Source organism: Rathayibacter sp. VKM Ac-2857 (assembly GCF_013205025.1).
GTDB lineage: Bacteria > Actinomycetota > Actinomycetes > Actinomycetales > Microbacteriaceae > Rathayibacter.
The window spans coordinates 1,357,728-1,409,799 of the sequence record NZ_JABMLE010000001.1; the positions used below are offsets into that span (position 1 = coordinate 1,357,728).

Below are 52,072 nucleotides of genomic sequence, written 5' to 3' on the forward strand. Positions count from 1 at the left end.
GCCTGGACCGCCTCGTGGTCCGAGCCCGGCGCTGTGCCGTAGCGCGCGGTGTTGATCGCCGCCGAGACGACCTCGAACGCTCCGGCGCTGACCGTGAGCCAGTCGATGCGGCGCCCCGGCTTCGGCGCGCGGTAGTTGGAGTAGGTGCCCCAGTGCGGCGTGAGGTGCGTGCCGGCGACGACCCAGGAGTCGGCGAGCCCGCCCTCGTCGAGCAGCGCCCGGTAGGGGGCCGTGCCGACGTCGGTGTTGGTGTCGCCCATCACGATCGCGGGCCGACCCAGGTCGGTGATCCGCTCGGCGACCAGCTCGGCCGAGCGCAGCCGCGAGCGGCGGGAGAGGTGGTCGAAGTGCGTCGCGACGACGGTGAGCTCGCGGTTCGTCGCGTGGTCGGTCAGCTCCGCGATCACCGCGGTGCGCGGGATCCGGTTGCCCCAGCTGCGCGAGCCGGCGACGTCCGGAGTGGCGGACAGCGCGATCTGCGACCAGTCGCGCACCGCGAAGCGGCTCCGGTCGACGAAGAGCATCACCCGCTCACCGCCGCGGTCGGCGTCGCGGCCGAAGCCCATGCCCTCGAACGAGGGGCCGAGCGACTCGTGCACCCACTGCGCCTGATCGGGCAGCGCCTCCTGCACCGCGAGGATCGACGGGCTCTCCTCCTGCAGCAGCCGGCGCACCAGGGGCTTCCGGCGCTCCCACTGGTCGACCGCGCGGGCGGTCAGGCGGGGCATGCGGCGGCGGATGTTGTACGTCATGACGTGGAGCTCGGGCGCCGGGATCGGACCGATCAGGGGGGACGGGTCGGTCATGCCTCCACCCTACGGCGGTGATCGGAGCTGCCAGGGAGGCTTGCGGAGTCGCTCCCGCGCACCCCTACTCTTCGAGGATGACCCTCTCGCCCGCTCTCGCGGCCCTCTCCGACGACTCGTTCGTCTCGCTCACGACCTTCCGGAAGACGGGCGTCGGAGTGTCGACGCCGGTGTGGATCGCCCGCGACGGAGCGGACCTGATCGTCACGACTCCCCGCAAGAGCGGCAAGGTCAAGCGCCTGCACAACGACCCGCGGGTGACCCTCGTCCCCTGCGACCGCCGCGGCCGCGTCGCCGACGGCGCCAGCGTCCTCGAGGCGGAGGCGCACATCGTCTCCGACGCCGACACCGTCGAGCGCCTCGGCCGCGTCTTCCTCCGCAAGTACCGCCTCGAGTACCGCGTCTTCATGGTGATCGAGCGGATCGTCTCCCGCGGCGACCGCACCCGCGTGATGCTCCGCATCGCGGACCGCTGAGCGAGCCCGTCCTGCCGGTCGCCGGACCGCCGAGCGTGCCCTGCATGCTGGTCGAGTAGCCCCGCAGGGGCGTATCGAGCGGCGAAGCCGCTTCGCGTCTCGGTGGTGTGGGAAAGGACGCGGCGCCGCCGCGTCATGTTGGTCGAGTAGCCCCGCAGGGGCGTATCGAGACCCGCCACCACCAGCAGGGCGGGTCTGCGGACTCGCGTCCTGACGGTGGTGGATCTCGATACGCCCGCTCCGCGGGCTACTCGATCAGCATGGTTTTCCCATAGGTAGGCCTTCGGCGGCGGCGGTTCGCGGAGGCGCGGCCGTCCGAGGCTCTGAGTCGCCAACAGGCCGTTGGTGTTTTGCTGGGGACGCGGCAGCAGCCCTTCATGCTGGTCGAGTAGCCCCGCAGAGGCGTATCGAGCGGCGAAGCCGCTTCGCGTCTCGGTGGTGAGGGAAAGGACGCGGCTGCGCCGCGTCATGTTGGTCGAGTAGCCCCGCAGGGGCGTATCGAGACCCGCCGTCGCCAGCAGGACGGGTCTGCAGACTCAGCGTCCTGACGGTGGTGGATCTCGATACGCCCGCTCCGCGGGCTACTCGATCAGCATGACTTTCCCATACGGATGAGGTGATCTTTCCCAGGAGACCCGCCGTCATCAGCAGGGCGGGTCGGCAGACTCAGGATCTGACGGTGGTGGATCTCGATACGCCCGCTCCGCGGGCTACTCGATCAGCATGGGACGTCACCACCGCCGGTCCTCCCCGATCGATACGCCCGCTCCGCGGGCTACTCGATCAGCATGGACGTCCCGCCTACACCCCGGCCGCCCGCGGCGGATAGGGCTTCGGCCGCGGGGCGCCTCGGCACTACGGTGGGGCGTCGCACGCCGGTGCCCCCGCGCCTCCCGCGCACGCCGGCGCACGCAGAAGGAGCACGTATGAGCATCGGAGCAGGGATCTTCCTCCTCGTCGTCGGCGCGATCCTCGCGTTCGCCGTGGACGTCCAGGTGGCCGGAGTCGACCTCAAGCTGGTCGGCTACATCCTGATGGCCGCCGGAGCCGTGGGCCTCGTCCTCGGCCTCGTCCTGATGACGCGGCGCCGCCAGGCCGTCTCGACCACCCGCTCGGCGGTCGACCCCGCCAGCGGTGAGCAGGTCACCCGCCGCACCAGCGAGGGCAACGGCCCCGTCGTCTGACCGCGGAGAACGAGAAGAGGGGCGTCACCGGCATCACCGGTGGCGCCCCTCTTCTCGTCGCCGGGCGTGCCGCGGCGACTACTCGTCGTCCGGCTCGCCGCCCGAGACGGTGTCCGTGTCGCCGCCGCCGCTGGAGGTGTCGGTGCCGGTGCCGTCGGGGAGGTCCTCGGTCTTCTCGGCCTTCTCGTCCTCGGTGCCGTTGCTGCTGTCGCTGCTCATCGCCGCTCTCCCTTCGCCCGGCGCTCTGCCGGAACGCCCACTCTCCTCCGCGCCGGCCGCAGCGCACCAGGGGGTGGCGGCGAGGGGCCGGACGGGGGCACGATGCGCCGACGCCTCCGCACAATCCCCAGCGGCGCACCCCGCCCGTCCGGTTGACTGGGGGCGCTCCGCCGACCGACGGCGGCACTCTGGAGGAGACATGGCGAACCACCGATTCGAGCTGCGGTCCGGACGCGGGATCGGCGTCTCCGCCGCCGGCGACCCGATCGCCGACCGGCTGGTCGTGTTCTGCCACCCCACTCCGGGCGCGGGCGGCTTCGATCCCGACCCCCTGGTCACCGGCCCCTGGGGGCTGCACCTGCTGATCCTCGACCGCCCCGGCTACGGCGCCTCCGACCCCGTCGACGCGAGGCACGGCCGCGTGCAGGACCGCGCCGACGACCTCGCCGAGTACCTGCGCCGCTCCGAGCGCACCGCCCGCGACGTCGACGGCGCCCGCTTCGGCAGCGTCGGCGTGGTCGGCTGGGGCTCCGGAGGCGTCTTCGCGCTCTCGCTCGCCGCGCGGCACCCGGACCTCGTCGACCGCATCGCGATCGTCGGCACCCCCGCTCCCCCGCAGGCCGGCGCGCTCGTGCACGCCACGACGGCGTGGGAGCGGCGCCAGACCCTGCCCGGCGAGGACGCCGCGGGGATCGCCGCCACGCTCCCCGAGGACGCGCCCGGACTCGAGTCCCTCGGCGTCGACCCCGACGACCCGGTGCTCGCGAGCCACGGCGGCCTCCGCAACCGGCTCGAGCGGATGCTCGGCGAGGGCTGGCGCCAGGGCCCCGGCGGCGCCGCGACCGATCTCGTCGCGCTCCGCGACGGCTCCTGGGCCGACGAGCTCGACCGGGTCACCGCCGAGGTGCTGATCGTGAACGGCGACGCGGATCCGGTCGCCGGCTCGGAGGACGCGCGCTGGTTCCGCTCGCGGCTCGCCGACGCGCGCTCCGCGACCGTCGACGGCACGGGCCGGCTGGCGCTGGTGCGCGAGTGGCGCCGGATTCTCGACCACGTCGCTCCGCTCGAGCGCGGCGCGGAGGGACGATGAGCCGCCGCAGCCGCCGCCGGAGCGGTGTCGGCCTCGGCGCCGGACCGCTCGCGCTCGTCGGCGCGATGGCGGTCTCCGGAGTGATCCACCTCGCGCGCCCCGCCGTGTTCGAGCGCGCCGTCCCGCGCGCGATGCCCGGCCCGGTCCGCGGCTGGGTGCTCGTCTCGGGGGTCGCCGAGCTCGCCTGCGCCGCCGCGACGCTCTGGCCGCCGACCCGCGCCGCCGGCGGAGTCGCCTCCGCCGCCCTGATGGCCGGGGTCTTCCCTGCCAACGTGCAGATGGCGCTCGACGCCCGCCGCCCGCGGACCCGCGCGATCACGCTGCTGCGCCTGCCGCTGCAGATCCCGCTGGTGCTCTGGGGCCTGCAGGCCGCCCGCTCGACCCCGCGCTGAAAGCGACCGCGGAGGCCGACGCAACCCCGAGCGGTGCTCGGGAGCGCGCTGCTACCGTCCAGGCATGAGCGACCAGAAGGCGGATGATCGCCGAGACCAGCTGACCAGCGCACCGAAGGCGACGGAGGCCGACGCGGCCCCGCGCATCGACGTGACGACCACCCCCGCGGGCGACACCCGCATCGACATCCGCGACGACGCCGCCGTGCGCCCGGGCCGCGTCGACGCCGACGGCGAGGAGCTCGCCGAGGACGGGCTGGACGAGGACGGCGCCGATGTCTGAGCTCAAGCGCGCCGCGATCGTCTACAACCCCGTCAAGGTCGACCTCGAGGCCGTGCAGGCCGCCGTCGCCCGCGCCCAGGAGGCCGCCGGCTGGGACGAGACCCTCTGGTTCGAGACCTCCGTCGAGGACCCGGGAGCCGGCCAGACCAGGGAGGCGCTCGAGGCGGGCGTCGACACGGTGATCGCCGCCGGCGGCGACGGCACGGTCCGGGTCGTGGCGGAGGCGCTGCTGGGCTCGAAGTCCTCGCTCGCGCTGCTGCCCTCGGGCACCGGCAACCTGCTCGCCCGCAATCTGAACCTCACCCTCGACGACGTCGACAACGCGCTGACCGTCGCCTTCTCGGGCCAGGACCGCCCGATCGACATCGGCATGATCGACATCGAGACCGCCGAGGGCCGCGACCGCAAGGCCTACGTCGTGATGGCGGGCCTGGGCATCGACGCGAAGATGCTCGCGAACACCGACGACGACCTGAAGAAGCGCGCGGGCTGGCTCGCCTACGTCGACGCACTGCGCAAGGCCCTGCTGGACAAGAACCAGCTCGAGTTCCGCTACTCCCTCGACGGCGCGAAGAACCGCAAGGTGCGCGCGCACACGATCATCGTGGGCAACTGCGGCGCCCTGCCGGCGAACATCCTGCTGCTGCCGGACGCCGCGGTCGACGACGGCGAGTTCGACATCGTGCTGCTGCGCCCCGAGGGCTTCTTCGGCTGGGCGCAGATCATCTTCAAGGTGGTCTGGGAGAACGGCGTGCTGCGCCGCAGCGGTGCCGTCGGCAAGAAGCTGATGGGCCTGACCAAGGAGGTCTCGGCGCTGCGCTACGTCAAGGGCCGCGAGCTCGTCGTGCGCCTGGAGAAGCCGCAGGAGATCGAGCTGGACGGCGACCCGTTCGGGACCACCTCGGCGTTCCGCACCTGGATCGAGCCGGGCGGACTGACCGTCCGGGTGCCGGCCGCCTGACAGGGCGGTCGGGACGAACGAGCGCTGACCGGCCGCCTGACAGGGCGTCGCGACGGATGAGCGGGGACCCGCCGCCTGATCGGAAGGCGGCGGGCACCGGCGAGCGCTGGTGCGGCGCGAGTTCGGGTCACGCACCCCATGCGCTTGCATGGACACGGCGACCCTAGTGCGGATTCCGTCGTGAAAGCAATGGATACCGTTCCCGGAGGCGCCGATCCGGCGTCGAGCAGGTGATTCTGCTCAGTGATCCGTGCCGGACGCAACGGATTCCGCATCCCGCGCGCGATCCGGCCGTCGCGGGTCCGACCCGCCACCGGGGCGTCTCCGCGCCCGTCAAGCGGGAGAACCGGGCTCCGTCGCTCCAGTACCGTTCCCCCCATGGGCTTCTTCGACCGCACCGACCCCCCGGCCACTCCCCCGGCCGCTCCCCCCGCCGAGCGGCGGCCGACGGTCTGGAGCGACGGACTCGGGCGCTTCGCCTTCCGCTGCCTCCAGGCGCTCATCGTCCTGGGACTCGCCGCGGTCCTCGTCCTGGCGATGACCCAGCTCACGCTGGTGATCATCCCGGTGCTGATCGCGATCATCCTCGCCTCGGCCATCCACCCGGTCCTCGCCTGGATGCGCCGCAAGGGCGTGCCCTCGATCCTGGCGACCTGGATCGCCCTGATCGGCCTCCTCGCGATCCTCGGCGCCATCGGCTGGCTGATCACCGTCGCCGTCCGCAACCAGTGGGACGAGCTGGTCAGCAGCGCCTCCGACGGCATCGCCTCGCTGCAGGACTACGTGCAGCACCTGCCGTTCCAGATCGACGAGCAGCAGATCGAGGACGCCCGCCAGACGGTGGTCGACTTCCTCACCTCGAGCTCCTTCGGCTCCGGCGCCCTCGCCGGCGCGGCCGCCGCCGCCAACTTCGTCACCGGCCTGGTGCTGATGATCGTCGTCCTCTTCTTCTTCATGAAGGACGGCCCGAAGATCTGGGAGTTCCTGCTCCGCCCCTTCACCGGCTCGAGCTACGACCGCGCCAAGCGCGTCGGCGGCAAGACGGTCGACGTCCTCGGCGGCTACATCCGCGGCACGGCGACCGTCGCTGCGGTCGACGCGATCGGCATCGGCGTCGCCCTGGCGATCCTGCAGGTGCCGCTGGCCCTCCCGCTCGCGGTGATCGTCTTCCTCACCGCCTTCATCCCGATCGTCGGAGCGACGGCCGCCGGCATCCTCGCCGCCCTCGTCGCGCTGGTGGCGAACGGCCCTGTGGCCGCGCTGATCGTGATCATCGTCGTCATCGCGGTCAACCAGCTCGAGGGCAACTTCCTCCAGCCGGTCGTGATGGCCCGCTCGCTCAAGCTGCACCCGCTGATCGTGCTGATCGCGCTGACCATCGGCACCGTGCTCGCCGGCATCGTCGGCGCCGTCCTCGCCGTGCCGATCGCCGCGGTCGCCTGGGGCATCGTCTCGGTCTGGAACGGCCCCGACCGCCCGGCCGAGCCGGCCCGGCAGAAGCGCGACGAGAGCGTCTGACCCGCTCGGATCGCCACGACGGGACCGTCGGGCCGCACCCCTAGGGCGTGCGCCCGATGATCCCGTCGCGCAGCGCCTGGCGCCGCAGCGCGATCTTCGTGCTCACGCCGACGCCCTCGGCGCGGTACTTCGCCCGGGCGTTGCGGAGCGAGCTGCGCGCCGCGTCCTGGGTGATCCCGAGCTCGGTCGCGACCTGCTTGAGCGAGAGGCCCTCGACGAAGAGGCCGACGATCCGGCGCTCGCGGGCCGTCAGCGGTCCCGCGCCGCCGCCGCCGAGCAGCGCCCGGGTCTGCGGGGTGAGGAAGCACTCGCCGCGCGCCGCGGTGCGGATCGCCTCGAGGATGACCTCGGTCCGCTCGCTCTTCACTAGATAGCCGCGTGCTCCCGCCTCCAAGGCCCCCGCGACGGTCTCCGGCTGCGAGTGCGTGCTGATGATGATCGTCGCCGCTCCCGAGGCGGTGATGGTGCGGATCTTCATCGCGAGGTCGAGGTCGTCGCCGAGGTCGATGTCCAGCAGCACGACGTCGGTCGGGAAGCGCGGGTGCGCCAGCAGCGCGGTCCAGCTCGGGGCGGTCGCGACGACGCGGATGTCGGAGCCGGAGCGGTTGATCCACTCGGTGAGGGCGCTGAGCAGGATCGGGTGGTCGTCGAGGATGGCGAGGGCGATCCCGGGGGCCCCGCTCGCCGTCACGGGATCGGGCGCACTCATGCCGGCCTCCCCGGCGGGCGGTGGTCCAGCTCGATCGTCGTGCCCGTCCCCTCCGGCGAGGCCCGATGCGCGCCGATCTCGCCGAGGATCCCCCACACCGAGGGATCGAGGTCGCGCGGGCGCAGACCCGGCGCGCGGAGGACGATCCGCACGGGTGCCGCCGCGTCCTCGCTCTGCGCGAGCAGCAGCTCGATCGGCGGGCGACCGGCGCCCGCCTGCGTCGTCAGCAGCCAGAGGACCGAGAGCAGGCGCGAGCGGTCGGGCGGAGCGAGCGCGGCGGCCACCCCGCGCGGGTCGCGGACGAGGACCGACCCGGCCAGCAGCGCCGACTCCTCCACTGCGATCTGCAGCCAGGTGCGGTCGTGGCTGCGCGCCAGCACCTCCCGCAGCCGGTCGCCGAGCAGCCGGGCGCGCTCGCCGAGATCGGCGTCGGGGACGGTGTCGCGGGCGACGACCTCCTCGAGCAGCTCCGCGATCTCCGCGTCGACGCGGGCGAGCTCCGCGGCGGCGAGGCTGCCCGGACCCGTGCCCGGTCCGTCCACCACGCTGTCGGCCAGCGTGCGGTCGAGCCCGCGGTGCACGTGGCGGTCGAGTGCGGTGAGCAGGGCCGCGTAGACCGCCACCGGCGCGGTCGACAGCAGGACGTTCCCCACGGCGATGCTCGTTCCGTCGTCGGCGAGCAGCGCGTGGCCCAGCAGCCCGAGCAGGCTGAGCGCGACGAGCCCGGCGATCGCGCCGGTGCTCCGCGCGGGCGGCTGGAAGCCCAGGAGCGCGATCACCGTCGCGCCCACTCCGATGCAGACCGTCGGGTAGTAGAGCGGCGCCGGCGCCGGCAGCGCGTAGTCGGCGAACTCCAGCACCAGCGCCACGGCGTCGACGACGACGACCCCGGCGAACAGCCGGCGGGGCAGCTCGCCGCGCCGGGTCACCACGACGACGATCCCCACCGCGAGCGCGCCGAGCACCAGGACCCAGGAGAGGCCGGAGAGCCAGGTCGCCGACCGGTCGTTCAGCGCCCAGAGGAAGGAGGCGAGTCCGCGGACCACCAGCGCCACGGAGATCGAGAGGAAGCCGACGCTGAGATAGCTCGCGGTGAGGCGGTTCGTGCGGGTGATCCGCTGGCGGACCGAGTCGAGCGTCCGCGGGCCCTGCCCCGCCGCCCGGACCAGCTCGACGAGCGTGCCCTCGCCGGAGCGGTCGGCGGCCTCCGCCGGGGCGGTCATCGCGGCACGCTCATCAGGACGGTCGTGCCGGCGCCGACCGCGGAGAACACCCGGACCGTCCCGCCGACCGCCTCGATCCGCCCGACGACCGACTGCGCGAGCCCGAGCCGCGCCGCGGGCACCGCCGAGGGGTCGAAGCCGCGACCGGCGTCCGAGACGGTCACCCGGACCGAGTCCGGCCCCTGGTCGAGCGTGACGTGCGCGGTGGCGGTGCCGGAGTGGCGGCGCACGTTCTCGAGGCACTCCCCCGCCGCCCGCGCGAGGGCGTCGAGCGCCGGTGCGCGGAGGGGGACCTCGGTGCCGGAGTCGTCGGCGCCCGCGTGCCAGCGCACCTCCACGCCGAGCGTCTGCGCCCGGCGGCCGACCTCGGCGAGCACGGCGGGCACCGGGCTCCCCTCCTCGACCGCCGTCGGAGCCGGCTCCGGCTCGGCGCGGTCGAGCCGGCGGAGGAGGGCGAGGTCCGCCTCGGCCTGGGCCCGCAGCGTCGACGCGGGGACGCCCTCGCCGCGGTGGGCGAGGAGGGTGAGGGTGGCGAGGATCGTGTCGTGCATCAGCCGCGCCTCGCGGCGGCGCTGCGCCTCGCTCTCGCTGGAGCGGCGCTCGGCCGCGTGCGCGGTGAGGAGGCGCGCGGTGCCGGCGTGCGCGCGCTCGACGCTGGAGGCGAGCCAGCGGGCGCCGATGACGGCGATGATCCAGCAGACGACGACCGAGAGGCCGACGAACAGCGCGCGGCCCGACCCCCAGGTGGCCGCCGTCGCGAGGGCCAGCGCCGGGAGGCCGGCGAGCACGGCCGCCGCACCGAGCCGCGGGGACGAGCCGATCGCGAGCAGCCCGGCGGGGAGGGCCATCGAGGCGAGCATCGTCACGCAGCTGAGCACGGTGCGGTCGCCGTCCTGGACGCCCGGGCCGAGGAACGCGGCGAGCGCGGCGAAGCCGAGCACGAGACCGGCCAGCACCGCCCGCGCCCCGGCGGGGCCGGCCCGGCGCGAGGAGAGCTGGATCGCGGCGCTGACGACGAGCAGGAGGGCGCTCGGCAGCACGGCGAGCAGCTCGCCGGGCGCGAGCAGAGCCAGGTGGAGCGCGGACGCGCCCGCGAAGACGCCCCCGGCCCGGCGCGCGCACGCGAGCCCGACCTCGCTCTGCTCGCGCCGGAGCTCGAGCGCGTCGGCGGTCGCGATCGCGGCGGTCGCGGCACTCGAGGTCTCGGCACCCGGGGTCTCGGCACCGGGGGTCTCGGCACTCGGGAGCAGCATCGACACCTCGCCGGCAGGGGGTGCGCGAGCCGCACCCGGAGTTGCATCGTGGCACAGCGGACGGACGCGCGCGGAGCCGTTCTGCACTCCGCGGTCGCGCTCGGGCGCCCGTCTCCCGTAGAGTGGGGTCATCTCCTGGGCGATCGCCCGAATTCCACGGCTGAGAAGTCGCACCACGACGAAGAGACTCAGCCCCTGATAGAGACCGCACGGATCGAGTGCATCGCCCTCGATCTCCCGGTTCGAACGCCCGCCTCACCCGCGGGTACCGCCCTTCACAGGACGCCGCGGAAGCCGCGCCGTTCCTCGTTCGACCCCCGCTTCTCCGACACTCTCGGTGAGCGGGACGTTCTCCCCCGCGCAGACGCACTCCCCACGAGGAGCCGCGCTCTCCGCCCCCAGACGACCCGGACCATCCGGCCGACGCGTGTTTCACCCGCAGCGGCCGAGCGGATCGGGTACCGCACAGCTGTGCGAAATCTAACGACGGCCGCTCACGCGGGCGTCACCATCACGTAAGGAAAAGAAATGCCTACTGGCACCGTTAAGTGGTTCAACTCCGAAAAGGGCTTCGGCTTCATCGCTCCCGACGACGGAGGCGCCGACGTGTTCGCGCACTTCTCCGCCATCGCCAAGGAGGGCTACCGCGAGCTCGTCGAGAACCAGCACGTCGAGTACGACGTCGAGCAGGGCCGCAAGGGCCCGCAGGCCGCGAACATCCGCGGCGTCGGCGAGTAATCACCGACTCCTGCGTCACACGGCCTCCGGGCCGCAGCGACCTCTGAACGCCCCGTCCCCCGCGATCCTCGGATCCGGTGGGCGGGGCGTTCGTCGTTCCCGGTCCGACCTGCCCGGGGCCGCGCCGCGGCGGTATCCTCGCGAGCATGGGACGACTGATCTACGGGCCGCAGTCACTCGAGATCGACTTCGACGATCGACTGCTCGCCCACCTGAAGGTGGCGATGTTCGCGAAGATGCGGCGGAACGAGTCGTTCAGCCTCTCCTGGACCGAGCCGGAGTCGAGCGGCTACGGCCGCAGCTCCGTCTGGATCCACCCGACGACGCCGCTGCACTTCCGCTTCCACGGCGGCCGGCGCCCGGCCCTCAACCGCACCTGGATCGACGAGCTGATCGCCCACGCCAACGCCACCGGCGAGATGGTCCTGGCCGCGGAGCCCGACGAGCACGCCTGACCCCCGGGTCTCGATACGCCCCTCCGGGGCTACTCGACCAGCATGCTTGCCGCTAGCGGCTACTCGCCCGGCAAGTCGGCCGACACGCCCACCATGCTGATCGAGTAGCGCCCGCAGGGCGCGTATCGAGATCCACCACCGCCGGACGACCCACCCCGCTGAGGACGGCGGGTCTCGATACGCCCCTCCGGGGCTACTCGACCAGCATGTCTGCGGGATGCCGACGCACGCGGCTCAGACGACGCGGGGGCGGGCGGTGTGCACGAGCTCGTCGTGCGGCAGGGCGCGCAGGCGTGCCGCGATCTCCTCGCGGGCGGTGGCGTCGACGGACGCCCAGGCGTACTCCTCCGGCCAGAGCGGAGTGAGGGTCACCAGCTCGACGTCGCCGGTCGCCAGCTCGAGGCGCTCGGGCAGGCCGCCGCCGCGGAGCCCCAGCAGCACGCCGACCGAGCCGTGCTCGTCGGTCCAGGCCGGCGGAGCGGCCGCGCCGTGCAGGGTCGCGGTGTCGACGCCCGTGCGGCAGCAGACGCCCTGCAGCGCCGCGAGACGGGCCGCCTCGTAGAGGACGCGGAACTGCCAGTGGTTCCAGAGGTCGGCCGCGGGGATGCCCCGGAGCGCCGAGGTCTCGAGGCACAGCTCGAGACCGAGGCCGGTGCCGGGTCGCGCGAGGCGGTCGAAGGGATCGCTGAGGCCGTCGGTGGCGAGCACCACGGAGGCGCCGCGCTCGACGCGGAGGAACGCGCGGTGATCGGTCGGCCAGCGGGCGCCGCCGCGCACCCCCGGGTCCTCCGTCGAGACGACGACCGTGCGGTCCAGCTCGCCGACGCTGCGCCAGAGCTGGGCACGATCCTCGGCCACGGCCTCCGCGAGGGCCTGCCGCTCGTCCGGGGTCCAGCGGAGCTCCCGCGCGCGGTTGAACAGCAACGACATGAGACTCCCCGTCCGCGCGGCCGGCGTGCCGCGTCCTCCGGAACCGTACGGGGCCCGCCAGGGGGGCTCCTCCGAGCAACCGGAGTAGTTCCTGGACGCCGGGCCGCGCCGCGGACGGGCTCAGCCGAGCGGATCGACGCCGTTGTGGCGCCAGCGCTCGTCGGCGAGCTGGCCCGAGCCGGCCTCGCCGTCGTGCGCGCCGAGCGGCTCGGCCTCGCGCCGCGCCTCGACCGGGACGGCCCCGAGCGAGGTGCCCGCGCCCTCGGCCGTGCTGCCGGGGGCGAGCAGCCCCTCCTCGTCCTCGCGGGAGCCGACCTCGTCCTCCGGGGCGTTCTCGGTGCCGCTCTCGGCCATCGAGTCGTAGGGGTGGTCGGGGTCGGCGCTCTCGTCGGGAGTGGTGCTCTCCTCGTTCTCGGCGTCGGCGGGCTGGACGTCGTCCGGCTGCTCGACGTTCGCCGAGCCTCCGCTGGTGAATCCGGCGAACTCGGGGCTCTCGTCTGCGCTCATGGCCGCCACGGTAGCACCGGGCGGCCAGCGCCTAGGCTCGGGGGACGACCGCCTCGGCGGCACGACGACGGGAGCGGGAAGTGCGACGACTGGGTTACGAGCGGTTCGGCGGACCGGACGTGCTCTCCTGGCGGGAGGCCCCCGTGCCGATGCCCGGACGCGGCGAGGTGCTGGTGCGCACGCGCGCCGCGAGCATCAACGCGACCGACGAGAAGATCCTCTCCGGCGCCGCCCGGATCATGACGGTCGGCCGGAAGCGCCCCTACGGCTTCGGGCTCGACATCGCCGGCACGGTCGAGGCGCTCGGCCCGGGCGACCACTCCGTCTCGATCGGCGACCGGGTGGTGGGCATGACCCGCGACGGCGACGCCTTCGCCGACGCCGCGATCGTCCGCGGCCGCTCGCTGGTGCCGCTGCCCGACTCCCTCGACGACGTGCAGGGGGTGACGCTGGCGATGTCCGGCGGCACCGCGATCGGCGTGGTCGACGCCCTGCGGGTCCGGGCCGGCGAAGAGGTGCTGGTGGGCGGCGGCTCCGGAGCGATCGGGAACCTCGTCGTGCAGCTGCTCCTCCGCGCGGGCTGCACCGTCGCCGCGACCGGCTCCGCCGCGTCCGCCGACACCCTGCGCGGGCTCGGCGCCGAGCCGCACGACTACCGCCTGCTCGACCTCGGCGTGCTCGGCGGCCGCTTCGACGCGGTGCTCGACGTCTCCGGACACCTGCCGGCGCGGGACGCCGCGATCCTGCTGGCCGACGGCGGCCGCTACGCCACCCTCGTGCCGAGCGGCCCGGACCTCGGCGCCCAGGCGGCGAGCCTCGTCCGGCGCGGCCGCCCGAAGGTGAGCAACCTGATCGTCACGGCGAGCGCCGAGCGGATCGGCCGCGCGGTCTCGCTCGCCGTCTCGGGCGAGCTCGTCCCCGCGGCCGGCGCCGTGCATCCGCTCGACGAGATCGTCGCCGTGCTGGCGCGGCGCGCTCAGGGCACCGATCGGACGATCGGCAAGATCGTCTTCACCGCCGACGACGCGGCTCCGCTGAGCTGACCGGACCCGAGCCGACCGGGGCGGCGGACTCGCCCTCCTCCTCGCGCGGCGCCGCGCCGCCGAGGGAGAGGGTCGCCGCGAAGCCGACGGCCAGGAACGCACCCGCGGCGAAGGCGGCGAAGCGCGTGCCGTCCGAGAGCGCCTCCCCCGCGGCCCGCGCGACGTCCGCGGTGCCGGGGTCGGCCGCGAGACCGGCGATGGCCGCTCCCGAGGAGTCGACGACGGCGTCCACCGTGCTGCTGACCTGCGCGGCCGGCAGCCCCTGGTCCTCCAGCGACGAGGCGAGGACACCCGCGGTCGAGGTGTAGAGGATCGTGCCGAGCACCGCGATGCCGAGCGCCGAGCCGATCTGCCGGGCCGTCGACTGGGTGCCGGAGCCCTGCCCGCTGAGCTCGACCGGCACGTCGCGCAGCACGACCCCGGTCAGCTGCGCGGTGGCGAGGCCGACGCCGGAGCCGTAGACGGCGAGGAAGGGCACGAGCGCCCACCACGGCGTCGTGTCGGAGACGACGGCGCCGATGCCGACGACGCCCACGATCTCGGCCGCGAGCCCGACCCGGACGATCAGCACGGCCGAGACGCGGTTGCCGAACGCGCCCGCGAAGCCGGAGGCGACGAACGAGCCGAGCGCGAGGGCGATCAGCACCAGCCCGGTCTGCACGGCCGTGTAGCCGAGCACGTTCTGCAGCCAGATCGGCAGGGCCAGGATGATGCCGAACTCGCCGAGCGAGACGATCATCGCGGCGATGCTGCCGTTGCGGAACGAGGCCAGCCGGAAGAGCCGGAGCGAGAGCATCGCCGAGCGCCCGGCGCGCTCGCGGGCCCGCGCCCAGAGCACGAAGGCGATGGTCGCGAGGACGGCGACCACGAAGGCGACCGGCACCGGCGAGGGCAGCCACCAGCCGAGGCTCCGGCCCTCGATCAGGCCGAAGACCAGGCCGGCGGAGGCGACGACCGAGAGCAGCGCGCCGACCAGGTCGACGCGGCCCGCGTCCGGCTGCTTCGACTCGTCGACGAAGAGCAGCGCGCCGACGACGATGACGATCCCGAGGGGGATGTTGATCCCGAAGGCCCAGCGCCAGGAGAAGTCGGTGGTGAGCCAGCCGCCCAGCAGCGGGCCGACGGCGGTCATGCCGCCGATCGTCGAGCCCCAGACGGCGAAGGCGATCGCGCGCTCCTTGCCGCGGAAGGTGGCGTTGATCAGCGAGAGCGTCGACGGCAGCACCATCGCGCCGCCCACGCCCTGCACCACCCGCGACAGGATCAGCAGGTCGCCGGTCGCCGCGAGCGACGCTGCCACCGAGGACAGCGCGAACAGCGCGATGCCGACGACGAGCATCCGGCGCCGGCCCCAGCGGTCGGCGAGCGTGCCGAAGGCGAGCAGGAGCGCGGCGAAGACGAGCGTGTAGGACTCCTGCACCCACTGCACCTGGGTCGAGGTGATGCCGAGGTCGGCGACGATCGACGGGATCGCCACGTTCACGATCGTCGAGTCGACGATGATCGTCGCCACACCGAGGCTGATCACGACCAGTCCGATCCACCGGCGCCGTGCTGCTGCGAGAGCCATGATGCCGTCCTCCTCCGCCCCGGATCCGGTCCGGAGCTCCATTAGTAAGCCAGCTGACTATATGCCTCGGCGGGCCGCTCGCGCCAGGGTGGCGCGTGGAGGAGGGTCCGGAACAGTACCGGCCCGTGCCCCGCCGGACAAGGGCGAGAACCGCTCAGGGAGCGTTCGTCAGGATGGTCGCATGCCCGCATCTCCCCGCTCCTTCCCCTACCCCCTCGGCGTCTCCCTCCGCGGCGACGCCGGCGCGAACGTCGCCGTCTACTCCGAGACCGCGGACAGCGTCGAGGTCTGCCTCTTCGACGAGTCCGGAGCCGAGACCCGCATCACCCTCTCCGAGCGCACCGGACACGTCTTCCACGGCATCGTCCCCGGCATGCGCGTCGGCACCCGCTACGGCCTTCGCGTCGACGGCCCCTGGGACCCCGCCAACGGCCTCCGCCACAACGCCGCGAAGCTCCTGCTCGACCCGCACGCCACCGCGATCGAGGGCGGCTACGACTGGAGCGAGGACGTCTTCGGCCAGTTCTACGAGGACGCCGACACCCGGAACGACGCCGACGACGCGGCCGCCGTGCCGCGCTGCGTCGTGACCGACCCCGACTCCTTCGACTGGACCGGCGACGAGGCCCCGCGCATCCCGCTGGACGAGACCGTCGTCTACGAGGTGCACGTGAAGGGCTTCACCCAGCTGCACCCCGACGTGCCCGAGGAGATCCGCGGCACCTACCGCGGCCTCGGCCACCCCGCGTCGATCAAGCACTTCACCGACCTCGGCGTGACCTCGGTCGAGCTGCTGCCGGTGCACCAGTTCGTGCAGGACTCGCACCTCGTCGAGAAGGGCCTGCGCAACTACTGGGGCTACAACTCGCTCGGCTTCTTCGCACCGCACAACGAGTACTCGCACGCCGGCGACGACGGCTCGCAGGTCGACGAGTTCAAGGCCATGGTCAAGGCGTTCCACGAGGCCGGCCTCGAGGTCATCCTCGACGTCGTCTACAACCACACCGCCGAGGGCAACGACAAGGGCCCGACCCTCTCCTTCAAGGGCATCGACAACGGCTCCTACTACCGCCTCGTCGAGGACGACCGCGCCAACTACTTCGACACCACCGGCACCGGTAACAGCCTCAACGTCGCGCACCCCGCGGCGCTCGGTCTGATCATGGACTCGCTGCGCTACTGGGTCACCGAGATGCACGTCGACGGCTTCCGCTTCGACCTCGCCACCACGCTCACCCGCCAGACAGGCGAGGCCGAGGTGCACAGCGCCTTCCTCGACCTGATCGCGCAGGACCCGGTGCTCGCGCCCGTCAAGATGATCGCCGAGCCGTGGGACACCGCCGGCTACCAGGTGGGCGGCTTCCCCGCCGACTGGTCGGAGTGGAACGGGAAGTTCCGCGACGACGTCCGCGACTTCTGGCACGGCGCCGACTCGGTGCTCGGCACCACCGCGCAGCGGATCCTCGGCTCGCCGGACGTCTACGAGGCCGACAAGCGCTCCCCCGTCTCGAGCGTCAACTTCGTCACCGCGCACGACGGCTTCACCCTCGCCGACCTCACCGCCTACTCGCGCAAGCACAACGCGGCCAACGGCGAGGACAACAACGACGGCGAGAGCGACAACCGCTCCTCCAACAACGGCGCGGAGGGCCCGACCGACAACGGCGCCGTCAACGAGCGCCGGTCCCGGATGCGCCGCAACTTCCTCGCGACGCTGCTGCTCTCGGCCGGCGTGCCGATGATCCTCGGCGGCGACGAGATCGCGCGCACCCAGGGCGGCAACAACAACGCCTACTGCCAGGACGACGAGATCTCCTGGTTCGACTGGGAGAACGCGGACCTCAACCTGCTCGCCTTCACCCGTGAGCTGATCGCGCTGCGGAAGGCCGAGCCGGCCCTGCGCCCGAAGTGGTTCCGCCGCGCCCCCGGCGACGGCCCCGAGACGGTCGACATCCTGCGCTCCGACGCGGCCGGTTTCGCCGACGACGACTGGGACAACCCGGACGCCCGCACGATCACGTTCGTCTTCCGCGCGGAGGGCAGCGACAGCTTCGCGCTGCTGCTGAACTCGGCCGAGAACGGCGTCGAGTTCACCGTGCCGGACGCGCCCGGTGCGGAGTGGGTGCTCGCCTGCTCGAGCGACCCGGAGCAGGTCGTCGAGGGCGAGGTCACCACGCTGATCGTGCGCGACGCGTCCTTCACGCTGCTGCGCTCCGCCGCCGCCTGATGGCCGGGCCGGGCCGGACCTCGCGGCGCCTGCGCTTCAGCGGGCGCATCGCGGGGTTCGGCACGGCCTCCGGCACCCGGATCGTGCTCGGCCTGTGGGAGAGCACGCCGTTCGGCGCGTTCGCCGACGCCATGGTCGAGCGGGCGGACGGGCACCGGATCCTGATCGCGCCGACCGACGAGGTGGCGGAGTTCATCGGGTCGACGTACGCGTTCGACGAGGTGCGACTCGCGCCGGTCGCCTGGCGTCGCGTCGCCGGCGGGATCGACGCCACGGCCGGCCCACTGGATCTGTCGCTGCGGCTCGGCCGGCTCACCCCGCTGGGCCGCCTGCTGCGCATCGTGCCGCGGCCGCTCGCCGAGCACCCCGCGTGGCTGACCGCGATCTCGCCGGTCGCCTCCGTGCTGGTGCGCGGCGTGAGCACCGCGGGCTCGGCCGGCCACGGCAAGCGGGAGTACTACGGGGTCCGTGCGATCCGCTCGATCCTCGGGGTCACCGCGTCGCTCGACGGCGAGGACCTCGGCGCGCTCGGGCCGCTGTCGCCGCCGGTCCGCTTCGGCTTCTCGTCGGCACCGGCCACTCCGGCGATCGTCGACGTCACCACCACCATCACGCTGCCCCGGACCCCCGGTGCGGCACGAGAGAGAGGAAGCGCCTCGTGAAGAAGGGCGACAAGATCAGCTGGAACACCTCGCAGGGCGAGACCCACGGCGAGCTGGTCGAGAAGAAGACGAAGGAGTTCCACTTCGAGGGGCAGAAGTTCAACGCCTCGGACGACGAGCCCTACTGGATCGTGCAGAGCGACAAGACCGACGCGAAGGCCGCCCACAAGGAGTCCTCGCTCAAGAAGAAGTAGCGGCGCACACTGGGGAGCATGAGCGACGACAACGACGTGCGCCGACTGGCGCTCCTGCTCCCCGGCACCGAGGAGCGGACCGCCTACGGCACCCCGGCCTTCTACGCCGGCCCGAGGATGTTCGCCCGCCTGCACCAGCGGCCGGGTGTCCTGCTCGTCTGGCGGGCCGATCTGGGCGAGCGCGAGGCGCTGCTGAAGACCGACCCGGAGACGTACTTCACGACGAGCCACTACGACGGGCATCCGAGCGTGCTCGTGCGGCTGGAGTGCATCGCCGTGGACGAGCTCGGTGAGCTGCTGCGCGAGGCGTGGGCGGCGAGGGCGCCGCGCCGGCCGCTCGACGGTGAGGCGTAGTTCCTAGGCGCCGCGTCGCACCAGCTCGTGCACCCAGGCGAGCTTCTCGGCGATCGCGGGCGTGATGACGAACGGGTAGAGGTCGTCCTTGCCCATCGAGCGGTTCACGCTGTTGAGGGCGAGCGAGAAGCCGTGCCAGCGGGCGAGGATCTCGGGCATCTCGAGGCCGGACACGCGCTCAGCGCCGGTCGCCTGCACGCCGCCGACGAGCGATTCGGGGAGTCGGCCCCAGGGCCCGGCGACGGTCAGGCCGACCGTCGCGGTCGTCTCGAGCGCGTCGGCGATGTGCAGGTAGTGCGCGAAGGTCTCCGCGAAGTCCTCCCACGGATGCGTCGTGGCGTACTGCGAGATGTGATCGCGCGCCCAGTCCTCGGTCGAGGCGCCGCCGTAGTGCGCGTCGAGCGCGGCGCCGTAATCGGCCCGCTCGTCGCCGAACAGCGCACGGAACGCGGGCAGGAGCGTCGTGCCGTCGACGAGCAGCTGCCAGTAGTAGTGGCCGGTCTCGTGCCGGAAGTGGCCGAGCATCGTCCGGTACGGCTCGCCGAGGCGCGCCTTGAGCGCCTCGCGGTGCGCGTCGTTCCCCTCGGCGAGGTCGACGGTGATCACGCCGTCGGCGTGCCCGGTCGTGACGGAGCCCTGCGCGGAGGAGAGCAGCTCGAAGGAGAGACGGCGGGATCCCTGGACCGGGAGGTCGAGATGCCGCAGCTGCCGCAGCAGCCGCCGCTTGGCGAACTCGGCGACGGTCAGCTGGCTCAGCGTCGCCGCGTCATACACCGGCGGCCGGGCGCTGGTCAGGGCACACGAGGCGCAGGCGCCACCCGTGCCCTCCGCCGCCAGCCAGGTGCAGTCGATCGTGCCGCGGTACACGCAGAGCGCGCGCCCCTCCGCCTCGACGAGCTCGTCCGCGTCGACGTCGTACGCGAGCGCCGTGCCGCAGCGCAGGCACCGCGCGTCCTCGAACTCCACCCGCGCCTCGCAGTGCGGACAGCCGAAGACGCGCATGACGGGCGAGCTTACCCGCCTTCTGGCCCGACGAGCTTCGAGCCCTCGCCGGTGCCGGCCAGGTCGGCGAGGACCTCGACGACGACGCTCCGGATCCCCGCGAACGCCTCCGACGACGAGTTCGCCGCCCAGGAGAGCGAGGGGAACTCCGCCACGGTGCCGAGGAACTGCTCGTCCTCCTGCGACCACTGGACCCGGTAGGTGCAGCGCTCCGCGTCGGTCATCGTCGCTCCCCTTCCCCTTCACGGTCTCCGCGAGCACCTGCTCGACGTGACCGGACGAGTATCACGGGCGATCTCAGCGAGGCAGTGATCCTGCGCCAGATCGCGTCGCCCTCGCGATCGACTCGTCGCCGCGCTGTAGAGAGGTGCGATGGACGTCAACCAGGTCGCCGAGCAGCTCGGTGTGACTCCGCGCCGAGTGCGGGCGCTGATCGCCGCGGGCCGGATCGAGGCCAGGAAGGTCGGTCGCCGCTGGGAGATCGTGGAGGTGCCCGAGATGCGCTCGCGCCGGCCGCTCTCCGCCAGGTCGCGGCGGCTGCTGGCCCACGCCCTGCACGAGCGGACCCTGTCGGGCCTCGAGGGACAGGAGCGCGCCAGGACCGCCGCGCGCATCCGCCTGCTTCGCGCGTCGCCCGACCGCCGGGCTGCTGGCGGACTGGTGGGGCGGGACTGTGGAGTCCGGGCTCGTCGACTTCGGCACGAACCTCGTGCAGCACGCGCTCCACGGCGACCCCGCCTACGTCCGAGAGGCTCTGCACCGACCGCGACGGGAGTACCTCCGGCGCCCGGACGTACTGGCGACCGTCGTCGGCTCGGAGCGACGCATCCAGGGCCTCTCCACCGACGAGCTGGCACACGCCGCGGGGGTGGCCGTCTCCGACGTGCGACGCCTCGAACGCGGACTGCCGATGTCGACCCCCTCGACCGCGCGACGGGTTCTGGACGTGCTGGGCGTCGAGCCGACCGCGCTTCCCGACTTGGACTGTCGATGAGGGATCGCCTGGAAGGCAGGCCCTCCGTCGCGCTGGCACGGCCCCGCCGGGCGACGACCTAGGCGATGCGGATCAGCTTCTTGTTGACGAACTCCTCGAGGGCGCTGCGGCCCATCTCGCGGCCGGTGCCGGAGCGCTTGACGCCGCCGAAGGGGAGCTCGGCCGCGTCGCCGAGGACGAGGTTGATCCAGACCATGCCGGCGTCGATGCGGTCGGCCAGGCGGAGGGCCTGCTCCGAGTCGGTCGTGTAGAGGTACGAGCCCAGGCCGTAGGGGGTGTCATTGGCGAGAGCGATCGCCTCGTCCTCGTCGTGCACGCGGTAGAGCGCGGCGACGGGGCCGAAGAACTCCTCGCGGTAGGCGTTCATCTCGGGCGTGACGTCCTCGAGGACGGCGGGCGGGAAGAAGTTGCCGGTCACCTCGCCGCTCGCGCGGACGGTCGCGCCCTGCTCGCGGGCGACGGCGAGCTGCTGCTCGAGGCGCTCGGTCGCGGCGGCGGAGGAGAGCGGGCCGAGCAGGGTCCCCGAGGCGTTGGGATCCGCGGGCTGCGCGGCGGTGAAGGCCGCGGTGAACTTCTCCGCGAAGGCGTCGTAGAGCGCGTCGATCACGATGAAGCGCTTGGCGGCGTTGCAGGACTGGCCGTTGTTGTCGAGGCGGGCGGCGACCGCGTCCTCGACGGCCTTGTCGAGGTCGTCGGTGGAGAGCAGCACGAACGGGTCCGAGCCGCCCAGCTCGAGCACGACCTTCTTGAGGTTGCGGCCGGCGATCTCGGCGACGGCCGCTCCCGCGCGCTCGGAGCCGGTGACGGAGACGCCCTGCACCCGCGGGTCGGCGATGACGGTCGCGGCCTGGTCATTGCTCGCGTAGAGGTTCACGTAGACGCCGGCGGGGGCGCCGAGCTCCTCGGCGGCGGTGCGGAAGATGTCCGCGATCGCGGCGGCCGACTCCGGGCACTGCGGCGCGTGCTTGAGCAGGATCGTGTTGCCGTTCACCACGTTCGGGCCGGCGAAGCGGGCGACCTGGTAGTAGGGGAAGTTCCAGGGCATGATGCCCAGCAGCACGCCCAGGCCCGAGCGGCGGACGAACGCCGAGCCGGTGCCGTCGGAGAGCGCGATCGGCTCGTCCTTGAGGAACTCCTCGCCGTTCTCGGCGTAGTAGCGGTAGATGTCGGCCGCGAAGCCGACCTCGCCCTGCGCCTGGTCGAGCGGCTTGCCCATCTCGCGGACGATGATCTCGGCGAGGGCGTCGGCGCGCTCGACGTGCAGGTCGGCGACGCGGGCGATCAGGGCCGCGCGGGTGGCGACCGGGACGGTGCGCGACCAGGTGGAGTACGCGTCATGGGCCGAGGCGATCGCCTCGGAGAGCTCGGCGTCGGTGATGCCGGGGTACTCGCTCAGCGTCTCGCCCGAGGCCGGGTCGATGACGGCGTAGCTGCTGCTGCTCATGCGGGGAGTGCTCCTTCACGGTCGTGGGCCGGCGCGGTCGCGTCGGCGGTGTCGTGCTGTGTGTCAGCGTCGGCGGCGTCCTCGGCCAGGATCTCCTGCGCCAGGCGCCGCCCGACGCGGATCGCGCCGTCGACGTGCTGGTAGCCCTCGGCCGCGAGGTCGCTCGAGCCGAAGCGGAGCGGCCCCACCGGCTCGAGCTGCAGCGCGCCGTAGCGGGTCAGTCCGCCGAGGTCGAAGCTCGCGGCGTAGGCGCCCTGCGTCCACTCCTCCGACGCCCAGTCGCTCTCGTAGTAGACGACGGGATCGAGCGCGGCGGGGCCGTAGTAGGCGGCGAGGGAGTCGAGGATCGCGGCCTTCCGCTCGGCCTCGGGCAGGGCGAGGACGCGGTCGGCCTTCTCGTCCGAGACGAAGCCGACGAGGGTGCCGCGCTCCTCCCCCGCGTTGGAGTTGTCGTAGGCCTCGTGCACGAGGGCGTGCGGGCTGAACGCGGTGCCGGAGAGGCCGTCGGCGCGCCAGAACGGGGTCGCGTAGGTCGCGTGCACCTTGATCACGAGGCCGAGGGACTGGTGCTGGAGCGCCTGCTGGCGCAGGCGCGGCAGCGGCGGATCGAAGGTGATCCGGTTGACGAGGTTCGGCGGCACGGCGACGATCGCGTGGCGGGCGCGCACGGTGACGCCCTCGGCGCACACCGTGACGCCGCCGTCGCCGTACTCGACGGAGCGGACCGGCCGGCCGAGCAGGACGCGCTCGGCGCCGAGGCGCTCGGCGAGCCGCTCCGGGACCTGCTGCAGCCCGCCGAGGACCCGCTTGTCGAGGATGAAGTCGGCGTCGACGAGGTTGCTGAAGCTGCCCGCGCTGGCCGCCATCAGCAGCGCCTGCAGCAGCGAGAAGGAGTGCGCGGGCTTGGTGAGCATGGCGTCGGCGATGAAGAGCGCGATGTTGGCGCGCGCCTCCGCGTCGTCGCTCTCGCCCTCGAGCCAGGCGCTGAAGCTGATCCGGTCGTAGTCGTGCGCGAGCGGGTGCGACCACGGGGCGGACGGGTCGGTCTCGGCGACGAGGCGGTCGAGCACCGCGATCAGGCGCTCGATCTCGGCCTCGGTGTGCTCGCCGCCGGGGAAGACGTCGCCGGTGAAGCGGCGGGCGTCTCCGTCGACGCCGATGTAGACGCTCTCGCCCTCGCGGTAGCGGGAGTAAGTGTCCAGACCCAGCTCGTCGAGCGTCTCGAGCAGCGCGGTCTGATCCGGCGAGACCCACTGGCCGCCGAGCTCGAGCATCTGGCCCTCGACCACGCGCGTCTCGAGGCGGCCGCCGACGCGCTCGCGCGCCTCGAGGACGACGACGCGGCGGCCCTGCTCCTGCAGCCGGAGGGCCGCGGTCAGGCCGGTGGCGCCGGCGCCGATCACGACCACGTCGCAGTCGAGATCGGATTCGAGGGCGGTCGCACTGGACTCCACCACGCTGTGCATGACAACTCTTTCCGTCGGTGATCCCCGCTTCTGACGAGGGATTGCGAACAATTCTGGCACAGCAACGGTGGAGAAGGGCAGTGCGGGACCGGACGGATCGATCTTTCCGTCAATACATAGGCGTGCTATGTTTAAGCACGTGCTCGAACCGTCTGCCCCCGTCCGCCTCGCCTCCGCCGCCACCGCGCTCGCGCGGTACGCCGGTCGCTCCAGCGGCGCGACCGGGCTCGGCGCGCAGTCCGGCGCCGTCTGGTCGACGCTCGCCGAGCTGCGCACCGCCTCCCCGGTCCGACTGGGCGAGCTCGCCGAGCGCGTCCGGGTCACTCAGCCGACGATGACCGGCATCATCGCGCGCCTCGACGTGGCCGGCTGGATCCGCCGCGTGCACGACGAGAGCGACGGCCGCGCCTGGCTGATCGAGGGCACCGAGGCGGGATCCGCGGCGCTCGCCGAGCACCGCCTCCGCCTCGACGCCGCCCTCGCCCCGCTGTTCGAGGACCTCGACGACGAGGACCGCCGCGCCCTCGAGCGCGCCGCGGCCCTCGTCGAGGCGCGCGTCCTGCGCGTCGCCGACCGCCCGGCCTCCTGACTCCCCCTCCCCGCACGACCCCTCTTCCGAAAGGCCCCTCCGTGTCCACTCCCCACTTCCCCGCCGCGGGCGGCTCGATCCTCCGGCAGCCGCTCGCCGTCTGGGCCGTCGCCTTCGCCGCCGTCATCGCCTTCATGGGCATCGGCCTCGTCGACCCGATCCTCCCGGCGATCGCCGAGAGCCTCGAGGCGACGCCGACCGAGACCTCGCTGCTGTTCACCAGCTACCTCGTGATCACCGGCGTCGTGATGTTCTTCACCAGCTGGCTCTCCAGCCGCATCGGCGCGAAGAAGACGCTGATGATCGGCCTGGTGCTGATCGTCGTCTTCGCCGCGCTCGCCGGCACGGCCGGCAGCGTCGAGGGCGTCATCGGCTTCCGCGCCGGCTGGGGATTCGGCAACGCGCTCTTCATCTCGACCGCGCTCTCGACGATCGTCGGCGCGGCCAGCGGAGGATCCTCCGCCGCGATCGTGCTCTACGAGGCCGCGCTCGGCGTCGGCATCGCGATCGGCCCGCTGCTCGGCGGCTTGCTCGGGTCCGTCTCCTGGCGCGGACCGTTCTTCGGAACGGCCGTGCTGATGGCCGTCGGCTTCATCGCCATCGCAACGCTGCTGCGCGAGGACGGCCCGCGGCCGACTCCGACGCCGCTCTCCGCGCCGTTCAAGGCGCTCGCGGTCCCGGCGATCCGCACGCTCGCCGGTGCGGCGCTGTTCTACAACATCGGCTTCTTCGTGCTGCTGGCCTACACGCCGTACCCGCTCGGCCTCGACGAGATGGGGCTCGGCTTCACCTTCTTCGGCTGGGGCCTCGGCGTCGCGATCACCTCGGTCTTCGTCGCTCCGCTGCTGACCGCGCGGCTGCCGCGCACCGTCGTGCTGCGCTCGGTGCTGGTGCTGCTGGCGCTCGACCTGGTCGCCGGCGGCCTGCTGATCTCCTCGCGGGTCGGCCTGATCGTCTGCATCATCGTCGGCGGCCTGCTGCTGGGCGTCGTCAACACCGTGCTGACCGAGTGCGTGATGGAGGCGACCGACCTGCCGCGCTCCGTCGCCTCGTCCGCCTACTCGGGCGTGCGCTTCCTCGGCGGAGCGATCGCCCCGCCCGCCGCGTCGGCGCTGGCCGCGGCGATCTCGCCGGCCTTCCCGATGTACGCGGCGGCGGGAGCGGTGCTCGTCGCGTCGCTCATCGTGTTCCTCGGGCGGCGGACGCTGGCGCGCGCAGACGCGCACGGCCAGGAGCCGGAGGCCGTCGAGGCCCAGTCGATCGCCATCGGCGAGAGCCTCTGAGCGCGCGAGTCTCGATACGCCCCTCCGGGGCTACTCGACCAGCATGCTAGGCCAGCGGCGGCTCCGTCGGAGCGGCTCCATGGCGATCGAGTAGCCCGCGGAGCGGGCGTATCGAGATCCACCACCGTCCAGGCCTTGATCGTCGACGGGCGGGTCTCGATACGCCCCTGCGGGGCTACTCGACCAACATGAGGCGTCTGTCCGGCGCCGATCATGCTGATCGAGTAGGCCGCGCAGCGGGCGTATCGAGATCCACCACCGTCCGAGCCCGAATCGTCAGGGCGCGACCTCGAACATCCGGGGGCGCAGCGGCGCCGTGCGCGGGTCCGCGGCGCAGGCCGCGAGGGCGGCGGCCAGGACACCGGCGGCCGGGCGCGCCTCGCGGACGTACACGTCGACGCCCGCCGGGGTGAACGGCGTGCGGGCGAAGCGGGTCAGCGCCCAGCCGGCCTCGGCGTCGGCGGCGACGAACGACCAGCGGCTGCGGGCCAGCAGCGTCAGCGGCTCGACGCCCCGCCAGCGGAAGCCGTCGGGATCCGCGGGGTCGGGGGCGTCGATCCCGACCACGTAGCGCGTCGAGCGGCGGCCGCACCAGCTGACCACGTCGCCGACCTCGCCGCCGGGCAGGGGCGCGTAGGTGATCGCGACCCCCTCGCGCCCCCGCCACAACGGCAGGCTCGAGCCGCGCACGAACCAGGTGCCGGTCGCGAGCGCGGCGCGGTCGATCGCGGGAGCGTCGATCACGGCAGCGCGTGCTTCACGTTGGAGCGGGCCAGCGCGATCGCCTCGCCCGCGCCACCGTTCATCACCATCTTCGACATCGCGAGCGCGAAGCCCTTCACCTGGGCACCGGTGACCGTCGGCGGCAGCGAGAGCGCGAGCGGATCCGTCACCACGTCGACGAGGACGGGCCCCGGGTCGGCGAGCGCGTCGCGGAGTGCCGCCTCGACCTCGCGCGGATCCTCGACCCGGATCCCCCGGATGCCGACCGCCGTCGCGACCTGCGCGTAGTCGACCATCGGCACGTCCACCGCGAAGTCCGGGAAGCCGTCGACGAGCATCTCCACCTTCACCAGCCCGAGCGTCGAGTTGTTGAAGACGACGATGGTCACCGGCAGCTTGTACGCGGCGACCGTCACGAGCTCGCCCATCAGCATCGAGAGCCCGCCGTCGCCGCTCAGCGAGACGACCTGGCGGCCGGGCTGCGCGAGCTGGGCGCCGACGGCCTGCGGCAGCGCGTTCGCCATCGAGCCGTGCGAGTACGAGCCGAGCAGCCGGCGGCGCCCGTTCGGCGTGACGTAGCGGGCCTGCCAGACGTTGCCCATGCCGGTGTCGGCGGTGACGATCGCGTCGTCGGCGAGCAGCTCGTCGAGCGTCGACGCGACCAGCTCCGGATGGATCGGCTGCTTCGTGGCGACCTCGGTGTACTTGCCGACCACGCCCGTGACGAGCTTCTCGTGCTTCTTCAGGAGCTTGTCGAGGAAGCGGTGGTCCTTGCGCTTCACCAGCGGGGTCAGCGCGTCGAGGGTCGCCGCGACGTCGCCGTGCACGGGGTGCGCGACGCTCACCCGGCGACCGAGCTTGGACGCGTCGGTGTCGACCTGCGCGATGACCACCTTCGTGGCGTCCGGCAGGAACTGCTCGTAGGGGAAGTCGGTGCCGAGCAGGATCAGCAGATCGGCGTCGTGCATGCCCGCGTGGGCGGCGCCGTAGCCGAGCAGCCCGGTCATGCCGACGTCGTAGGGGTTGTCGTACTGGATCCACTCCTTGCCGCGCAGGCTGTGCCCGATCGGCGCGCCGACCAGCTCCGCGAACGCGACGACCTCGTCGTGCGCGTGCCGCACGCCGGCGCCGGCGAAGATCGCGACGGTCTTCGCGTCGTCGATGGCCTGCGCGAGTGCGCGGACGTCGGACGCGGCGGGAATCAGGGTCGGCTGCTCCGGCAGCACGAAGGACGGGAACTCGCCGACCGCCTCGAACTCGGCGACGTCGCCCGGGAGGGTCACCACGGCCACGCCGCGGAGCGCCACGGCACTGCGCATCGCCGCATTCACGACCCGAGGGGCCTGGGCCGCCGTCGAGACCAGCTCGCGGTAGTTCGAGCACTCGACGAAGAGCCGGTCGGGGTGCGTCTCCTGGAAGTAGCCGGAGCCGATCTCGCCGCTCGGGATGTGGCTCGCGATGGCGAGCACGGGGGCGCCCGAGCGATGCGCGTCGTACAGGCCGTTGATCAGGTGCAGGTTGCCGGGGCCGCAGCTCCCGGCGCAGACCGCCAGCTTCCCGGTGATCTGCGCCTCCGCGCCGGCCGCGAAGGCCGCCGCCTCCTCGTTGCGGACGTGGATCCAGTCGATCCCGCCCTTCGCGGAGCCGCCGCTGCGGCGCACCGCGTCGACGATCGGATTGAGCGAGTCGCCGACGATGCCGTAGATCCGGGAGACCCCGGCGTCGATGAGCTGGGCGATGAGCTGGTCTGCGACGGTCTTCTGAGCCATGACCCCATTCGACTCCACTCGGCTGGACTTCGCCTGCCCCTCGCGGGGCCTTGCCGGGCCGCGGCGATCGGAGTAGCGGTTCGGAGCGGTGGGCGGGAGCGGCGGCGGCCGCACCGCAGAGGGGGTGCCCGGGCGGCCCCCGCCGCCCCTACCCTGGACCCGACACCGTCACCGCCGCCGTCTGGAGCCTCCGATGAACCGCCGCCGTTCCGCCCTCGTCCTCGCCGCCGCCGCGGCCCTCGCCCTCGGCCTCGCCGGCTGCTCGGGGATCAACAGCATGATGGGCGGTGAGACGCGCGACGACACCTCCGGCGAGATCGTCGACGGCGGCACGACCGACGTCTTCCAGCTCCGCGTCGGCGACTGCCTGAACGACGAGCTGAGCGAGACCGCGACCGAGGTCACCGACGTCCCGACCGTGCCGTGCTCCGAGGCGCACAGCTACGAGGTCTTCCAGAACATCACGATGGCCGAGGCGGACGAGTACCCCGGCGAGACGGAGACCACCGCACAGGCCGACTCCGAGTGCCAGGCCGCGTTCGAGGGCTTCGTCGGCCTCAGCTACGAGGAGTCGCAGTACGACTTCAGCTACTACTACCCCACGCAGGAGAGCTGGGACGGCGGCGACCGCGTCATCAACTGCCTGATCACCGACCCCGCGGGTCCGAGCACCGGCAGCCTGGCGGGCGCCGCCGCCTGACCCTCCCCGCGAGATGCCACTTGTGCACGCTCTTCACGGCGTGTCGCGTACCCAAGTGGCATCTCGCGGCGGGGATCAGGGCGTGCGCGTGGCCGGGGGTCGGGGGAAGAGGGTGAGGAGCAGGCCCGAGGCGATCCAGACGGCGGCGATGCCGAGGATGAGCCAGCCGGCGTCGAGAGCGGACGCGGCTCCGGCCAGGGCGGCGCCGACCGCGGCGGCGGCGGCGCGCAGGCCCGCTCCGATGGTGAAGACCTGGGAGCGGACGGCGGCCGGGCTCTCCTGATCGCGCAGCAGGAGCATCGCGGCGTTCGCGGGTGCGGTGAAGACTCCGGCGACGGCGAACGCGACGAGCGCCACGACGATCCCGAGGTCGGGTGCGGCGGCGAGCAGGGCGACGCCGGTCGCGGCGAAGCCCGCACCCATCACCCAGGCCGGCGGACGGTGCGTCCAGCGCCGGACGGCGACCGCGATCGCGCCGAGCAGGCCGCCGACGGCGAACGCGGTGAGCAGCCCGGCCGCAGCCGCGGTGCTGCCCACCCGCTCCAGCGACAGGCCGATCGCGGCGACTCCGGCCGCGCCGCCGCCGATCTGGCTGATCGTCCCGGAGAGGGTGACGATCGCGATCGGCCGGTGCCGGATGAGATGCGTGACGCCGGCGGCGATGGTGCGCCGGACGCCGACGGTGGGGGTCGGCCGCGCCTCCATCCGCAGGGCGAGCGAGCCGAGGACGCCCACGAGCGCGAGGGCGGCCATCGCGAGCATCGCGAAACGGGCGGAGGCGACGGCGATCACGAGCCCGGCGATCGCAGGGCCACCGATCGAGGCGACCGTGTAGGAGAGCGAGTCCTGGGCGTAGGCGCGGCGCGGGTCGGCGATCGCGCTGGTCACGAAGCTCGACATGCCGCCCATGTAGACCGGAGTCGCCAGGCCCGCGATCACCAGCAGCAGCGCGATCAGCACCGTCGGCACGTCGCCGAGGAAGGACGCGAGCGCGAAGGAGGCGGCGGTGGCGAGCGCCGCGCCGACCAGCAGCCGGCGCGGGGCGCGCACCCGATCGAGCACCGTGCCGACGAGCGGAGCCGCGATCACACTCGGGAACAGCGCGGCACCGGTCAGCAGCCCGCCGAGGGCGACGTCGTCGAGGCGCTCGACGGCGAGGACGGGCAGGGCGACGACCATGCCCGCGCTCGCGAGGCGCAGCGGGATCGAGGCGGTCAGGTAGGTGGCGGCGCTCATGCGGCTCGGGAGGACATCACCTCCCAGTTTTCCATGCTCTCGAGGCTCCGCTCCCCGGCCGCCGCGATCAGGGCAGCAGGATCACCTTGCCGTCGAGCGTCCGCGATTCGGCGAGCTCCATCGCCGCCACGATCTCGGTGAGCGGGAAGCGCGCCGCGATGTTGGCCGTGAGCGAGCCGTCCGCGAGCAGCGCGAGCACGCGGCCCAGGTCCTCCTCGAGCCGCGCGCGGAACCGCGCGGGCCGCCGCGAGTGGCCGGCCCAGAGGTCGTAGAAGACGGCGCGCTTCCGGTTCGGCGCCAGCTGGTACGCCTGGATCCGGGCGAGCTGCTTCAGGAACGGCGGCCAGATGCTCCCCGTGCTCGCGCTGACGATCGCATAGGCGACGAGGGTGCCGCCGGGAGCGAGCAGCGACCAGGCCAGGCGGGTGGTCTCCCCGCCGATGTTGTCGAAGACGGCCTGCACGCCGCCGGGCGCGAGCTCGCGGACGCGGGCGGCGAGCGCCGGATCGGCGTAGTCGACCGGCTCGACGCCGGCCGCGCGAAGGGCGTCGTGGTGCCGCGGCGAGGCGGCGCCGATCACCCGGATGCCCTCGAGCGAGGCGAGCCGGTGCACGAGTCCGCCGACGCCGCCGTTCGCCCCGAAGAGGAGGATCGTGTCGCCGCGGGAGAGCCGGGCCGAGCGGTGCAGCATCTGCCAGGCCGTCACTCCGTTCACCACCACGGCCTCGGCGTCCTCCGGCGCGACGCCCTCGGGGACGAGGACGCAGTCGCGCGCGGCGACGCGGGCGTGCCCGGTCCAGCCGCCGGTCTTGGTGAGGGCGGCGACGCGGCGGCCCTCGAGGGACGCGTCGCCGCCGGGGCCGACCGCGAGCACCCGGCCGACCAGGTCGTAGCCGGGAGTGAAGGGGAACGCGGGCTGGGCGAAGTAGCGGCCGCGGCGCATGGACTGCTCGGCGAACGAGATGCCGGTGGCCTCGACGGCGACGAGCAGCTCGCCGACCGCGGGCGGCTCGACGGCGGCCTGCTCGAGGAGGAGCCCGGACGGCTCGACGAGCCCGGGGAGGACGACGCGGGTGGTGGTGCGCGGGAGGGCGGTGGTCATGGGGTGCTCCTAGGGGTGAGTGTGTGACTGGACAGTCACTTCTGTGGAAATGAAGAAGTCGGTCATGCGGTGTGGGGGGCCCCTCCATGCTGATCGAGTAGCCCGCACAGCGGGCGTATCGAGATCCACCACCGTCAGAGGACGAGTCTGCAGACCCGCCCTGCTGATGACGATGGGTCTCGATACGCCCCTGCGGGGCTACTCGACCAACATGAGTCGACCACCATGCAGGCGGGGCTACTCGACCGGCATGGGCCGATCGGCATGCGCGCCGGCTCAGTCGTGGTGCCGGATGCCCGTCGAGACGATGCGCGCCCACTCGGAGTCGACGCCGCCGAGGTCGGTCTGCACGATCAGGTGGCAGAGCTGGCCGTAGGCGATGAAGCGCTGGACGGCCGGGCCGTCGGCGCCCGAGACGACGCTCACGGTCCGGACGACCGAGGAGATCCCGCGGCGCACGGCCTCCCGGATCTCGGGTACCCCGCTCGCGCTCTGCGCCTGCGACTGCAGCATGATCAGGTCGCGGTCGGCGATCAGATCGATGTAGGCGAGGGTCATCGCCTCGAGCCGATCGGCGGGATTCGACGACGGCGACCCCTCCCCCGCCGCGGCGAGCGTCGACGCCACCAGCTCGTAGCAGCGGTCGACCGCGGCGACGAAGACGCCGAGCTTGCCGGGGAAGAGCCGGAAGACGTAGGCGGGCGAGACCCCCGCCTCGGCCGCGACCTCGGTGATCGGAGTCGCGGAGTAGCCGGTGCGGGCGAAGACGTGCACGGCGGCCGCGGTGATCCGCTCGCGCTGGGCTTCTGCGGTGGAGCGGGGGGTCGTGGTCGGCATGTGACTGATCAAACACTTACAAGCGGCGGGTGTCAAGAGCGGACGAGATCGAGCCCCGGATCAGGACCGCTTCCGCCGCCCCTTCAGCGCGAGCTGGAGCGCCGCCAGGAGCAGCAGCGCGGCGAACAGCACGCCCGAGATCCGCGCGGGCAGCAGGAACGACAGCGCCACCCCGGCGAAGGAGAACCCCGTCGCGCAGAGGCCGACCACGAGCCCGGCCCGGACATCGAGCAGCCCGCGGCGCGCGTTCGCGATCGAGCCGCTGATCGCCGTCGGGATCATCGCGGCGAGCGAGGTGCCCTTGGCGAGCAGGTCGGCGAGCCCGAAGGCCCCGACGAGGACGGGCACGGCGATCGCCCCGCCGCCGATCCCGAACAGCCCCGAGGCGACGCCCATCGCGAGACCCAGCCCGCCGAAGCCGGGCCAGACGCCCCAGCCCTCGGCGACGTCGCCGGTCTCGTTCGAGCCGAACACGGCCATCCGCACCGCCGCCGCCACCAGCAGGGCGACGAACAGCCAGCGGAGCACGCCGAGCGGCAGGCGCGCGAGCAGCCAGGAGCCGGCGATCGCGCCGATCATCGCCGCCGCGGCGATCACGGCGGCGGGGAGCCAGGCGACCTGACCGCCGAGCGCGTAGCCGAAAGCACCGGCCACCGCGGTCGGCGCGATCGCGAGCAGCGAGGTCGCGGAGGCGCGGCGCTGGTCCATCCCGGCCCAGGCGATCAGCATCGGCACCATCACGATGCCGCCGCCGACGCCGAACGCGCCCGAGAGCACTCCGCCGACCGCGCCGATCAGGGCCAGCACGAGCATCGCCTTCGGGCGCAGGGCCCTCGGGCGGACGGCCTCGGCCGGGGTCGCCACAGGAGTCGCCCCGGGTGTCGCCCCGGGTGTCGCCCCGGGGGCCGTCGCGCTCACGTCGTCCGTCACGCCCCCAGCCTGCCACCCGCGTCGTCGCACGGCGGAAACATGCGGTGCGTACCCTTCGGGGAGCGCCGCCGGTGGGGGTGGCGCGATCGACGCGAGGAGGGGGCACCGTGCGCGCGACGCCGATCCGGGCCGCGTCCTGGCCGGCCGCTCTGGCCGTGCGGACGGTCTTCGAGCGCGAGGCGCGGCGGACGGCCGCGGCCATGCTCCCGTTCGCGCCCGAGGGGATCAGCCGGGTCGCGGAGCCGATCCCGGCGCGCCCCGGGGCGCCCGCCACCACGGCCGACGTCTTCCGCTCCGCGGTGGCCGGCTCGCGCCCGACCGTGGTCTGGATCCACGGCGGCGGCTGGGTCTCGGGCCACCGGCGCGACGTGGACCCCTACCTCCGCCTGCTCGCGGGCGCCGGCTACACCGCCGTCTCACTCGACTACAGCCGCGGCCCGGAGGCCGTGCACCCGACCGCGCCGCGGCAGCTGCTCGCCGCGCTGGAGCACCTCCGCCGCAGCGCCGGCCGACTCGGGATCGCCCGCGACCGCCTCGTCCTGGCGGGCGACTCCGCCGGCGCGCAGCTCGCCAGCCAGCTCGCCACCGCGATCACCAACCCCTCCTACGCCCGCGCGGCCGGGCTCACGACGACGCTGCCCGTCGACGCCGTGCGCGCGGTGATCCTGCACTGCGGGATCTTCGACCTCTCCGCTCTCGCCGGGGCGACCGGACTCGCGGGCCGCGGTCTGCGCGCCGCCCTCTGGGCCTACACCGGCCGGCGGGCCTGGTGGACCTCGGACGCCGCGCGGTGGATGTCGACGATCGAGCACGTGACGCCGCGCTTCCCGCCGGCCTTCCTCAGCGGAGGCAACGCCGACCCGCTCACCGCGCAGCAGTCGCGGCCGTTCGCGGCCCAGCTGCGCTCGCTCGGCGTGCCGGTCACCGCGCTGCTCTGGGGCGACGGGCACGACACCGAGCTGGGGCACGAGTACCAGTTCCACCTCGAGCTGCCGGAGGCGCGCGAGGCGCTGGAGCGGACCCTCGCGTTCCTCGGGCAGCAGACGGCGCGCTGAATCGTCGGCACAGAGGGGCGACCCTGGCAGTCGCCTGGGCAGCCGGGACGGCACCGTGACGATCACCGTGCGCGCTCCGTCCTACCTCTGAACAGCCCGATCGACCGACCGGGCCCCGAGACGAAAGAGGAGATCATGGCCGAGAGCAACGCGACCACCACGACGACGGCGACCGGAACCGGGCGCACCGTCATCGACGACGGCGTCATCGCGAAGGTCGCGGGCATCGCGGCCCGCGAGGTGCCCGGTGTGCACGCCCTCGGCAACGGCGCCGCCCGCGCCCTCGGCGCCATCCGCGGCGCGCTCGGCAACGACGACCGCGCCCAGGGCGTCAAGGTCGAGGTCGGCGAGCGCCAGGTCGCCGCCGACGTCACGATCGTCGCCGAGTACCCGGCCGCGCTCCAGGACGTCGCGGAGGGCGTGCGCGCCGCCGTCGGCCGTGCGATCCGCGAGATCGTGGGCATGGACGTCGCCGAGATCAACGTCACCGTGCAGGACGTGTACATCCCCGAGGACGACGCCCCCGAGGCCGAGCCGCGCGTCGCCTGATCACCCCAGCACCTGTGACGCCCCGCGGTCGATCCGGCCGCGGGGCGTCGCAGTGCCGCCGACACCCCGCCCCACCCGCCCCGAACGCCCGCGCCCCCCACGCGGCACCTAACACCAGGAGAAGCGCATGGAGAACAGCTGCGCCCGCCCCCTCGATGTGGACGACGCCGTCGCCCTCGTCGGCATCCTCACCACCCTCGAGGTGCTCACCTCCGCCGGCCGCCTCGGCGTCGCCGAGCTCGACGCGCTGAGGCACAGCCTCGCGCAGGGCGGTGCCGTCCTGCCCGGAGCCGACCGGACCGAGATCGCCGCAGCCCTCGCCGCGCTTAACGCGCGACTTCGCGACAGCATGTCGTAACCACGAACCCCCGCCACGCGCAAGAGCGTGTTTGTGACAGGCTGATCATCGCGTGCCACTGCGCGACCACGAAGGAGCAGCCATGAGCGTCGGTCACTACGTGCTCTCGACCACCGGGCCGTTCGCGGACGAGACCGAGATCCTCGGCGTCTACTCCTCCGACACCTGGGCCCGCGAGGCGGCTGCGAGCTGGCTCGACGCCCTCGACCACGAGGCGTTCCCGCAGTGCGTGATCGAGAACTGGAACGGGTCGCACCTGGTCCACCGCGAGGTCCTCGGCGGCCTCGGCCTCGACGACGACGGGCCCTCGGCGGGCACCCTCGAGCGCTAGCGCGTCGCCGTCGCCCAGTGCGACGGCCGCTCGAAGTGCGGCGGCAGCAGGGTCGCCGCGTCCCCGCGGGTGCTGGTGACCTGGGCCTGCGTCAGGAAGACGGCCTCGGAGAGGTCCGCGCCCCGCACATCGGCGTCCCGCAGATCCGCGCCCAGCACGTCGCAGCCCCGCAGGTCCGCTCCGTGGAGATCGGCCGCGATCAGCAGCGCCCCGCGCAGATCGGCGCCGCGCAGATCCGCTCCGGCGAGCGTCGCCGCCACGAGATCGACGCCCGGTGCCAGGCGGACCCGGCCGTGCTTCCTCCGGCGCGGACCGTCCGCACGGGCGGCCGCGCTGGCCGCGATCAGCAGCGGACGGGCGGCGCCGTACTCGGCGTCGACGTCGGCCGCGAGGATCGCGTCCGCGTCCGCGAGCGTCAGGGTGTGCACGGCGTCGAAGCGGGCGCGCAGCGCGTCGCGCAGGGCGGCGTCCGCCCCCGGCAGGGCGAGCGCGACGTCGAGGTACCAGAGCAGCTCGTGCAGGCGGCGCATCAGCGGGAAGACCGCGAACATCCGCGCGCGCACCTCGGCGTCGTCGCGCCAGGAGACACCGCCGAACGTCCGCCTGAACACCTTCTGACCCGCACCGAAGCAGTCGAAGACGGTGCAGCCGACGAAGCCCTCCGGGCGGAGCCTGCGGTGGATCGTGCAGGCGTCCTCGGTGTCGAGGTTCGCGCACGGCTCCCCCGCCGGCTTGTCGACCGGGAAGTCGGCGGAGCGGGTGAAGGCGAGGGCGACGCAGCAGAGGCCGAAGCAGTTCGCGCAGTCGGCGCCGAGGTCCTCCTGGCGGCCGAGCTCGACGCGGGTGCGGGCTCCGGTCACGATCGTCCGCCCCTCAGTGCGACAGGGCGAGCACGCCGACGACGGCGGCTCCCAGTCCGACGAGCCCGAGCAGGCCGATGATGCTCTGACCGAGCCCGAGGCCGGCCCGGACCACCGCGATGAGGGCGATGCCGGCGAGGGTCGCGACATAGACGCCGACGCCGATCCGCAGCGCGACCACGTCGTCGATCCAGCCGAGCGCCGAGGCGGCCAGCACCAGGACGGGGAGCGAGGCGGAGGCGAGCGCGCCACCCGAGATGCGGAGCATCGTGCGCGCCTCGGCCGCCGTCGGGGTCGCCGCGTGGGCGACCTGGTGCGCGATCACGTCGGCGACGAAGCCCGCGGCCGAGATGCCGATGATCGCGATGACGAGGCTGCGGAGGGCGTGCGCGGAGTCGGGCTGGTCGTCGACGGCGTAGATCATCACGACGGCGAGGCCGGTGAAAGCGGCGTAGACCCGCTCCTTCAGCGCCTTCGCGATGTCGTCGAGGGAGCGGCCCTCCGCCGCGGCGCGACGACCGGACACCCCTCCCCCGCGCACGGTGCTCAGTACGAGGCGGTGTCGACGCGGGCGGCGGAGGAATCGCCCGCCTGGCGCGCGGTGAGGTCGCCGAGGATGACGGCCGAGCCGCTCGTGCCGAAGCGGGTGACGCCGAGCTCGCGGAAGGCCAGGAGCGTGTCGAGGTCGCGGACGCCTCCCGAGGCCTTGACCTGGACGGCGTCCGAGACGGCGCCGCGCATCAGGCGCAGGTCGTGCTCGTTCGCGCCGCCGCCGCCGAAGCCGGTCGCGGTCTTGACGAAGTCGGCGCCCGCGCGCTCGGCGGCCTCGCTGCCGGCGACGATCTGCTCGTCGTCGAGGTAGCTGGTCTCGAGGATCACCTTGACGACGTGGCCCTCGGCCGCGTCGACGACCGCGCGGATGTCGGCCTCGACGTCGTCGAGGAGGTTGCTGCGCAGGCGCCCGATGTTGACGACCATGTCGAGCTCGACCGCGCCGTCGGCGAGGGCCTGCGTCGACTCCGCGACCTTCGCCGCGGTCGAGGTCGTGCCGTGCGGGAAGCCGATGACCGTGCCGACGAGGACGCCGGAGCCCTCGAGCCGACGGACCGCGTGCGCGATGTCGGAGGGGCGGACGCAGACGCTGAAGACGCCGGCCGCGCGGGCCTCGTCGAGCTGCGCGTCGACCTCGGCCCGGGTCAGCTCGGGCTTCAGGATCGCGTGGTCGATGAGCGCCGCGATCTCGGCGACGGTCGGAAGGCTGCTTGTCATGCCCCCCATTTTACGCGGCGCCCGGCGGCCGGATCTCGATACGCCCGCTCCGCGGCCTACTCGATCAGCATGCTGGGGATCATGGTCGCAGTGCGGCCCCGACCATGCTGGTCGAGTAGCCCCGCCAGGGGCGTATCGAGACCCACCGTCACCGAGAGGGCGGTCTGCAGGCCCCACGCCCGGTCATGGTGGATCTCGATACGCCCGCTCCGCGGGCTACTCGATCAGCATGCAGGGGCCCCGTCGGCGTGAGCGCGGCCTCCCGTGCTGGTCCCAGCATGCAGGGCCGGGACCACCGGCGTGAGCGCGGCCTCCCCTGCTGGTCGAGTAGCCCCGCCAGGGGCGTATCGAGACCCACCGTCACCGGAAGCGCTCGATACGCCCGCTCCGCGGCCTACTCGATCAGCATGCAGGGGCTCCGCCGACGTCTGCGAGGCATCGCCCATCCGTCACGGACGGCTGCCTGACAGCGGAAGAAGGAGCCGTTCGCGACGGATCACCGTCCGGAACAAGCGTCGCAAGCGGAGCGCGCGAGCGAATCGGAGAATCGCGTGCCAAGCGATTCTCCGCAGCGAACGCAGGACGCTCTGCGGGACTCAACCATCCCGACGGGCCGACTGCGGGAGGGGCGGCAGGGACGCCCCGACCCGTGAACGCCGAAAGGCCCCGCGATCGCGAGATCGTGGGGCCTTCCGGTGTTCACGCAGAAATGCGGGCGCCGATTACCAGCTCGACTTGGTGATGCCGGGCAGCTCGCCGCGGTGGGCCATGTCGCGGAAGCGGACACGCGAGATGCCGAACTTCGACAGGTTGCCGCGGGGGCGGCCGTCGACGGCGTCGCGGCCGCGGACGCGGACCGGCGAGGCGTTGCGGGGGAGCTTCTGGAGGCCCGTGCGGGCGGCCTCGCGGGACTCGTCGGTCCCGGCGGGGTCGACGAGGGCCTTCTTCAGCTCGAGGCGCTTGGCGGCGTAGCGCTCGACGACCACCTTGCGCTGCTCATTGCGGGCGATCTTGCTCTTCTTAGCCATACTTAGCGCTCCTCGCGGAAGTCGACGTGCTTGCGCACTACGGGGTCGTACTTCTTGAGCACGAGACGGTCGGGGTCGTTGCGGCGGTTCTTCTTGGTCACGTAGGTGTAACCGGTTCCCGCCGTCGAGCGGAGCTTGATGATCGGACGGACGTCCTGCTGCTTGGCCATTAGATCTTCACCCCTCGAGCGAGAACATCCTTCACGACGGACTCGATGCCACGGGCGTCGATGACCTTGATGCCCTTGGCCGACAGCGTCAGCGTGACGTTACGGCGCAGGGACGGGACGTAGTACGTCTTCTTCTGCACGTTCGGGTCGAAGCGGCGCTTGGTGCGCCGGTGCGAGTGCGAGATGGCGTGTCCGAAGCCGGGGACGGCTCCGGTCACCTGGCAGACTGCTGCCATGGTTTCCTCCATGTGTGGGTACCGTGGGCCACGCGCGGCACGAGGCCTCGCCCGACCCACCCAAGGTCACTTGTCGGCGCACCGCCCGCCTGTCGAGGGGGACCGGGGTCCCGCCCGGAGGGCAGCGCGCAAGAGCGTGCAGATGCACGCAACCCGAGTAGCTTAGGCGACACGCGCGCGCCCTGCAAGGCTCGCCGGTGCTACCGTCGCTCCCGGTGCTCCGGGGGGTCCGGTCCGCCACGTGGGGGGACCATGAACGGCTCGAAGCCGGATGCACTGCGGCGCCGTGCGCTGCTGCTGGGGATCGCCTCCGCCGCCGTCGGCCTGGCCGGGTGCACGAGCACCGCGCGACTCACGCCGACCGCGACGCCGGTGGCCGCGACCTCGACGCCCACTCCCACCCCCACTCCCCCGCCGCGCCCCGTGCCGACGGCGACGGCGACCCCCGTGCCGGTCCGCGCGCGCTTCCCCCTGCCGGAGGGCACGATCACCGAGCTGCCCGGCGACGGGAACCTGATGGCGTGGACGGTCGACGACGGCGCCGACTCCGACGTGGTCGCCGCCTACGCGCAGTTCGCCAAGGACACCGGGACCCGCCTCACCTTCTTCCTCAACGGCAAGTACGACTCCTGGACCGCGAACGCGCCGGCGCTCGCACCGCTGGTCGCGAGCGGGCAGGTGCAGCTCGCGAACCACACCTGGTCGCACGCGGATCTCACCTCGCTCTCGGACGACGGGATCCAGGAGGAGCTCGGCCGCAACGGCGAGTTCATCCGCGCGACCTACGGGGTGGAGGCCGCTCCCTTCTACCGGCCGCCGTTCGGCTACACCGACGCGCGCAGCCGGGCGGCCGCGGCGGCCGTCGGCTACACGGCGACGACGCTCTGGTACGGCTCGCTCTCCGACTCGGGGCGGATCACGCCGGAGCAGCTGCTCGGCTTCGCGGACGAGTGGTTCCGGCCGCAGCGCATCGTGATCGGGCACGCCAACTTCGACCCGGTGACGACGGTCTACGCGCAGCTGGTCGACATCCTCCGCGCCCGCTCCCTCGAGACGGTGACCCTCCGCGACGTCTTCGCCGTCTGACGCTCGCCGCGAGATGCCACTTGTGCACGCTTTTCACGGCGTGTCGCGCTCACAAGTGGCATCTCGCGGCGGGGGTCAGCGCCGCAGGGTCGCGTGGGCGGCGGCGGCGATCGCGGCGGCGACGGCGTCGAGGCTCGGGGTGTGGAGGGACCACTGCTGCCAGTAGAGGGGGACGTCGACGGGGGCGCCGCCGAGGGGGACGAGGCCCGCGGCGCCGACGGGGGCCTGCAGCTCGGGCAGCATGCCCCAGCCGAGGCCGAGGCGCACGGCCTGCTCGAAGTCGGCCGAGCCGGGCACGCGGTGCTGCGGCGGGCGGGCCTCCACCCCGGCCGCGGCGAGGAAGCGGGTCTGCAGGCGGTCCTTCTCGTCGAAGACGACGACGGGCGCGACGGCGAGCGCCGCGGCCCCCGGCCCGTCCGGGAACCAGCGGTCGGCGAAGGCGGGGGCGGCCATCGCCCGGTAGCGCATCACGCCGAGCGGAGCGACGGTGCAGCCGAGCACCGCCTCCGCCTCGGCCGTGACCGCGGCGAGCACGGTGCCGTCGCGGAGGAACGCGGTGGTGTGCTCCTGATCCTCGCGGTGCAGCTCGACGACCACGTCCGGGACGGTTGCGAGCGCGGGCAGGACCCACGTCGCGAGCGAGTCGGCGTTGACGGCCATCGGCACGGTGACCGGTCCGCGGCCCTCGCGCCGGCCGCCGTCGAGTGCGCGGACGGCGTCCTCGGTGAGCAGCTCGATCTGGCGGGCGAGGCGGAGGAGGCCGGCGCCCGCCTCGGTCGCGACGACGGGCCGCGAGCGGACCAGCAGCACCCGGCCGGCGGCCGACTCGAGCGCCTTGATCCGCTGGCTGAGCGCCGAGGGCGTGACGTGCAGCTCGCGCGCGGCGGCGTCGAAGGAGCCGAAGCGGACGGCGGCGGCGAGGGCGCGGAGGCGGGCGAGGTCGAGATCGTCGGTCAGCATCGCGCTCCTCACATCAGTTCTGCTTACGGTACTGAAGAAGCATGAGCTGGTCTACAGGGCGGGCGCGCTCTAGCGTCGGAGCCGTGTCCCCCTTCCTCGCCACCCTGTCCGGCCTCGGCTTCGGCCTCTCGCTCATCATCGCCATCGGCGCGCAGAACGCCTTCGTGCTGCGGCAGGGGCTGCGCCGCGAGCACGTGCTCGCCGTCGTCGCGATCTGCGCGCTGGCGGACGCGGCCCTGATCGTCCTCGGCATCGCCGGGATCGGCGCCGTGCTCGAGTCGGCACCGTGGCTGCTGGTCGCGATCCGCTGGGGCGGGATCGCCTTCCTCCTCGCGTATGCGTTCCTCGCCGCGCGGCGGGCGCTGCGCCCGGGCACGCTCGAGGGCGACCCGGCCGGCGCCTCCACGTCGCTGCGCACGGCCATCGGCACCTGCCTGGCGCTGACGCTCCTGAATCCGCACGTCTACCTCGACACGGTGGTGCTGCTCGGCTCCGTCGCGAACACGCACGGCGACGAGCGCTGGTGGTTCGGTGCGGGCGCGGCGGTGGGCAGCGTGCTGTGGTTCACGGCGCTGGGCTTCGGGGCGCGGGCCCTACGGCCGCTGTTCCGCAGCCGCACGGCCTGGCGGGTGCTCGACGGGGCGGTCGCGGTCGTGATGGTGGTGCTGGCGGTGTCGCTCGCGCTGTCGTCCTGAGCGCTGTCGTCCTGAGCGCCGTCGTCCTGAGCGCCGTCGTCCTGAGCGCCGTCGTCCTGAGCGCCGTCGGTCTGAGCGCCGTCGTCCTGAGCGCCGTCGTCCTGAGCGCCGTCGGTCTGAGCGGAGGCGCCGGTCAGCCCGCGCGGACCATCGAGCGGGCGGCGAGCAGCCAGAAGACTCCGGTGGCGAGGATCACGAGCGACCCGGCGATCGAGGCGACGATCGAGATCCCGATCAGCAGCCCCTGCGACGGTGTCGCGGTGACCAGCAGCGGGACGGTCGTGGCGAATCCTCCGGCGGCGTTCACGGCCACGGCGACCGCGGGGATCACCACCACCCGCCGCGGGACGGTGCGGGAGCGCCCGAGCGCGACGAGCCCCACCACTCCGGCGGCCAGGGTGAGCACGGCCAGGGTGAGCACGAGCGTCGAGGCGGCGATCATCTCGGGCGTGGACGTCGAGCCCGTCGTGCTCGGCGAGGACCAGGACACGATCGGCCGCAGCACGATCAGCACCGCGAAGACGATGAGCGCGGTCGCGCCGGTCGGACCGACCAGCCCGCCCTTCGAGTCGGCCCCGCGTGCGAGGACCGACGCGGCGGCCGCGAGCAGGCCCGCCCCCAGGAGCACGACGGCGCGCGCCGCGAGCGAGGATCCGGAGCCGACCGGGGCGAACAGGAACACGACGTCGAGCAGGCCCGCCGCCGCCACGAAGAGGCCGGCGAGCCGCAGCGTGGCCGCGCGCGAGGCGGCAGACGCAGGGACGGTGGACGGAGCTGTCATCGGGTTCCCCTCTCGCGGGCTGTGCTCCTCACGCTAGCGCTCTGGTTCGAACGTGCATTGTTCTACTAACATGGCGAACATGTTCCTGCGCGTCGATCACTCCTCGCCCCGCTCGCTGGCCGACCAGCTCGAGTCGCAGGTGCGCGCCGCAGTGGCGTCGGGCGAGCTCTCGGCGGGCGACCGCCTGCCTCCGGCGCGCGAGCTCGCCGACTCCCTCGGCATCAACATGCACACCGTGCTGCGCGCGTACGGCGCGCTCCGCGACGACGGCCTCCTGCAGATGCGGCGGGGGCGGGGCGCCTGGGTCGCGGAGTCGGCCGGACCCGGCCTCGTGCGCGTCACCGCCCTCGTCGAGCAGCTCGTCGCCGAGGCCCGCCGCAGCGGCATCAGCCGCGCGGACGTCATCCGCCTTCTCGAGAGGACCGCACTGTGACCACCTCCGGCTCCACCTCCACCGACCGCAGCCCGCGCACGCTCGTCGCCGCCGCGTCGCTGCTGCTCCCCGCCTCGGCGATCCTCGTGTCGCAAGCCGTCCTCGGCGACCGGCTCCCGCCCGTGCTCGCCTCGCACTGGTCGAGCACCGGCGCCGCCGACGAGGCGCAGCCCGTCGCGGTCCTCCTCCGGCTGGCACTGCTGTTGGCGGGGGTACCCGCCGTCGCCGGACTCGTCGCCGCGGCACTCGGCCGCGCCCCGCGCCTCCTGCTCGGCGGACTCGGGCTGGTCGCCGGTCTCGGTGCCGGCGCCTGGGCGACGTCGGTCGGGACGACGCTCGCCGCGGGGTCGGCGGAGGGTGCCGTGCTCGGTGCCTGGCTGCTCGCGCTCCTCGGGGGCGGGCTGTTCGCGGTGGTGCCGGCGCTGATCGCCCCGCCCACCCGGCACGCGCCGCGGGTCGCCGTCGACCGGCTGCCGCTCGGCCGCGAGGAGACCGGCGCCTGGTCGCACACCGTCACCGGGCGGGTGTTCGCGATCACGGGAGTGGTGCTGCTGCTCATCGCCGCGGCCGCGGTCCCGGGGCTGGTCGCCACCGGCGACACGGGACCGGCGATCGCGATGGCGATCGTGCTCGGGGCGAGCGCCGTCGTGATGCTCGGCTTCACCCGGCTGCGCGTCACGGCCGACCGCCGCGGGCTGCGCGTGGTGTCGAAAGCGCTCGGGATCCCGCTGCGGCGGATCCCGCTGGCGTCGATGGCCTCGGTGAGCACCGCCGCGCTGCGGCCGTCGGAGTGGGGCGGCTGGGGCTACCGGATGTCCCCCGGGCGCTCGGCCCTCATCCTCCGCGCCGGCCCGGGGCTCGTCGTGACGACCACCCGCGGCAGCGAGTTCGCGATCAGCCTCAGCGATCCCGAGACCCCGGCCGCCCTCCTCGAGACGCTGCGCCGACGCGCGGAGGGCCGACGCGCGTAGGGTGCGAGCGCGGCCGGTGGCCGCCGCCGGAGTCTTCACGAGGGAGTGGGCATGGACGAGCTGCGCAGCAAGACGGTGACCTGGCACGATCCGATGGCGGGGGCGGCCGCGGCGATGCGGATGAGCGGGCTGGACTACCTGCGTGCGATGAAGGACGGGACGATCCCGCCGCCGCCGATCATCACGCTGATGAACATGGACCTCGGCGCGGTGGACGAGGGCCGGGTGGAGTTCCGCTGCTCGCCCGACGAGTCGCACTACAACCCGATCGGGCGGGTGCACGGCGGCTTCGTCTGCACGGTGCTCGACTCGGCGGCGGGCTGCGCCGTGCAGTCGACGCTGCCGGCCGGCGTCGGCTACACCTCGCTCGACCTCACCGTCAGCTACCTCCGCGGCCTGCACCAGGACAGCGGCGAGCTGCTCGCGGTCGGCACGGTCGTGAAGCCCGGCCGCCGCGTGGCGTTCGCCGAGGCGAGGGTGACGGACGCGCAGGGACGCCTGGTCGCGACGGCCACGTCGACGCTGCTGGTGTTCCCGCTGGGTGAGGGCGCGTGAGCTCGAGCAGCCGTCAGTCCTCGGATGCGCGCTCGCGCAGGCGCCGGACCGCGGCCTCGAGCGCGGGCAGTTCCGTGGTCACCGTCGCCGCAAGAATGGCGTGCGTGGTGTCGAAGTAGCGGTGCGCGAATCTGTCGCGCATCCCGGCGACATCTCGCCAGGGCACCTCCGGTTCCGTCTCGAGGAGACTCTGCGGAAGATCTTTGACGGCCTCGCCGATCTCGACGAGGCGCATCCTCACGGCATCGAACACCAGACCGTCATCGAGTCCACCGCGGTCGAGGTGCGCTCGGATCGCCGCGGCAGCGGCAGCGATGTCGGCCAGACGATGGCGCGGCTCTCTGCTCACAGCGGCGTCAGGTCCGTCTCGATGGCGCGGCGCACATGCTCCTTGAGCCCCTGCTCGGGGACGAGGTCGACGGGAGCGCCGAGGATCTCGCTGAGCTCGCGCTCGAGGGCTGCCAGACCGAGGACGCCGAGACCGGCTGGGATCGTCACGAGGAGATCGAGGTCACTGTCCGGGCGGTCGTCTCCGCGGGCAGCGGATCCGAAGATCCGCGCATCGGCGACGCCGCGACGGCGCAGCGCCCGGCGGAGCTCGGCACGGTGGCGCAGGACCTGCCGCCCGACAGGCCCCGAGAGCGCCGCAGCCGGTGCGGCGCTCCGCTCGAGCGAGAGGTCGAGGGTGAAGCCTGCAGCGGAGAGGAGGCGACGAAGCGTCGGGAGGGTCGGCTCGCGCGCGCCTCTCTCGTAGGCGCTGATCATGCTCTGGGCGACTCCGGCTCGCTCCGCCACCTCGCTCTGATGCAGTCCGGCCCGCGATCGCGCTTCGATCAGCAGGTCTCCGGTTTCCGTGCGCATGCGGCGAGCATATCAACGATCGCGTATTTCGCGTCGTTCCGCGCCACGTCGGAGGCACGAACGCGGGTCGCCCGCAAGTGGCAACGCGGGTTTCCGCGCTGTGGTCGCATGGAGGCCGGACGCAGCCGCTCGGGCGCCTCCCCCGATGCGACAGGACCTGCATGCCCACGACCGCGAGCCGGCCGACGATCTTCGCCCTGCACGGGCTCGGCCTCAGCGGCCGCCTCTTCGATCCGCTCGCCCGCGAGCTCGCCGATTCGGCGGAGGTGGTGGCGATCGATCTGCCCGGCTTCGGCGACGCGCGCGACGCCGCCGACATCTCCCTCGAGGCGATGACGACCGCAGTGATCCGCACGATCCGCGAGCACGGCGCGACGCGCTGGCTGCTCGTCGGGCACAGCATGGGCGGGAAGGTCGCCTCTCTGGTGGCCGCGCGCACGCTGTCCGGCCGCTCCGGACTCTTCGGGCTCGCGGGGGTCGTGCTGCTGGCCGGCTCGCCGCTCTCACCCGAGCCGATGCCCGAGGAGAAGCGGAGCGAGATGCTCGGCTGGGTCGCCGACGGCCCCCTCGACGAGGAGCACGCGCGTACCTTCCTCGAGCAGAACATCGGCGGCGCCCTGCCCGCCGCCCTGGAGCGGCAGGCGCTCGCCGACCTGCTCCACTCCTCTCCCGCCGCCTGGCGCGACTGGCTGGAGACCGGCAGCCGCGAGGACCGCACGGACCTCGCCGATGCCCTCGGCGTCCTGCCCGCCCTGCTGATCGCGGGCGGCGCGGACGGCGACCTCGGCGCCGACGGCCAGCGCGCGACCAACGCCCGGACCTACCCGCGCGCCCGCCTGATCGAGCTGCCCGGCGCCGGGCACCTGCTGCCGATCGAGCGGCCGGTCGAGGTCGCCGTGGCGATCCGCGCCTTCTGGAGCGACGAGGCCGGCACCGGACCGGCCGTGCCCGCCGACGCCGCGGAGTCGATCCGCTCCAGCCGCACCACCTCCCGGATCCGCGCACTCTTCGCCGAGCGCCTGCTCGCGGACGACCCGGCGTACGCGCCGAAGGCGCTCACTCCCGCCCAGCTGACGACGCTGCGCGCCGTCGCGGACCGGGTGGTTCCGCAGGACAGCGGCGACAGCGCCGCCCCCGGCCGGATCGACCTCGCCGCCCGCGTCGACGCCCAGCTCGCGGCCGGCCGCGGCGACGGCTGGCGCAACGCCGACCTGCCGAGCGACCCCGAGGCCTACCGCCTCGGCCTCGACGCGCTCGCCGGAGTCGACGGCCTCTCCCCCGAGGAGCAGGACGCGCGACTGGAGGCGCTGGGCACGGAGCCGCTCGGCGCGTTCAGCGCGGAGCAGGCGAAGGCCTGGTTCGAGGACTGCCGCAACGACCTGGTCCGGGTGTGGCTCGCGCACCCCGCGAGCCTCGCCCGCATCGGCTTCGACGGCTTCGCGACCGGCGGCGACGTCCTCCCCCTCCTCGGCTTCACCGCCCTCGCCGCCGGCGAGCACGACACCTGGGAGCCCCTCACTTCGCAGCAGAGCACGAGGAGCCACCGATGAACACCGCGACCATGCGCCGCTACTCCCCCGACGAGGTCGTCGACGCCGTCGTGATCGGCACCGGCGCCGGCGGCGCCCCGATCCTCGCGACCCTCGCCGCGCGGGGCCTGCGGGTCGTCGCGCTGGAGGCCGGACCGCACTTCGATCCGCTGACCTTCACCGCCGACGAGACCGAGGCGACCGAGATCAACTGGATGGAGGAGCGCCTCAGCGGCGGCAGCACCCCCACCGCGTTCGGACCGAACAACAGCGGCCGCGGCGTCGGCGGCTCCACCCTGCACTGGGGCGCGTTCACCCCGCGCCCCGACCCGCGCGACCTGCTGCTGCGGACCGAGTCGGGCCTCGGCCGCGACTGGCCCGTGACGCACGCCGAGCTGCTCCCCTACCTGGAGCGCGCGGAGGCCACGATCGGCGTCTCCGGGCCGGCCGACTACCCGTGGGACCCCTCGCGCCGCTACCTGCAGGCGCCGGTGGACCGCAACGCCTCCGCCGAGATGATGCTGCGCGGCTGCGCGGCCCTCGGGATCCGCGCCACCGACGCCCCCGCCGCCGTCCTCAGCGCGGGGCGGGACCAGGAGGCGCACGGCGAGCGCGCCTCCTGCCGCAACTGCGGCCAGTGCCACCAGGGCTGCCGCACCGGCGCCAAGGGGAGCATGGACACGTCCTATCTGCCGCTCGCGGTGCGCGACGGGGCGGAGATCCGCGCCGAGTCCTTCGTGCACGGCATCGAGCTGGACGCGGCCGGCCGGGTCAGCGCCGTCGTCTACACCTCGGAGGGGGTCGAGCGCCGGCAGCGCTGCTCCGCCCTCTTCCTCTGCGCGGGCGGCGTGGAGACGCCGCGGCTGCTCCTGCACACCGGCGTCGCGAACAGCAGCGGGCTCGTCGGGCGCAACTTCCTCGCGCACGGCGCGACCCAGGTCTGGGGCACCTTCGACGAGGAGATGCGCGGCTACCGCGGCTACCCCTCCTCCGTGATCACCGAGGACACCGTGCGTCCGGCCGACGCGGACTTCGCCGGCGGCTACCTGATCCAGAGTCTCGGCACCATGCCGCTCACCCAGGCGACCTCGTTCGTCCGCGGCGCCGGGCTGTGGGGGCCATCGCTGATGGCGGCGCTGGACGACTACCGCTTCCTGGCGGGCGTCGGCATCAACGCGGAGTGCCTGCCCTCGGACGACAACCGGCTCGTGCTGACCGACGAGCTCGACGAGCACGGGGTGCCGAAGGCGCGCATCACCTTCTCGCCGGGCTCGAACGAGGAGGCGATCGACCAGCACGCGATCCGGACGATGACCGCGATCGTCGAGGCGGCGGGCGCGCGCAGCACCCGGGTGATCGCCCGCACGGCGCACACGCTCGGCACCTGCCGGATGGGCACCGACCCGGACGACGCGGTCGTCGACGGCGACGGCCGCAGCTTCGACGTGCCGAACCTGTTCGTCTGCGACAACTCGGTCTTCCCGAGCGCCGTGATCGCCAACCCGGCGCTCGCGACGATGGCGCTCGCGCTCCGCACGGCGGACCGCTTCCTCGCGGCGTAGGCGGGCCTCCTCCCTCCCGCGAGATGCCACTTGTGCACGCTTTCGTCGGCGTGTCGCGTACTCAAGTGGCATCTCGCGAGGGGGATCAGGGGACTTAACACATCGGAAACGCCTCAGAAACCGCACAGCATATGGGCGGGGTTGAGTGGGGGGACACCCCTCACCCGATGGAGCCCGCATGCCCTTCTCCCGGTCGTCCACCCGCGCTGCCCGCCGCGCCCTCGCCCTCGGCGCGGCGCTCGCCGTCGCCCTCCCGCTCGTCGCGTGCTCCGGAGCGAGCGACGCCGCCTCGGACGGCGGCGGCGAGACCGTCACCGTCACCGTCGGCACCCTGCGCGGCCAGCCGCACTTCTACCAGCCGTTCCTCTACGAGCAGTTCGCGGAGGAGGGCGTCGAGTTCGAGGTGATCACCCTCGACACCACGCCCGCGCTCAGCGACGCCCTGGTCGCCGGGACGATCGACTTCGCGATCTCGGGCGTCACCCCGACCATCGCCTCGATCGCGCAGGACCGGGACCTGAAGATCGTCGCGTCCGCCGCGGACGGCGGCTCGGGCTTCCTCGGCGGCGAGGGCATCTCCTCCGTCGAGGACCTGGCCGGCAAGAAGGTCGGCTACATCCAGGGCAGCGCCCAGGAGGTCGCGCTTCGCTACTACCTCGACCAGGCCGAGCTCACCGACGACGACCTCGAGCTGATCACGATCCCGGTGCCCGAGATGGCGTCCGCGTACACCAGCGGCTCGATCGACGCGTTCTTCGGCGTGGAGATCGGCGTCTCGATCGCGGAGGCCGCCGGCGGCACCGAGATCGCCGACCCCTACGCGACGCCGATCGGCCGGGTCAACATCGGCCTGGTCACCACCGGCGCGATGATCGAGGAGCAGCCGGAGGTCGTGCAGAAGGTCGTCGACACGCACGCCGCGACGACCGAGTACATGGCCGACAACGTGGACGAGTGGCTGCCCGACATGATCGCCGAGTTCGGCGGCGACCAGGAGGTGCTCGAGTCGGCGCTGGAGAACTTCTGGCTCCGCTCCGACCTCAGCGAGGAGTACCAGGGCCAGCTCGGCGCGCTCGCGACGCAGATGCAGGAGCTCGGCTTCATCGACTCGGCGCCCGCGATCGAGGACGTCGTCGACACGACGTTCGCGCCCGCGGCCTGAGCGGTCGCCCGATGACCACCACGACCCGCCCCGCGGAGGCGGCGACCGCCACCGAGCGGCTCGCGACCGTCAAGCGCCGGCGCCGCCCCGGGCGCAGCGGCTGGACGCCCTTCCTGCTCGGCCTGCCCGTCCCGATCCTGTTCCTGCTGCTCTGGCAGTTCGGGCGGGCGGGCGAGTGGGAGCTGCCGTTCGGCATCCGGATGGCCTTCCTGCCCTACCCGGGCGACGTGCTGGTCTCGCTGATCGACTACGCCGTCGCGGGGCTGCGGAACGACGCGTTCAGCGGGCTGCTCTGGACCGACCTGGCGGCGAGCGCCGGCCGCGTCTTCGGCGGCTTCGCGCTCGCCACGGTGCTCGCGGTGCCGCTCGGCGTGCTGATGGGCCGCTACTACGCGATCAACTCGCTGTTCGATCCGTTCATCAACTTGTTCCGGCCGGTTCCGGCGACGGCGTGGGTGCCGCTGGTGGCGCTGCTGATCGGCTACGGCGACCAGGCGTCGATCTTCCTGATCACGCTCTCGGCGTTCTTCCCGATCGTGCTCGGCACGATCAGCGGCGCGCGCCAGGTGCCGCCGCGGCTGATCGAGGCGGCGCGGATGCTCGGCACGTCGCGAGGAGGCGTGCTCGTGCGGGTCGTCCTGCCCGCCTCCGCCGCCGCGATCGTCAACGGCATGCGCATCGGCCTCGGCCTCGCCTGGGTCGTGCTGGTGCTCAGCGAGACGACCGGGGTGAGCACGGGCCTCGGCTCGACGATCTTCCTGGCGCGCGACGTGGTGCGCACCGACCTGATCGTGGTCGGGATGATCTGCATCGCGATCGCGGGCTTCGCCTCCGACAGGCTGCTCCTGCTCCTGTTCCGCGTGCTCTTCGGCCGCCGGCCGCTCGTCAAGTGAGGACCCGATGACGCACTCCGCCCCCTCCGCCGCCCCCGCTCGCACCGCGGACGTCCACGTACTCGACCTGGTGAAGCGCTACGACACCGCCGGCGGCGGCGTGCTCGCCATGGCCGACGTCTCGCTCGACATCCGCTCGGGCGAGTTCGTCGCCGTGGTCGGCGCGAGCGGCTGCGGCAAGTCGACGCTGCTGCGCATCCTCGCCGGGTTCGAGGAGGCGACGGAGGGCGTCGTCGAGGTCGGCGGCCGGGCCGTCTCCGCGCCCGGGCCTGATCGCGGCGTGGTCTTCCAGGACTACGGGCTCTTCCCCTGGCTGAGCGTGCGCGAGAACGTGGCCTATGGGCCGCGGCGCAAGAAGCTGGCCAAGGCGGCCGCGGCGGAGGTGACCGACCGCTTCATCGAGGCGGTGGGGCTGACCCGATTCGCCGACCGCTTCCCGGGCGAGCTGTCCGGCGGCATGCAGCAGCGCGTCGCGATCGCGCGGGTGCTCGCGAACGAGCCGTCTGTGCTGCTGATGGACGAGCCGTTCGGTGCGCTCGACGCGCTCACCCGCTCCGATCTGCAGGTCGAGCTCAAGCGGATCCACCGCGAGACGGGTACGACCGTGCTGTTCGTGACGCACTCGATCGAGGAGGCGGTCTACCTCGCCGACCGCGTCGTGGTGATGACCGGCGGCGCCTCGCACGGGGTGCCCGGGCACATCAGCGAGATCGTGACGGTCGACCTGCCCGGCGAGCGCGACGTGACGGCGCCGGAGTTCAACGAGTGCAAGCGCCGCATCTCGGCGCTGGTGCACGCGCCGGCCTGACGCCGTGCCGCGAGATGCCACTTGTGCACGCTTTTCACGGCGTGTCGCGTGCACAAGTGGCATCTCGCGGGAGGGGGCGAGGGAGGCTTCGGGGATCCACGTCTGAAGGAGGAAGCGTCATGACGAGTTCCGTTCGCGCCGGCCGGATCGCCAGGAGCGCTCTCGCCGGGGTGCTGCTCATCAACGCGGTGCCGCACGGCGTCGCGGCGCTGCAGGGGCGGAGATTCCCCTCGCCGTTCGCCACGCCGCCGGGGCGCGGGCTGTCGTCGCCGCTCGCGAACGCGGTGTGGAGTGCGGGCAATCTGGCCGCCGGGCTGGCCGCCCTGCCGCGCCGCAGGTCGAGAGGCGAGGGTCGCGGCGCGGTCCTCGGCGCGACGGCGATGGGCGTCTTCCTCGCCGCGTACTTCGGGAGCCTCGACCTCGACTGACGCCTCCCTCGCGCGAGATGCCACTTGTGCGCGCCGCCATCGGCGTGTCGCGTGCACAAGTGGCATCTCGCGGAGGGGTGGCCTACGCGGTGCGGCGGCGGCGGGCGGTGAGGAGGAGCGTCGCGCCGGCCAGGAGCAGGACGCCGGAGATCGGGAGAACGGCGCCGGCGGGCGAGCCCGTCTCCGCGAGCGCTGCCGTGCGGTTCACGGCCTTCGCCGGAACGACCGTCGAGGACGGCTGCACCGGGACGGCCGGCTGCACGGTCGACGCGGGCTCGAGCGGCACGGCCGGCTGCACGGTCGTGGACGGCTCCAGCGGGACGGCCGGACGGACGGTCGTGGCCGGCGTCAGCGGGACGGCCGGCACCACCGGCGTCTTCGGGATCGGGAGGGTGTCCGAGAGACGGTGGACCACGCGGAAGTCCTTCGGGCTGAGGCCGGAGACCTCGGTCGCGAGGCCGGCGGAGCCCCGGTTCAGGTCCTCCTGGGTGACCGTGCTCTGCACGCTCATCACCGTCGTCTGCCCGACGGCGAGGTCGGCGCCGCCCAGCAGATCACCCAGGTGCACGAAGCGCAGGGGCACGTCGCCGGTGTTGGTCACGGGCACCGTCCAGGTCACGATC

62 protein-coding genes and 1 pseudogene (2 of these 63 only partly in view) are annotated in these 52,072 nt (G+C 73.3%); 34 read left to right on the forward strand and 29 right to left on the reverse strand.

The window, feature by feature from the left end; all coding sequences use genetic code 11:
- On the reverse strand, positions 1-806 hold the 5' portion of the coding sequence (locus tag HQQ86_RS06305) for an endonuclease/exonuclease/phosphatase family protein (RefSeq protein WP_173287226.1). Its footprint begins 25 nt before the window's first position; only the first 806 of its 831 coding nucleotides appear in the window; the start codon lies at positions 804-806; its stop codon lies off the left edge, out of view.
- Between the two features lie 77 nt (positions 807-883).
- Between HQQ86_RS06305 and HQQ86_RS06310 the strand changes: the two genes are divergently transcribed.
- Both HQQ86_RS06310 and HQQ86_RS06315 read left to right on the forward strand, forming a co-directional pair.
- Positions 884-1,282, forward strand: a complete 399-nt coding sequence (locus tag HQQ86_RS06310; protein ID WP_173287227.1) for a PPOX class F420-dependent oxidoreductase — start codon at positions 884-886, stop codon at positions 1,280-1,282.
- A gap of 926 nt (positions 1,283-2,208) precedes the next feature.
- A complete protein-coding gene (locus HQQ86_RS06315; protein WP_173287228.1) occupies positions 2,209-2,466 on the forward strand; it encodes a DUF6458 family protein in 258 nt (85 codons plus the stop codon).
- A 78-nt stretch (positions 2,467-2,544) separates the two neighbouring features.
- Here the strand turns inward: HQQ86_RS06315 and HQQ86_RS06320 are convergent, their stop codons facing one another.
- Entirely contained in the window at positions 2,545-2,685 is a 141-nt protein-coding gene (locus HQQ86_RS06320; protein ID WP_173287229.1) for a hypothetical protein, read from the reverse strand.
- A gap of 199 nt (positions 2,686-2,884) precedes the next feature.
- Here HQQ86_RS06320 and HQQ86_RS06325 point away from each other — a divergent pair, with 199 nt between their 5' ends.
- The 5 genes from HQQ86_RS06325 (at position 2,885) to HQQ86_RS06345 (ending at position 6,929) form a co-directional block, all read left to right on the forward strand.
- Positions 2,885-3,775 carry an alpha/beta fold hydrolase gene (locus HQQ86_RS06325; RefSeq protein WP_173287230.1) on the forward strand — a complete coding sequence of 297 codons (891 nt, stop codon included), beginning with the start codon at positions 2,885-2,887 and terminating at the stop codon, positions 3,773-3,775.
- Positions 3,772-4,167 (forward strand): hypothetical protein, encoded by a 396-nt coding sequence (locus HQQ86_RS06330; protein WP_216844935.1) that lies wholly within the window; start codon positions 3,772-3,774, stop codon positions 4,165-4,167. The genes HQQ86_RS06325 and HQQ86_RS06330 overlap by 4 nt, the downstream gene beginning before the upstream one ends.
- Before the next feature lie 64 nt (positions 4,168-4,231).
- Positions 4,232-4,450 carry a multidrug transporter gene (locus HQQ86_RS06335; protein ID WP_173287231.1) on the forward strand — a complete coding sequence of 73 codons (219 nt, stop codon included), beginning with the start codon at positions 4,232-4,234 and terminating at the stop codon, positions 4,448-4,450.
- Positions 4,443-5,411, forward strand: a complete 969-nt coding sequence (locus tag HQQ86_RS06340; protein WP_173287232.1) for a diacylglycerol kinase family protein — start codon at positions 4,443-4,445, stop codon at positions 5,409-5,411. The genes HQQ86_RS06335 and HQQ86_RS06340 overlap by 8 nt, the downstream gene beginning before the upstream one ends.
- Before the next feature lie 378 nt (positions 5,412-5,789).
- Positions 5,790-6,929, forward strand: a complete 1,140-nt coding sequence (locus HQQ86_RS06345; protein ID WP_173287233.1) for an AI-2E family transporter — start codon at positions 5,790-5,792, stop codon at positions 6,927-6,929.
- A 40-nt stretch (positions 6,930-6,969) separates the two neighbouring features.
- Here the strand turns inward: HQQ86_RS06345 and HQQ86_RS06350 are convergent, their stop codons facing one another.
- Genes HQQ86_RS06350 through HQQ86_RS06360 form a run of 3 tightly spaced genes read right to left on the reverse strand, consistent with a single transcriptional unit; the run spans position 6,970 to position 10,114 of the window.
- Positions 6,970-7,638: a response regulator transcription factor gene (locus HQQ86_RS06350; protein ID WP_173287234.1), complete on the reverse strand. Its 669-nt coding sequence runs from the start codon at positions 7,636-7,638 to the stop codon at positions 6,970-6,972.
- Entirely contained in the window at positions 7,635-8,861 is a 1,227-nt protein-coding gene (locus HQQ86_RS06355) for a hypothetical protein (protein WP_173287235.1), read from the reverse strand. The genes HQQ86_RS06350 and HQQ86_RS06355 overlap by 4 nt, the downstream gene beginning before the upstream one ends.
- A complete protein-coding gene (locus tag HQQ86_RS06360; protein WP_173287236.1) occupies positions 8,858-10,114 on the reverse strand; it encodes a sensor histidine kinase in 1,257 nt (418 codons plus the stop codon). The genes HQQ86_RS06355 and HQQ86_RS06360 overlap by 4 nt, the downstream gene beginning before the upstream one ends.
- Before the next feature lie 528 nt (positions 10,115-10,642).
- Between HQQ86_RS06360 and HQQ86_RS06365 the strand changes: the two genes are divergently transcribed.
- Both HQQ86_RS06365 and HQQ86_RS06370 read left to right on the forward strand, forming a co-directional pair.
- Complete coding sequence (locus HQQ86_RS06365) at positions 10,643-10,852, forward strand: cold-shock protein (RefSeq protein WP_123444803.1); 210 nt, start codon at positions 10,643-10,645, stop codon at positions 10,850-10,852.
- A gap of 146 nt (positions 10,853-10,998) precedes the next feature.
- Positions 10,999-11,307: a hypothetical protein gene (locus HQQ86_RS06370; protein ID WP_173287237.1), complete on the forward strand. Its 309-nt coding sequence runs from the start codon at positions 10,999-11,001 to the stop codon at positions 11,305-11,307.
- A gap of 234 nt (positions 11,308-11,541) precedes the next feature.
- Here HQQ86_RS06370 and HQQ86_RS06375 read toward each other — a convergent pair whose 3' ends face one another.
- Both HQQ86_RS06375 and HQQ86_RS06380 read right to left on the reverse strand, forming a co-directional pair.
- On the reverse strand, positions 11,542-12,237 hold the full coding sequence (locus HQQ86_RS06375) for a hypothetical protein (RefSeq protein ID WP_173287238.1): 696 nt from the start codon (positions 12,235-12,237) through the stop codon (positions 11,542-11,544).
- A gap of 120 nt (positions 12,238-12,357) precedes the next feature.
- Entirely contained in the window at positions 12,358-12,744 is a 387-nt protein-coding gene (locus HQQ86_RS06380) for a hypothetical protein (protein ID WP_173287239.1), read from the reverse strand.
- An 80-nt stretch (positions 12,745-12,824) separates the two neighbouring features.
- On the opposite strand from HQQ86_RS06380, the gene HQQ86_RS06385 reads away from it, so the two are divergent.
- Positions 12,825-13,787, forward strand: coding sequence for an NADP-dependent oxidoreductase (locus HQQ86_RS06385; RefSeq protein ID WP_173287240.1), 963 nt, complete (start codon positions 12,825-12,827; stop codon positions 13,785-13,787).
- Here HQQ86_RS06385 and HQQ86_RS06390 read toward each other — a convergent pair.
- Entirely contained in the window at positions 13,756-15,357 is a 1,602-nt protein-coding gene (locus tag HQQ86_RS06390) for a DHA2 family efflux MFS transporter permease subunit (RefSeq protein WP_173287241.1), read from the reverse strand. The two genes, HQQ86_RS06385 and HQQ86_RS06390, sit on opposite strands and share 32 nt — an antisense overlap.
- A gap of 181 nt (positions 15,358-15,538) precedes the next feature.
- On the opposite strand from HQQ86_RS06390, the gene glgX reads away from it, so the two are divergent.
- From glgX to HQQ86_RS06410, 4 genes are read left to right on the forward strand one after another with little or no spacing between them, the layout of a single operon-like run.
- Positions 15,539-17,584 carry a glycogen debranching protein GlgX gene (gene glgX / locus HQQ86_RS06395; protein ID WP_173287242.1) on the forward strand — a complete coding sequence of 682 codons (2,046 nt, stop codon included), beginning with the start codon at positions 15,539-15,541 and terminating at the stop codon, positions 17,582-17,584.
- The gene (locus HQQ86_RS06400) at positions 17,584-18,246 is read left to right on the forward strand and encodes a hypothetical protein (RefSeq protein WP_173287243.1); all 663 of its coding nucleotides are present in this window, start codon (positions 17,584-17,586) and stop codon (positions 18,244-18,246) included. Before glgX ends, HQQ86_RS06400 begins: the two co-directional genes overlap by 1 nt.
- On the forward strand, positions 18,243-18,440 hold the full coding sequence (locus HQQ86_RS06405) for a DUF2945 domain-containing protein (RefSeq protein ID WP_160087155.1): 198 nt from the start codon (positions 18,243-18,245) through the stop codon (positions 18,438-18,440). Before HQQ86_RS06400 ends, HQQ86_RS06405 begins: the two co-directional genes overlap by 4 nt.
- Before the next feature lie 18 nt (positions 18,441-18,458).
- Entirely contained in the window at positions 18,459-18,794 is a 336-nt protein-coding gene (locus HQQ86_RS06410) for an MmcQ/YjbR family DNA-binding protein (protein WP_173287244.1), read from the forward strand.
- Between the two features lie 3 nt (positions 18,795-18,797).
- On the opposite strand, the gene HQQ86_RS06415 is transcribed toward HQQ86_RS06410, so the two are convergent.
- Together HQQ86_RS06415 and HQQ86_RS06420 are read right to left on the reverse strand one after the other, a co-directional pair.
- Positions 18,798-19,796 carry a putative zinc-binding metallopeptidase gene (locus tag HQQ86_RS06415; RefSeq protein ID WP_173287245.1) on the reverse strand — a complete coding sequence of 333 codons (999 nt, stop codon included), beginning with the start codon at positions 19,794-19,796 and terminating at the stop codon, positions 18,798-18,800.
- An 11-nt stretch (positions 19,797-19,807) separates the two neighbouring features.
- Positions 19,808-20,020 (reverse strand): hypothetical protein, encoded by a 213-nt coding sequence (locus tag HQQ86_RS06420; protein WP_173287246.1) that lies wholly within the window; start codon positions 20,018-20,020, stop codon positions 19,808-19,810.
- A gap of 148 nt (positions 20,021-20,168) precedes the next feature.
- Here HQQ86_RS06420 and HQQ86_RS21965 point away from each other — a divergent pair.
- Together HQQ86_RS21965 and HQQ86_RS21190 are read left to right on the forward strand one after the other, a co-directional pair.
- A pseudogene (locus HQQ86_RS21965) lies at positions 20,169-20,261 on the forward strand (helix-turn-helix domain-containing protein); the annotation flags it as partial.
- Positions 20,262-20,505: 244 nt separating this feature from the next.
- Positions 20,506-20,790: a helix-turn-helix transcriptional regulator gene (locus HQQ86_RS21190; protein ID WP_173287247.1), complete on the forward strand. Its 285-nt coding sequence runs from the start codon at positions 20,506-20,508 to the stop codon at positions 20,788-20,790.
- Between the two features lie 58 nt (positions 20,791-20,848).
- Here the strand turns inward: HQQ86_RS21190 and HQQ86_RS06435 are convergent, their stop codons facing one another.
- A complete protein-coding gene (locus tag HQQ86_RS06435; RefSeq protein ID WP_173287248.1) occupies positions 20,849-22,234 on the reverse strand; it encodes an NAD-dependent succinate-semialdehyde dehydrogenase in 1,386 nt (461 codons plus the stop codon).
- Positions 22,231-23,700, reverse strand: a complete 1,470-nt coding sequence (locus HQQ86_RS06440; RefSeq protein ID WP_173287249.1) for an NAD(P)/FAD-dependent oxidoreductase — start codon at positions 23,698-23,700, stop codon at positions 22,231-22,233. Before HQQ86_RS06440 ends, HQQ86_RS06435 begins: the two co-directional genes overlap by 4 nt.
- 139 nt (positions 23,701-23,839) lie before the next feature.
- Here HQQ86_RS06440 and HQQ86_RS06445 point away from each other — a divergent pair, with 139 nt between their 5' ends.
- Together HQQ86_RS06445 and HQQ86_RS06450 are read left to right on the forward strand one after the other, a co-directional pair.
- Positions 23,840-24,289: a MarR family transcriptional regulator gene (locus HQQ86_RS06445; RefSeq protein ID WP_173287250.1), complete on the forward strand. Its 450-nt coding sequence runs from the start codon at positions 23,840-23,842 to the stop codon at positions 24,287-24,289.
- A 41-nt stretch (positions 24,290-24,330) separates the two neighbouring features.
- Entirely contained in the window at positions 24,331-25,572 is a 1,242-nt protein-coding gene (locus HQQ86_RS06450) for an MFS transporter (RefSeq protein ID WP_367948562.1), read from the forward strand.
- Between the two features lie 276 nt (positions 25,573-25,848).
- Here the strand turns inward: HQQ86_RS06450 and HQQ86_RS06455 are convergent, their stop codons facing one another.
- Both HQQ86_RS06455 and HQQ86_RS06460 read right to left on the reverse strand, forming a co-directional pair.
- A complete protein-coding gene (locus HQQ86_RS06455; protein WP_173287251.1) occupies positions 25,849-26,316 on the reverse strand; it encodes a hypothetical protein in 468 nt (155 codons plus the stop codon).
- Positions 26,313-28,064: a pyruvate dehydrogenase gene (locus tag HQQ86_RS06460; RefSeq protein WP_173287252.1), complete on the reverse strand. Its 1,752-nt coding sequence runs from the start codon at positions 28,062-28,064 to the stop codon at positions 26,313-26,315. The genes HQQ86_RS06455 and HQQ86_RS06460 overlap by 4 nt, the downstream gene beginning before the upstream one ends.
- 193 nt (positions 28,065-28,257) lie before the next feature.
- Between HQQ86_RS06460 and HQQ86_RS06465 the strand changes: the two genes are divergently transcribed.
- On the forward strand, positions 28,258-28,764 hold the full coding sequence (locus HQQ86_RS06465) for a septum formation family protein (protein ID WP_173287253.1): 507 nt from the start codon (positions 28,258-28,260) through the stop codon (positions 28,762-28,764).
- A 75-nt stretch (positions 28,765-28,839) separates the two neighbouring features.
- Here HQQ86_RS06465 and HQQ86_RS06470 read toward each other — a convergent pair whose 3' ends face one another.
- The 4 genes from HQQ86_RS06470 to HQQ86_RS06485 all read right to left on the reverse strand — a co-directional run bounded on the left by HQQ86_RS06470 (position 28,840) and on the right by HQQ86_RS06485 (position 32,869).
- Positions 28,840-30,000: an MFS transporter gene (locus tag HQQ86_RS06470; RefSeq protein WP_173287254.1), complete on the reverse strand. Its 1,161-nt coding sequence runs from the start codon at positions 29,998-30,000 to the stop codon at positions 28,840-28,842.
- Positions 30,001-30,067: 67 nt separating this feature from the next.
- Complete coding sequence (locus tag HQQ86_RS06475; RefSeq protein ID WP_173287255.1) at positions 30,068-31,102, reverse strand: medium chain dehydrogenase/reductase family protein; 1,035 nt, start codon at positions 31,100-31,102, stop codon at positions 30,068-30,070.
- Between the two features lie 276 nt (positions 31,103-31,378).
- Positions 31,379-31,939 (reverse strand): TetR/AcrR family transcriptional regulator, encoded by a 561-nt coding sequence (locus tag HQQ86_RS06480; RefSeq protein WP_173287256.1) that lies wholly within the window; start codon positions 31,937-31,939, stop codon positions 31,379-31,381.
- A gap of 60 nt (positions 31,940-31,999) precedes the next feature.
- A complete protein-coding gene (locus tag HQQ86_RS06485) occupies positions 32,000-32,869 on the reverse strand; it encodes a sulfite exporter TauE/SafE family protein (RefSeq protein ID WP_173287257.1) in 870 nt (289 codons plus the stop codon).
- 107 nt (positions 32,870-32,976) lie between these two features.
- Between HQQ86_RS06485 and HQQ86_RS06490 the strand changes: the two genes are divergently transcribed.
- The 4 genes from HQQ86_RS06490 to HQQ86_RS06505 all read left to right on the forward strand — a co-directional run bounded on the left by HQQ86_RS06490 (position 32,977) and on the right by HQQ86_RS06505 (position 35,162).
- Positions 32,977-33,924 (forward strand): alpha/beta hydrolase, encoded by a 948-nt coding sequence (locus tag HQQ86_RS06490; RefSeq protein WP_173287258.1) that lies wholly within the window; start codon positions 32,977-32,979, stop codon positions 33,922-33,924.
- Positions 33,925-34,059: 135 nt separating this feature from the next.
- Complete coding sequence (locus HQQ86_RS06495) at positions 34,060-34,473, forward strand: Asp23/Gls24 family envelope stress response protein (RefSeq protein WP_173287259.1); 414 nt, start codon at positions 34,060-34,062, stop codon at positions 34,471-34,473.
- A 127-nt stretch (positions 34,474-34,600) separates the two neighbouring features.
- Positions 34,601-34,831, forward strand: a complete 231-nt coding sequence (locus tag HQQ86_RS06500; protein WP_173287260.1) for a hypothetical protein — start codon at positions 34,601-34,603, stop codon at positions 34,829-34,831.
- An 82-nt stretch (positions 34,832-34,913) separates the two neighbouring features.
- The gene (locus HQQ86_RS06505) at positions 34,914-35,162 is read left to right on the forward strand and encodes a hypothetical protein (protein WP_173287261.1); all 249 of its coding nucleotides are present in this window, start codon (positions 34,914-34,916) and stop codon (positions 35,160-35,162) included.
- Here HQQ86_RS06505 and HQQ86_RS06510 read toward each other — a convergent pair.
- The 6 genes from HQQ86_RS06510 to rpmB all read right to left on the reverse strand — a co-directional run bounded on the left by HQQ86_RS06510 (position 35,159) and on the right by rpmB (position 38,725).
- A complete protein-coding gene (locus HQQ86_RS06510; RefSeq protein WP_367948563.1) occupies positions 35,159-36,022 on the reverse strand; it encodes a pentapeptide repeat-containing protein in 864 nt (287 codons plus the stop codon). The genes HQQ86_RS06505 and HQQ86_RS06510 overlap by 4 nt on opposite strands.
- Before the next feature lie 13 nt (positions 36,023-36,035).
- Positions 36,036-36,548, reverse strand: coding sequence for a hypothetical protein (locus tag HQQ86_RS21195; protein ID WP_254071790.1), 513 nt, complete (start codon positions 36,546-36,548; stop codon positions 36,036-36,038).
- Between the two features lie 20 nt (positions 36,549-36,568).
- Positions 36,569-37,291, reverse strand: a complete 723-nt coding sequence (deoC, locus tag HQQ86_RS06515; protein WP_173287263.1) for a deoxyribose-phosphate aldolase — start codon at positions 37,289-37,291, stop codon at positions 36,569-36,571.
- Between the two features lie 722 nt (positions 37,292-38,013).
- Positions 38,014-38,319 (reverse strand): 30S ribosomal protein S14, encoded by a 306-nt coding sequence (gene rpsN / locus HQQ86_RS06520; protein ID WP_159986058.1) that lies wholly within the window; start codon positions 38,317-38,319, stop codon positions 38,014-38,016.
- Positions 38,320-38,321: 2 nt separating this feature from the next.
- Positions 38,322-38,489, reverse strand: coding sequence for a 50S ribosomal protein L33 (gene rpmG, locus HQQ86_RS06525; protein WP_027692168.1), 168 nt, complete (start codon positions 38,487-38,489; stop codon positions 38,322-38,324).
- Entirely contained in the window at positions 38,489-38,725 is a 237-nt protein-coding gene (rpmB, locus tag HQQ86_RS06530) for a 50S ribosomal protein L28 (RefSeq protein ID WP_056038148.1), read from the reverse strand. The genes rpmG and rpmB overlap by 1 nt, the downstream gene beginning before the upstream one ends.
- A 252-nt stretch (positions 38,726-38,977) precedes the next feature.
- Here rpmB and HQQ86_RS06535 point away from each other — a divergent pair, with 252 nt between their 5' ends.
- Entirely contained in the window at positions 38,978-39,811 is an 834-nt protein-coding gene (locus HQQ86_RS06535; protein ID WP_173287264.1) for a polysaccharide deacetylase family protein, read from the forward strand.
- Positions 39,812-39,886: 75 nt separating this feature from the next.
- Here HQQ86_RS06535 and HQQ86_RS06540 read toward each other — a convergent pair whose 3' ends face one another.
- Entirely contained in the window at positions 39,887-40,771 is an 885-nt protein-coding gene (locus HQQ86_RS06540) for an ArgP/LysG family DNA-binding transcriptional regulator (RefSeq protein ID WP_173287265.1), read from the reverse strand.
- Positions 40,772-40,812: 41 nt separating this feature from the next.
- Here HQQ86_RS06540 and HQQ86_RS06545 point away from each other — a divergent pair, with 41 nt between their 5' ends.
- A complete protein-coding gene (locus tag HQQ86_RS06545) occupies positions 40,813-41,466 on the forward strand; it encodes a LysE/ArgO family amino acid transporter (protein WP_173287266.1) in 654 nt (217 codons plus the stop codon).
- Between the two features lie 133 nt (positions 41,467-41,599).
- Here the strand turns inward: HQQ86_RS06545 and HQQ86_RS06550 are convergent, their stop codons facing one another.
- Positions 41,600-42,247: a hypothetical protein gene (locus HQQ86_RS06550; protein WP_173287267.1), complete on the reverse strand. Its 648-nt coding sequence runs from the start codon at positions 42,245-42,247 to the stop codon at positions 41,600-41,602.
- A gap of 79 nt (positions 42,248-42,326) precedes the next feature.
- Between HQQ86_RS06550 and HQQ86_RS06555 the strand changes: the two genes are divergently transcribed.
- Genes HQQ86_RS06555 through HQQ86_RS06565 form a run of 3 tightly spaced genes read left to right on the forward strand, consistent with a single transcriptional unit; the run spans position 42,327 to position 44,206 of the window.
- On the forward strand, positions 42,327-42,680 hold the full coding sequence (locus HQQ86_RS06555; RefSeq protein WP_173287268.1) for a GntR family transcriptional regulator: 354 nt from the start codon (positions 42,327-42,329) through the stop codon (positions 42,678-42,680).
- Complete coding sequence (locus HQQ86_RS06560; protein WP_173287269.1) at positions 42,677-43,651, forward strand: hypothetical protein; 975 nt, start codon at positions 42,677-42,679, stop codon at positions 43,649-43,651. The genes HQQ86_RS06555 and HQQ86_RS06560 overlap by 4 nt, the downstream gene beginning before the upstream one ends.
- Before the next feature lie 51 nt (positions 43,652-43,702).
- A complete protein-coding gene (locus HQQ86_RS06565; protein WP_173287270.1) occupies positions 43,703-44,206 on the forward strand; it encodes a PaaI family thioesterase in 504 nt (167 codons plus the stop codon).
- A gap of 13 nt (positions 44,207-44,219) precedes the next feature.
- On the opposite strand, the gene HQQ86_RS06570 is transcribed toward HQQ86_RS06565, so the two are convergent.
- Together HQQ86_RS06570 and HQQ86_RS06575 are read right to left on the reverse strand one after the other, a co-directional pair.
- Entirely contained in the window at positions 44,220-44,555 is a 336-nt protein-coding gene (locus HQQ86_RS06570; protein ID WP_173287271.1) for a HepT-like ribonuclease domain-containing protein, read from the reverse strand.
- Positions 44,552-45,067 (reverse strand): nucleotidyltransferase domain-containing protein, encoded by a 516-nt coding sequence (locus HQQ86_RS06575; RefSeq protein ID WP_173287272.1) that lies wholly within the window; start codon positions 45,065-45,067, stop codon positions 44,552-44,554. Before HQQ86_RS06575 ends, HQQ86_RS06570 begins: the two co-directional genes overlap by 4 nt.
- A 161-nt stretch (positions 45,068-45,228) precedes the next feature.
- Between HQQ86_RS06575 and HQQ86_RS06580 the strand changes: the two genes are divergently transcribed.
- From HQQ86_RS06580 to HQQ86_RS06605, 6 genes are all read left to right on the forward strand, one after another.
- Positions 45,229-46,617 carry an alpha/beta hydrolase gene (locus HQQ86_RS06580; protein ID WP_173287273.1) on the forward strand — a complete coding sequence of 463 codons (1,389 nt, stop codon included), beginning with the start codon at positions 45,229-45,231 and terminating at the stop codon, positions 46,615-46,617.
- On the forward strand, positions 46,614-48,158 hold the full coding sequence (locus HQQ86_RS06585) for a GMC family oxidoreductase (RefSeq protein ID WP_173287274.1): 1,545 nt from the start codon (positions 46,614-46,616) through the stop codon (positions 48,156-48,158). Before HQQ86_RS06580 ends, HQQ86_RS06585 begins: the two co-directional genes overlap by 4 nt.
- Before the next feature lie 178 nt (positions 48,159-48,336).
- Positions 48,337-49,320, forward strand: coding sequence for an ABC transporter substrate-binding protein (locus HQQ86_RS06590; RefSeq protein WP_173287275.1), 984 nt, complete (start codon positions 48,337-48,339; stop codon positions 49,318-49,320).
- An 11-nt stretch (positions 49,321-49,331) separates the two neighbouring features.
- A complete protein-coding gene (locus HQQ86_RS06595; protein WP_173287276.1) occupies positions 49,332-50,213 on the forward strand; it encodes an ABC transporter permease in 882 nt (293 codons plus the stop codon).
- 7 nt (positions 50,214-50,220) lie between these two features.
- Positions 50,221-51,021 carry an ABC transporter ATP-binding protein gene (locus HQQ86_RS06600; RefSeq protein WP_173287277.1) on the forward strand — a complete coding sequence of 267 codons (801 nt, stop codon included), beginning with the start codon at positions 50,221-50,223 and terminating at the stop codon, positions 51,019-51,021.
- 119 nt (positions 51,022-51,140) lie between these two features.
- Positions 51,141-51,449, forward strand: coding sequence for a hypothetical protein (locus HQQ86_RS06605; protein ID WP_173287278.1), 309 nt, complete (start codon positions 51,141-51,143; stop codon positions 51,447-51,449).
- 82 nt (positions 51,450-51,531) lie between these two features.
- On the opposite strand, the gene HQQ86_RS06610 is transcribed toward HQQ86_RS06605, so the two are convergent.
- On the reverse strand, positions 51,532-52,072 hold the final stretch of the coding sequence (locus tag HQQ86_RS06610; protein ID WP_173287279.1) for a hypothetical protein. Its footprint extends 587 nt past the window's final position; 541 of the gene's 1,128 nt are visible here — the last part of the coding sequence; its start codon lies beyond the right edge, outside the window; the stop codon is at positions 51,532-51,534.

Excerpts from the sequence above, each read along its gene's own strand:
- HQQ86_RS06585 (WP_173287274.1), top strand. The coding sequence starts at position 46,614 with ATGAACACCGCGACCATGCGCCGCTACTCCCCCGACGAGGTCGTCGAC.
- HQQ86_RS06370 (WP_173287237.1), top strand. The coding sequence starts at position 10,999 with ATGGGACGACTGATCTACGGGCCGCAGTCACTCGAGATCGACTTCGAC.
- HQQ86_RS06500 (WP_173287260.1), top strand. The coding sequence starts at position 34,601 with ATGGAGAACAGCTGCGCCCGCCCCCTCGATGTGGACGACGCCGTCGCC.
- HQQ86_RS06545 (WP_173287266.1), top strand. The coding sequence starts at position 40,813 with ATGAGCTGGTCTACAGGGCGGGCGCGCTCTAGCGTCGGAGCCGTGTCC.
- HQQ86_RS06415 (WP_173287245.1), bottom strand. The coding sequence starts at position 19,796 with ATGCGCGTCTTCGGCTGTCCGCACTGCGAGGCGCGGGTGGAGTTCGAG.
- HQQ86_RS06605 (WP_173287278.1), top strand. The coding sequence starts at position 51,141 with ATGACGAGTTCCGTTCGCGCCGGCCGGATCGCCAGGAGCGCTCTCGCC.
- rpsN (WP_159986058.1), bottom strand. The coding sequence starts at position 38,319 with ATGGCTAAGAAGAGCAAGATCGCCCGCAATGAGCAGCGCAAGGTGGTC.
- HQQ86_RS06390 (WP_173287241.1), bottom strand. The coding sequence starts at position 15,357 with ATGGCTCTCGCAGCAGCACGGCGCCGGTGGATCGGACTGGTCGTGATC.
- HQQ86_RS06420 (WP_173287246.1), bottom strand. The coding sequence starts at position 20,020 with ATGACCGACGCGGAGCGCTGCACCTACCGGGTCCAGTGGTCGCAGGAG.
- rpmB (WP_056038148.1), bottom strand. The coding sequence starts at position 38,725 with ATGGCAGCAGTCTGCCAGGTGACCGGAGCCGTCCCCGGCTTCGGACAC.
- HQQ86_RS06440 (WP_173287249.1), bottom strand. The coding sequence starts at position 23,700 with ATGCACAGCGTGGTGGAGTCCAGTGCGACCGCCCTCGAATCCGATCTC.
- rpmG (WP_027692168.1), bottom strand. The coding sequence starts at position 38,489 with ATGGCCAAGCAGCAGGACGTCCGTCCGATCATCAAGCTCCGCTCGACG.
- HQQ86_RS06475 (WP_173287255.1), bottom strand. The coding sequence starts at position 31,102 with ATGACCACCGCCCTCCCGCGCACCACCACCCGCGTCGTCCTCCCCGGG.
- HQQ86_RS06580 (WP_173287273.1), top strand. The coding sequence starts at position 45,229 with ATGCCCACGACCGCGAGCCGGCCGACGATCTTCGCCCTGCACGGGCTC.
- HQQ86_RS06325 (WP_173287230.1), top strand. The coding sequence starts at position 2,885 with ATGGCGAACCACCGATTCGAGCTGCGGTCCGGACGCGGGATCGGCGTC.
- HQQ86_RS06595 (WP_173287276.1), top strand. The coding sequence starts at position 49,332 with ATGACCACCACGACCCGCCCCGCGGAGGCGGCGACCGCCACCGAGCGG.
- HQQ86_RS06540 (WP_173287265.1), bottom strand. The coding sequence starts at position 40,771 with ATGCTGACCGACGATCTCGACCTCGCCCGCCTCCGCGCCCTCGCCGCC.
- HQQ86_RS06350 (WP_173287234.1), bottom strand. The coding sequence starts at position 7,638 with ATGAGTGCGCCCGATCCCGTGACGGCGAGCGGGGCCCCCGGGATCGCC.
- glgX (WP_173287242.1), top strand. The coding sequence starts at position 15,539 with ATGCCCGCATCTCCCCGCTCCTTCCCCTACCCCCTCGGCGTCTCCCTC.
- HQQ86_RS06600 (WP_173287277.1), top strand. The coding sequence starts at position 50,221 with ATGACGCACTCCGCCCCCTCCGCCGCCCCCGCTCGCACCGCGGACGTC.
- HQQ86_RS06470 (WP_173287254.1), bottom strand. The coding sequence starts at position 30,000 with ATGAGCGCCGCCACCTACCTGACCGCCTCGATCCCGCTGCGCCTCGCG.
- HQQ86_RS06590 (WP_173287275.1), top strand. The coding sequence starts at position 48,337 with ATGCCCTTCTCCCGGTCGTCCACCCGCGCTGCCCGCCGCGCCCTCGCC.
- HQQ86_RS06465 (WP_173287253.1), top strand. The coding sequence starts at position 28,258 with ATGAACCGCCGCCGTTCCGCCCTCGTCCTCGCCGCCGCCGCGGCCCTC.
- HQQ86_RS06315 (WP_173287228.1), top strand. The coding sequence starts at position 2,209 with ATGAGCATCGGAGCAGGGATCTTCCTCCTCGTCGTCGGCGCGATCCTC.
- HQQ86_RS06360 (WP_173287236.1), bottom strand. The coding sequence starts at position 10,114 with ATGCTGCTCCCGAGTGCCGAGACCCCCGGTGCCGAGACCCCGGGTGCC.
- HQQ86_RS06550 (WP_173287267.1), bottom strand. The coding sequence starts at position 42,247 with ATGACAGCTCCGTCCACCGTCCCTGCGTCTGCCGCCTCGCGCGCGGCC.
- HQQ86_RS06575 (WP_173287272.1), bottom strand. The coding sequence starts at position 45,067 with ATGCGCACGGAAACCGGAGACCTGCTGATCGAAGCGCGATCGCGGGCC.
- deoC (WP_173287263.1), bottom strand. The coding sequence starts at position 37,291 with ATGACAAGCAGCCTTCCGACCGTCGCCGAGATCGCGGCGCTCATCGAC.
- HQQ86_RS06380 (WP_173287239.1), bottom strand. The coding sequence starts at position 12,744 with ATGAGCGCAGACGAGAGCCCCGAGTTCGCCGGATTCACCAGCGGAGGC.
- HQQ86_RS06335 (WP_173287231.1), top strand. The coding sequence starts at position 4,232 with ATGAGCGACCAGAAGGCGGATGATCGCCGAGACCAGCTGACCAGCGCA.
- HQQ86_RS06310 (WP_173287227.1), top strand. The coding sequence starts at position 884 with ATGACCCTCTCGCCCGCTCTCGCGGCCCTCTCCGACGACTCGTTCGTC.
- HQQ86_RS06535 (WP_173287264.1), top strand. The coding sequence starts at position 38,978 with ATGAACGGCTCGAAGCCGGATGCACTGCGGCGCCGTGCGCTGCTGCTG.
- HQQ86_RS06565 (WP_173287270.1), top strand. The coding sequence starts at position 43,703 with ATGGACGAGCTGCGCAGCAAGACGGTGACCTGGCACGATCCGATGGCG.
- HQQ86_RS06400 (WP_173287243.1), top strand. The coding sequence starts at position 17,584 with ATGGCCGGGCCGGGCCGGACCTCGCGGCGCCTGCGCTTCAGCGGGCGC.
- HQQ86_RS06340 (WP_173287232.1), top strand. The coding sequence starts at position 4,443 with ATGTCTGAGCTCAAGCGCGCCGCGATCGTCTACAACCCCGTCAAGGTC.
- HQQ86_RS06355 (WP_173287235.1), bottom strand. The coding sequence starts at position 8,861 with ATGACCGCCCCGGCGGAGGCCGCCGACCGCTCCGGCGAGGGCACGCTC.
- HQQ86_RS06555 (WP_173287268.1), top strand. The coding sequence starts at position 42,327 with ATGTTCCTGCGCGTCGATCACTCCTCGCCCCGCTCGCTGGCCGACCAG.
- HQQ86_RS06320 (WP_173287229.1), bottom strand. The coding sequence starts at position 2,685 with ATGAGCAGCGACAGCAGCAACGGCACCGAGGACGAGAAGGCCGAGAAG.
- HQQ86_RS06480 (WP_173287256.1), bottom strand. The coding sequence starts at position 31,939 with ATGCCGACCACGACCCCCCGCTCCACCGCAGAAGCCCAGCGCGAGCGG.
- HQQ86_RS06375 (WP_173287238.1), bottom strand. The coding sequence starts at position 12,237 with ATGTCGTTGCTGTTCAACCGCGCGCGGGAGCTCCGCTGGACCCCGGAC.
- HQQ86_RS06435 (WP_173287248.1), bottom strand. The coding sequence starts at position 22,234 with ATGAGCAGCAGCAGCTACGCCGTCATCGACCCGGCCTCGGGCGAGACG.
- HQQ86_RS06410 (WP_173287244.1), top strand. The coding sequence starts at position 18,459 with ATGAGCGACGACAACGACGTGCGCCGACTGGCGCTCCTGCTCCCCGGC.
- HQQ86_RS06505 (WP_173287261.1), top strand. The coding sequence starts at position 34,914 with ATGAGCGTCGGTCACTACGTGCTCTCGACCACCGGGCCGTTCGCGGAC.
- HQQ86_RS06345 (WP_173287233.1), top strand. The coding sequence starts at position 5,790 with ATGGGCTTCTTCGACCGCACCGACCCCCCGGCCACTCCCCCGGCCGCT.
- HQQ86_RS06460 (WP_173287252.1), bottom strand. The coding sequence starts at position 28,064 with ATGGCTCAGAAGACCGTCGCAGACCAGCTCATCGCCCAGCTCATCGAC.
- HQQ86_RS06365 (WP_123444803.1), top strand. The coding sequence starts at position 10,643 with ATGCCTACTGGCACCGTTAAGTGGTTCAACTCCGAAAAGGGCTTCGGC.
- HQQ86_RS06330 (WP_216844935.1), top strand. The coding sequence starts at position 3,772 with ATGAGCCGCCGCAGCCGCCGCCGGAGCGGTGTCGGCCTCGGCGCCGGA.
- HQQ86_RS06495 (WP_173287259.1), top strand. The coding sequence starts at position 34,060 with ATGGCCGAGAGCAACGCGACCACCACGACGACGGCGACCGGAACCGGG.